Annotated in this window: 40 protein-coding genes and 1 pseudogene; 24 read left to right on the forward strand and 17 right to left on the reverse strand. The window is 68.4% G+C overall.

The genetic code is table 11. The features are described from left to right. Nucleotides 1-86: 86 nt before the first annotated feature. The gene (locus tag AC6LJ9_RS18735) at nucleotides 87-1,694 is read left to right on the forward strand and encodes a peptide chain release factor 3 (RefSeq protein ID WP_103271953.1); all 1,608 of its coding nucleotides are present in this window, start codon (nucleotides 87-89) and stop codon (nucleotides 1,692-1,694) included. 37 nt (nucleotides 1,695-1,731) lie between these two features. Continuing rightward, nucleotides 1,732-2,418, forward strand: a complete 687-nt coding sequence (locus AC6LJ9_RS18740; protein ID WP_212313429.1) for a hypothetical protein — start codon at nucleotides 1,732-1,734, stop codon at nucleotides 2,416-2,418. Nucleotides 2,419-2,531: 113 nt separating this feature from the next. Here the strand turns inward: AC6LJ9_RS18740 and bfr are convergent, their stop codons facing one another. Continuing rightward, nucleotides 2,532-3,008, reverse strand: coding sequence for a bacterioferritin (bfr, locus tag AC6LJ9_RS18745; protein WP_103271951.1), 477 nt, complete (start codon nucleotides 3,006-3,008; stop codon nucleotides 2,532-2,534). 400 nt (nucleotides 3,009-3,408) lie between these two features. After that, complete coding sequence (locus tag AC6LJ9_RS18750) at nucleotides 3,409-4,323, reverse strand: DMT family transporter (RefSeq protein WP_498148737.1); 915 nt, start codon at nucleotides 4,321-4,323, stop codon at nucleotides 3,409-3,411. 166 nt (nucleotides 4,324-4,489) lie between these two features. Here AC6LJ9_RS18750 and AC6LJ9_RS18755 point away from each other — a divergent pair. After that, nucleotides 4,490-5,335, forward strand: a pseudogene (locus AC6LJ9_RS18755) (LysR substrate-binding domain-containing protein); the annotation flags it as partial. Nucleotides 5,336-5,546: 211 nt separating this feature from the next. Here AC6LJ9_RS18755 and AC6LJ9_RS18760 read toward each other — a convergent pair. Both AC6LJ9_RS18760 and rpoN read right to left on the reverse strand, forming a co-directional pair. Next, nucleotides 5,547-5,828: a (2Fe-2S)-binding protein gene (locus tag AC6LJ9_RS18760; protein WP_212313431.1), complete on the reverse strand. Its 282-nt coding sequence runs from the start codon at nucleotides 5,826-5,828 to the stop codon at nucleotides 5,547-5,549. 121 nt (nucleotides 5,829-5,949) lie between these two features. Further along, nucleotides 5,950-7,377, reverse strand: coding sequence for an RNA polymerase factor sigma-54 (gene rpoN, locus AC6LJ9_RS18765; RefSeq protein ID WP_498148738.1), 1,428 nt, complete (start codon nucleotides 7,375-7,377; stop codon nucleotides 5,950-5,952). Nucleotides 7,378-7,393: 16 nt separating this feature from the next. On the opposite strand from rpoN, the gene AC6LJ9_RS18770 reads away from it, so the two are divergent. The 3 genes from AC6LJ9_RS18770 (at nucleotide 7,394) to leuA (ending at nucleotide 11,442) form a co-directional block, all read left to right on the forward strand. Beyond that, nucleotides 7,394-8,017, forward strand: coding sequence for a hypothetical protein (locus AC6LJ9_RS18770; RefSeq protein WP_498148739.1), 624 nt, complete (start codon nucleotides 7,394-7,396; stop codon nucleotides 8,015-8,017). A 193-nt stretch (nucleotides 8,018-8,210) separates the two neighbouring features. After that, on the forward strand, nucleotides 8,211-9,191 hold the full coding sequence (locus AC6LJ9_RS18775) for a Bug family tripartite tricarboxylate transporter substrate binding protein (RefSeq protein ID WP_212313436.1): 981 nt from the start codon (nucleotides 8,211-8,213) through the stop codon (nucleotides 9,189-9,191). 541 nt (nucleotides 9,192-9,732) lie between these two features. Further along, nucleotides 9,733-11,442 carry a 2-isopropylmalate synthase gene (leuA, locus tag AC6LJ9_RS18780; protein ID WP_498148740.1) on the forward strand — a complete coding sequence of 570 codons (1,710 nt, stop codon included), beginning with the start codon at nucleotides 9,733-9,735 and terminating at the stop codon, nucleotides 11,440-11,442. Between the two features lie 279 nt (nucleotides 11,443-11,721). Here the strand turns inward: leuA and AC6LJ9_RS18785 are convergent, their stop codons facing one another. Then, nucleotides 11,722-13,053: an amidase gene (locus AC6LJ9_RS18785; RefSeq protein WP_498148741.1), complete on the reverse strand. Its 1,332-nt coding sequence runs from the start codon at nucleotides 13,051-13,053 to the stop codon at nucleotides 11,722-11,724. Nucleotides 13,054-13,334: 281 nt separating this feature from the next. Here AC6LJ9_RS18785 and AC6LJ9_RS18790 point away from each other — a divergent pair, with 281 nt between their 5' ends. The 6 genes from AC6LJ9_RS18790 (at nucleotide 13,335) to AC6LJ9_RS18815 (ending at nucleotide 19,382) form a co-directional block, all read left to right on the forward strand. Further along, entirely contained in the window at nucleotides 13,335-14,348 is a 1,014-nt protein-coding gene (locus tag AC6LJ9_RS18790) for a LacI family DNA-binding transcriptional regulator (RefSeq protein ID WP_498148742.1), read from the forward strand. A gap of 35 nt (nucleotides 14,349-14,383) precedes the next feature. After that, nucleotides 14,384-15,181: a phosphodiesterase gene (locus AC6LJ9_RS18795; protein WP_498148743.1), complete on the forward strand. Its 798-nt coding sequence runs from the start codon at nucleotides 14,384-14,386 to the stop codon at nucleotides 15,179-15,181. A gap of 132 nt (nucleotides 15,182-15,313) precedes the next feature. After that, on the forward strand, nucleotides 15,314-16,369 hold the full coding sequence (locus tag AC6LJ9_RS18800; protein ID WP_498148744.1) for an ABC transporter ATP-binding protein: 1,056 nt from the start codon (nucleotides 15,314-15,316) through the stop codon (nucleotides 16,367-16,369). 29 nt (nucleotides 16,370-16,398) lie between these two features. Then, nucleotides 16,399-17,694 (forward strand): ABC transporter substrate-binding protein, encoded by a 1,296-nt coding sequence (locus tag AC6LJ9_RS18805; protein ID WP_498148745.1) that lies wholly within the window; start codon nucleotides 16,399-16,401, stop codon nucleotides 17,692-17,694. 15 nt (nucleotides 17,695-17,709) lie between these two features. Further along, entirely contained in the window at nucleotides 17,710-18,585 is an 876-nt protein-coding gene (locus AC6LJ9_RS18810; protein WP_498148746.1) for a carbohydrate ABC transporter permease, read from the forward strand. Further along, nucleotides 18,582-19,382, forward strand: a complete 801-nt coding sequence (locus tag AC6LJ9_RS18815; RefSeq protein WP_103271937.1) for a carbohydrate ABC transporter permease — start codon at nucleotides 18,582-18,584, stop codon at nucleotides 19,380-19,382. The genes AC6LJ9_RS18810 and AC6LJ9_RS18815 overlap by 4 nt, the downstream gene beginning before the upstream one ends. Before the next feature lie 299 nt (nucleotides 19,383-19,681). On the opposite strand, the gene AC6LJ9_RS18820 is transcribed toward AC6LJ9_RS18815, so the two are convergent. The 6 genes from AC6LJ9_RS18820 to AC6LJ9_RS18845 form a co-directional block, all read right to left on the reverse strand. Then, complete coding sequence (locus AC6LJ9_RS18820; protein WP_498148747.1) at nucleotides 19,682-20,671, reverse strand: Bug family tripartite tricarboxylate transporter substrate binding protein; 990 nt, start codon at nucleotides 20,669-20,671, stop codon at nucleotides 19,682-19,684. A gap of 119 nt (nucleotides 20,672-20,790) precedes the next feature. Then, nucleotides 20,791-21,702 (reverse strand): allantoinase PuuE, encoded by a 912-nt coding sequence (locus AC6LJ9_RS18825; protein ID WP_498148748.1) that lies wholly within the window; start codon nucleotides 21,700-21,702, stop codon nucleotides 20,791-20,793. A 28-nt stretch (nucleotides 21,703-21,730) separates the two neighbouring features. After that, a complete protein-coding gene (locus AC6LJ9_RS18830; RefSeq protein WP_498148749.1) occupies nucleotides 21,731-22,276 on the reverse strand; it encodes an ureidoglycolate lyase in 546 nt (181 codons plus the stop codon). Next, nucleotides 22,266-22,967 (reverse strand): GntR family transcriptional regulator, encoded by a 702-nt coding sequence (locus AC6LJ9_RS18835; RefSeq protein WP_249204878.1) that lies wholly within the window; start codon nucleotides 22,965-22,967, stop codon nucleotides 22,266-22,268. The genes AC6LJ9_RS18830 and AC6LJ9_RS18835 overlap by 11 nt, the downstream gene beginning before the upstream one ends. A gap of 281 nt (nucleotides 22,968-23,248) precedes the next feature. Beyond that, nucleotides 23,249-23,566 carry a hypothetical protein gene (locus AC6LJ9_RS18840; RefSeq protein ID WP_103271933.1) on the reverse strand — a complete coding sequence of 106 codons (318 nt, stop codon included), beginning with the start codon at nucleotides 23,564-23,566 and terminating at the stop codon, nucleotides 23,249-23,251. A gap of 79 nt (nucleotides 23,567-23,645) precedes the next feature. Next, the gene (locus tag AC6LJ9_RS18845) at nucleotides 23,646-23,990 is read right to left on the reverse strand and encodes a DUF1840 domain-containing protein (RefSeq protein ID WP_498148750.1); all 345 of its coding nucleotides are present in this window, start codon (nucleotides 23,988-23,990) and stop codon (nucleotides 23,646-23,648) included. A 331-nt stretch (nucleotides 23,991-24,321) separates the two neighbouring features. Between AC6LJ9_RS18845 and argS the strand changes: the two genes are divergently transcribed. The 3 genes from argS (at nucleotide 24,322) to AC6LJ9_RS18860 (ending at nucleotide 27,456) form a co-directional block, all read left to right on the forward strand. Continuing rightward, nucleotides 24,322-26,007, forward strand: coding sequence for an arginine--tRNA ligase (argS, locus tag AC6LJ9_RS18850; RefSeq protein ID WP_498148751.1), 1,686 nt, complete (start codon nucleotides 24,322-24,324; stop codon nucleotides 26,005-26,007). A gap of 9 nt (nucleotides 26,008-26,016) precedes the next feature. Further along, nucleotides 26,017-26,754, forward strand: coding sequence for an SPOR domain-containing protein (locus tag AC6LJ9_RS18855; RefSeq protein WP_498148752.1), 738 nt, complete (start codon nucleotides 26,017-26,019; stop codon nucleotides 26,752-26,754). Nucleotides 26,755-26,820: 66 nt separating this feature from the next. Next, nucleotides 26,821-27,456, forward strand: coding sequence for a thiol:disulfide interchange protein DsbA/DsbL (locus AC6LJ9_RS18860; RefSeq protein WP_392410407.1), 636 nt, complete (start codon nucleotides 26,821-26,823; stop codon nucleotides 27,454-27,456). 106 nt (nucleotides 27,457-27,562) lie between these two features. Here the strand turns inward: AC6LJ9_RS18860 and metC are convergent, their stop codons facing one another. Together metC and AC6LJ9_RS18870 are read right to left on the reverse strand one after the other, a co-directional pair. Continuing rightward, a complete protein-coding gene (gene metC / locus AC6LJ9_RS18865; protein ID WP_212313456.1) occupies nucleotides 27,563-28,750 on the reverse strand; it encodes a cystathionine beta-lyase in 1,188 nt (395 codons plus the stop codon). Between the two features lie 86 nt (nucleotides 28,751-28,836). Continuing rightward, on the reverse strand, nucleotides 28,837-29,529 hold the full coding sequence (locus AC6LJ9_RS18870; protein ID WP_498148753.1) for a nitroreductase: 693 nt from the start codon (nucleotides 29,527-29,529) through the stop codon (nucleotides 28,837-28,839). 171 nt (nucleotides 29,530-29,700) lie between these two features. Here AC6LJ9_RS18870 and AC6LJ9_RS18875 point away from each other — a divergent pair, with 171 nt between their 5' ends. Further along, nucleotides 29,701-30,327 carry a LysE family translocator gene (locus AC6LJ9_RS18875; protein WP_103271926.1) on the forward strand — a complete coding sequence of 209 codons (627 nt, stop codon included), beginning with the start codon at nucleotides 29,701-29,703 and terminating at the stop codon, nucleotides 30,325-30,327. A 25-nt stretch (nucleotides 30,328-30,352) separates the two neighbouring features. Here AC6LJ9_RS18875 and AC6LJ9_RS18880 read toward each other — a convergent pair whose 3' ends face one another. Continuing rightward, on the reverse strand, nucleotides 30,353-31,420 hold the full coding sequence (locus AC6LJ9_RS18880; protein ID WP_498148754.1) for an MBL fold metallo-hydrolase: 1,068 nt from the start codon (nucleotides 31,418-31,420) through the stop codon (nucleotides 30,353-30,355). Between the two features lie 99 nt (nucleotides 31,421-31,519). Here AC6LJ9_RS18880 and AC6LJ9_RS18885 point away from each other — a divergent pair, with 99 nt between their 5' ends. After that, the gene (locus tag AC6LJ9_RS18885; RefSeq protein ID WP_103271924.1) at nucleotides 31,520-31,900 is read left to right on the forward strand and encodes a MerR family transcriptional regulator; all 381 of its coding nucleotides are present in this window, start codon (nucleotides 31,520-31,522) and stop codon (nucleotides 31,898-31,900) included. Nucleotides 31,901-31,907: 7 nt separating this feature from the next. Beyond that, nucleotides 31,908-32,240 (forward strand): YnfA family protein, encoded by a 333-nt coding sequence (locus AC6LJ9_RS18890; protein WP_498140582.1) that lies wholly within the window; start codon nucleotides 31,908-31,910, stop codon nucleotides 32,238-32,240. A gap of 61 nt (nucleotides 32,241-32,301) precedes the next feature. Here AC6LJ9_RS18890 and AC6LJ9_RS18895 read toward each other — a convergent pair whose 3' ends face one another. Continuing rightward, the gene (locus tag AC6LJ9_RS18895; RefSeq protein ID WP_498148755.1) at nucleotides 32,302-32,886 is read right to left on the reverse strand and encodes a TetR/AcrR family transcriptional regulator; all 585 of its coding nucleotides are present in this window, start codon (nucleotides 32,884-32,886) and stop codon (nucleotides 32,302-32,304) included. A gap of 123 nt (nucleotides 32,887-33,009) precedes the next feature. Here AC6LJ9_RS18895 and AC6LJ9_RS18900 point away from each other — a divergent pair, with 123 nt between their 5' ends. Beyond that, a complete protein-coding gene (locus tag AC6LJ9_RS18900) occupies nucleotides 33,010-33,948 on the forward strand; it encodes a DMT family transporter (RefSeq protein WP_498148756.1) in 939 nt (312 codons plus the stop codon). On the opposite strand, the gene AC6LJ9_RS18905 is transcribed toward AC6LJ9_RS18900, so the two are convergent. Both AC6LJ9_RS18905 and AC6LJ9_RS18910 read right to left on the reverse strand, forming a co-directional pair. Next, nucleotides 33,935-34,906, reverse strand: a complete 972-nt coding sequence (locus AC6LJ9_RS18905) for a Bug family tripartite tricarboxylate transporter substrate binding protein (RefSeq protein WP_103271922.1) — start codon at nucleotides 34,904-34,906, stop codon at nucleotides 33,935-33,937. The two genes, AC6LJ9_RS18900 and AC6LJ9_RS18905, sit on opposite strands and share 14 nt — an antisense overlap. A 162-nt stretch (nucleotides 34,907-35,068) precedes the next feature. Continuing rightward, entirely contained in the window at nucleotides 35,069-36,247 is a 1,179-nt protein-coding gene (locus AC6LJ9_RS18910) for a M20 aminoacylase family protein (RefSeq protein ID WP_498148757.1), read from the reverse strand. Nucleotides 36,248-36,492: 245 nt separating this feature from the next. Between AC6LJ9_RS18910 and AC6LJ9_RS18915 the strand changes: the two genes are divergently transcribed. From AC6LJ9_RS18915 to AC6LJ9_RS18935, 5 genes are all read left to right on the forward strand, one after another. Next, nucleotides 36,493-37,671 (forward strand): isovaleryl-CoA dehydrogenase, encoded by a 1,179-nt coding sequence (locus AC6LJ9_RS18915; RefSeq protein ID WP_498148758.1) that lies wholly within the window; start codon nucleotides 36,493-36,495, stop codon nucleotides 37,669-37,671. Nucleotides 37,672-37,696: 25 nt separating this feature from the next. Next, nucleotides 37,697-39,670, forward strand: coding sequence for a bifunctional isocitrate dehydrogenase kinase/phosphatase (gene aceK, locus AC6LJ9_RS18920; protein ID WP_498148759.1), 1,974 nt, complete (start codon nucleotides 37,697-37,699; stop codon nucleotides 39,668-39,670). A 23-nt stretch (nucleotides 39,671-39,693) separates the two neighbouring features. Then, nucleotides 39,694-40,875, forward strand: a complete 1,182-nt coding sequence (locus tag AC6LJ9_RS18925; RefSeq protein ID WP_103271919.1) for an acetyl-CoA C-acetyltransferase — start codon at nucleotides 39,694-39,696, stop codon at nucleotides 40,873-40,875. Between the two features lie 223 nt (nucleotides 40,876-41,098). Beyond that, a complete protein-coding gene (locus AC6LJ9_RS18930; RefSeq protein ID WP_498148760.1) occupies nucleotides 41,099-42,706 on the forward strand; it encodes a carboxyl transferase domain-containing protein in 1,608 nt (535 codons plus the stop codon). Nucleotides 42,707-42,761: 55 nt separating this feature from the next. Continuing rightward, nucleotides 42,762-44,774, forward strand: coding sequence for an acetyl/propionyl/methylcrotonyl-CoA carboxylase subunit alpha (locus tag AC6LJ9_RS18935; RefSeq protein WP_498148761.1), 2,013 nt, complete (start codon nucleotides 42,762-42,764; stop codon nucleotides 44,772-44,774). The last annotated feature ends 31 nt before the right edge of the window (nucleotides 44,775-44,805 follow it).

The raw sequence follows: 44,805 nt of genomic DNA on the forward strand, positions 1-44,805 counted from the left end.
CCTTTCCGGCGCGAGCCCCGCGCTTTTTTTGCACGCAGCAGGACCGCGCCGGACCTGAAACACGGCGCCCGAATATTCCATCGATCATGAGCATTCAACAAGAAGTCGCGCGACGCCGGACGTTCGCCATCATTTCCCACCCCGACGCGGGCAAGACCACGCTGACCGAAAAGCTGCTGCTGTTCGCAGGCGCGATCCAGATCGCCGGCAGCGTCAAGGCCCGCAAGGCCTCGCGCCATGCCTCCTCCGACTGGATGGAAATCGAAAAGCAGCGCGGCATCTCGGTGGCCTCGTCGGTGATGCAGATGGAATACCGCGACTGCGTCATCAACCTGCTCGACACCCCGGGCCACCAGGACTTCTCGGAAGACACCTACCGCGTGCTGACCGCGGTGGACGCCGCGCTCATGGTGATCGACGCCGCCAACGGCGTGGAACCGCAGACCATCCGCCTGCTGCAGGTCTGCCGCGCGCGCAACACGCCCATCATCACCTTCATCAACAAGATGGACCGCGAAGTGCGCGAGCCGCTCGAGCTGCTGTCCGAGATCGAAGGGCACCTGGGCATGGACGCGGTGCCGTTCTCGTGGCCGGTGGGCATGGGCAAGGCCTTCGGCGGCGTGTTCGACATCCGCCGCGACCGCATGCGCGTGTTCCGCGCCGGCCAGGAGCGCCGCTCCGACAACGACGACTTCATCGAGGGGCTGTCCAACCCCGAGATCGGCCGCCGCTTCGGCTCGGCCTTCGAACAGGCCAGCGGCGAGATCGAGCTGATCAACGAAGCCGCGCCCGCCTTCGACCGCGCGCAGTTCCTGGCCGGCAAGCAGACCCCGGTGTTCTTCGGCTCGGCCATCAACAACTTCGGCGTGCAGGAAGTGCTGGACGCGCTGGTCGAGCAGGCCCCGCCGCCCGGCCCGCGCACGGCCCTGCAACGCGAGGTGCAGCCCGAGGAGCCCAAGTTCACCGGCGTGGTGTTCAAGGTGCAGGCCAACATGGACCCCGCGCACCGCGACCGCGTCGCCTTCGTGCGCGTGAGCTCCGGCCGCTTCGAGCGCGGCATGCGCCTGAAGGTGGCGCGCACCAACAAGGAAATGCGGCCCAACAACGTGGTGTCGTTCCTGTCGCAGCGGCGCGAGCTGCTGGACGAGGCCTATGCCGGCGACGTGATCGGCATCCCCAACCACGGCGTGCTGCAGCTCGGCGACGTGCTGACCGAAGGCGAAACCCTGCAGTTCACCGGGCTGCCGTTCTTCGCGCCCGAGCTGTTCCAGGCCGTCGAAGTGAAGGACCCGCTGCGCACCAAGCAGTTGCGCACCGGTCTCACGCAGCTGGGCGAAGAAGGCGCCATCCAGGTGTTCCGTCCCGAGGCGGCCGGCGGCTCGCTGCTGCTGGGCGCGGTCGGCCAGCTGCAGTTCGAAGTGGTGGCGCACCGGCTCAAGACCGAGTACGGCGTGGACGCCCGCATGCTGCCTTCGCGCTACACGATGGCGCGCTGGATCACGTCCGACAACCCCAAGGCGCTGCGCAAGTTCATGGATGCCAATGCTGCCCATATCGCCTATGATGTGGTCGATGCGGCGGCGTTTTTGATCGGTTCGCCCGCGCAGCTGCGCGTGGCCGAGGAACTGTATCCGGATGTGAAATTCCACGCCATGCGCGAGCATGGCGGCAAGGTTTTCGGAGACAAGGCGTAGACCCGTCCGGGTTCCGCACGGCAGAAGAGGTTTAGCAATGTCTTGGCGTTTATTGTTCGCAACGCTGCTGGTCGCGCTGGGCGCGTCGGCCTGGGGCGGAATTCAACTTGGCGACTGGCTGGTGGCGCATGCCCCGGTTGCCGCGCCCGCGCCCGGCCAGGATGGGGCCGACGGCCAGCAACCGGTGCTGGACGCCAACGGGCGTCCCTATGTGGCGCAACCGCCGCAGCCCCGCATCGACGGCACGCTGGGCGTGCCCGACAAGCCGGCCGACCGCGAGTGGGCCATCAACACCGTGTCGCTGTTCGATTCCGTCAGCGATCCCAACGTCAAGCTGTCGCGCGAACGCATCTCGGCCGACCAGGCGCGCGAGATCGCCGCGGCCTCGCAGCAGGTGCCGCTGCCCACGGGCACGTCCGACGTCAGCACGCTGGATCTGCAGGCGCCCGGCACCTCGACCGCCGTCAACGGCGGCGCGGGGCAGGGCCAGGTCCAGGCAGGCGGCTACGGTTCCGGCCAGATGATGCCCGCGCCGCCGCCCCCGAACACCGCCCAGGCGCCCGGCGCCCCCGGCTGGCAGGACGCGCTCAAGCGCGAGCTGGCGCATTGCGCCACGCAAGGCTTCTTCGAACGCCCCTCGTGTTCCTGGGCCGCGCGCAACAAGTACTGTGCGCCGAACCGCGCCTGGGGCACGATGGCCGAATGCCCGGCCCGTCCGCAGTAACGTGATCGCAATGATATCGACGCGGCGCGCTGGCCGCGTATAACAACAAAGGCGCCCCGCGGGGCGCCTTTGTTGTGGGCGGCGATCTTGTGACCGCCGCCAGGCCGGCAACCTTATTCCGGCACCGACATCTGGCTCTGCAGGTAGTTCTGCAGGCCGACCTTGTCGATCAGGTCGATCTGGGTTTCCAGATAGTCGATGTGCTCTTCGGTGTCGTCCAGGATGTCCTGGAACAGATCGCGCGACACGTAGTCACGCACCGATTCGCAATACGCGATGGCTTCCTTGACCGTGGCTTGCGCGCCTTGCTCCAGCTTGAGGTCACAGGCCAGCAGTTCCGGCACGTCTTCGCCGATCAGCAGCTTGTGCAGGTCCTGCAGGTTGGGCAGGCCGTCGAGCATGAAGATGCGCGCGATCAGGCGGTCGGCATGCTTCATCTCGCCGATCGACTCTTCGTATTCGTGCTTGCCCAGCTTGTCGAAGCCCCAGTGGTTCAGCATGCGCGCATGCAGGAAATACTGGTTGATGGCCGTCAGCTCGTTGGTCAGCTGCTTGTTGAGATGCTGGATGACGGTTTTATCGCCTTTCATGATGAGACTCCTTGCAGTCAGGCGCGATGCGAGCACATCGCGACAGGAAGACGCGCGATGCCGCGCGTACGCAACCCCGGCAGACTAACATCCGGCGCGGGGCCGCGCCTAGCCTTGCTCTGCATTTGGTAAACGGCTTTGCAAGCGCAACACGAAAGCGACAGGATAATGAGAATGAGTTTGCGTGAGCGATGCCTTGCACGCGCCATGTAGGCTGCATGCGGCCTGGAAGCGGCCACGGCGCCGAATTACGCGCCTTGATGCGCGTCAAGCGCAGCGCGGATCGCGCGCCGCATCGCTGAAAAACCCGCGTACGGCGCGCGATCCGCGCTGTTGCATATCTACGACCGCATGAGCGCGGGCGGCGCCTTCACGCATCGACCTGGTGGATATCGCGGACTCAATCGGCGCGCCGCGTGGCCAGCCAGATGCCGAAAGCGATCGGCACGATGCCCAGCAGGTCCAGCCACGACACCGGCTCGCTCAACACCAGCCAGCCGAACAGCAAGCCCAGCGGCGGCATCAGGAAATGCAGCGCGCTGGCCGCGGTGGCGCTGGCGCGGCCCAGGATCATGAACCACAAGTAATAACCGCCGATCGACACCGCGATGATCATGTAGGCCATGCTCCAGAACAGACTGGCTGTCATGTGCGCCGCGCCCAGATCATCGACCGCCAGCGCGATCGGCACCATCGCGGCCGCGCCGGCCAGCGACTGGATGCCGGTGCCCATCCACAGGTCCGCGGACGGCTTCAAGCGCTTGTACAGCAGCGTGCCCGCCACCAGCGCAAGCAGGCCTCCGACCACGAGCAAAGTGCCGTGCGCGTCTTCCTGCATGCCGCTCAATCGCGAGCGCAACACCACCGCCACGCCGGCCACGCCCAGCAACAGGCCCAGCAGCTTGCGCCAGTTCAGCCGCTCGCCCAGCACCGGCCCGGCCAGCACGCCGATCAAGAGCGGATTGGTGCTGATGAGCACCGCGGTGAAAGCCGATGACACCAGCGTCATGCCCGACCAGCTCAAGCTCAGGTACAGCGTGTTGTTCAGCAGGCCCAGCAAGACCAGCGCGGCGAAGTCGCGCCGGCTCGGCCAGCGCCAGCGGCCCGTGGCCGCGGCCACGCCCAGCATCAGCGCGCCCGCGATCACGAAGCGCACGGCAAGCAGGGTCATCGGCGGACAATCGCGCACGGCGATCTTGGCGGCGGCAAAGGCTGAACTCCACAACAGGCAGAACGCGGCGACGGGCAACAACGCGAACGCGGCTGGAGAATCGGCGCGGGCGGGAGATGCGACAGCTAGCAAGGGGGTTTTCATGCGAGTCTCGGAGAGAGGGCGCCGCCGCTGTGGCGACATGCTGGCGGCCATTCTGCGCGCCACCCTATCCATTGACAAACGCTTTATTCAGATCGAAAGTATTTGAAAATCGAATGCATGAATCCGCCTTCCGTCCGGAAGGCGCGACCTCTTTCCAGACCCCGCCATGCTTGATCTCGACCTGCTGCACAGCTTCGTTTCCGTCGTCGACGCCGGCGGTTTCACGCGCGCCGGCGAACGCGTCCACCGTAGCCAATCCACCGTCAGCCAGCAGATCCGCAAGCTGGAAGAGGCGCTGGAATGCGCGCTGTTCATCCGCGACGGCCGCCAGGTCCAGCTGACCGAGGACGGCGAGCGGCTGCTGGGCTATGCCCGCCGCATGCTGGCGCTGTCCACCGAGGTGCGCGAGGCCGTCAGCGGCCGCCAGCGCGTGGACGTGGTGCGCCTGGGCATCCCGGACGACTTCGCGCCGGAAGCCCTGACGGCCATCCTGGCGGCCTACGCGCGCGAACGGCCGGCGCTGCGCCTGTCGGTGCGTTGCGACCTGAGCGCCGGGCTGACGCGCAGCCTGGAACGCGGTGACCTGGACGTGGCGCTGCTCAAGCGCGAACCCGGGGCCGGCCTGGGTGCGGGCGCGGCGCTGGCGGCCTGGCCGGAACACCTGCACTGGATCGCCGCCGATGCCTGGCCGCTGCCCGACGCCGAACCGGTGCCGCTGGTGGCGTTTCCCCAGGGCTGCATCTACCGCAACCGCGCCATCCACGCGCTGGAAGCGGCCGGCCGGCGCTGGCGCATCGCCTATGAAAGCCCGAACCTGCTGGGCCTGCAGGCGGCGCTGGCCGGCGGCCTGGGCGTGGCGCTGCTGGAGCGCCGCTGCCTGACCGCCGGCCTGCGCATCGTGGACGGACACCTGCCCGTGGCGCCGCCTACCGAGCTGGCGCTCTGCCTGGGCGCGGCGGCGCGCGAACCGGCGCGCCAGGTGGCGCTGACGGTGCAGGCTTTCTGCGCCGAGGCATGGCGCCAGCCGTCGCCCTGGACGGTGGAGGGTCAGCGAAAATTCAAGGAATCGGGAGGATCCGCGCGCGTCGGCAAGCCGCAAGAGGAAAAGACGGGCGCTGACAGGAAGAACGCGGGGACTCGCGCGGCGGGCGCGCCCAAAAAACAAAAGCCACGGTCGACAACCGTGGCTATGTGATCAAGCCAGATCAATCAGGCTGGAGGGATCAGGCGACGGCCACCCGGATGACCGGATAGGTATTGGCCGCCGGCGCGCTGGCCTGTTCAGTCAGGGCGGCGGGAGGATTGACCGGAACGGCGATCGAGCGCACGTCGCAGACGCTGGAGCAACGGCCGCCGGGCAGGTATTCCGTGGCGGTGGCTGCGCAACAGCCGCAACAGGTCGCCACGCCCAGCTCGAACTGCAGGTCGGCCAGCGTGGTTGCGCCCGCGTCCACGCTGGCGCGGACTTGGCGTTCGGTGATCGCGTTGCATACACAAATGTACATGAGAATAATTATCGAAAATTATTCTCAATCTGGCAAGCGGCTGTCCTAAAAAAATTTGCAACCGATTTGTCACGCAAGTATTTGAAATCAGGGACGAATTCCTAACGATTCGTCCCTGATTTCACCGGACCGAGGCTTGCGCCTTGCGCAGCGCCGCCGGCGCGATGCGCAAGGCCTCGCGGTACTTGGCCACCGTGCGCCGGGCGATCACGATGCCCTGGTCGGCCAGCTTTTCCATGATCTGGCTGTCGGACAGCGGCTTGGCACGGTTCTCGTCCGCCACCATCTGGCGGATATGGGTCTGCACCGCCGTGGCCGAGGTGGCGTCGCCGCCATCGGTCGACACCCCCGTCCCGAAGAAGCGCTTGAGCTCCAGCGTGCCGAACGGGGTGAGCATGTACTTCTGCGTCGTGGCCCGCGAAATCGTGGATTCGTGCAGGCCCAGTTCGCCCGCGATGTCCTTCAGGATCAGCGGACGCATGGCCGCCGGCCCCTGGCTGAAGAAGGCCGTCTGGCGCTCGACGATGGCCTGGGACACACGCAGGATGGTGTCGAAGCGCTGCTCGACGTTGCGGATCATCCACTTGGCCTGCTGCAGCTGGGCCTGCAGGCCGGCGTGGGCCGATTCCTTCTGGTTGCCCAGCATCTGCGCGTACAGGCCGTTGATCTGCAGGCGCGGCACGGCGGCGCTGTTGAGCGTGACCTGCCAGCCGCGCCGGGTCTTGCGCACGATCACGTCCGGCACGGCGTAGTCGGCGGCCGGCACGGTCCAGGCGCGTCCCGGACGCGGCTCCAGGCGCAGGATCAGGGCGTGCGCGGCGCGGAATCGGGTTTCGTCGCAACCCGCCGCCACGCACAGACGGGCGACATTGCCGGTGGCCAGCAGCGGCAGGTGACGGGCGCAGATCTCGCGGGCGCAGGCCAGCGCCGCCGGGTCGGCCGCCTCGGGCAGGCGGCCGATATCGGGGTGGCGCAATTGCAACAGCAGGCATTCCGCCATGTCCCGCGCGCCGATGCCGGGCGGATCGAAGGACTGCAGCAGCGACAGCGCCGCCTTCAGCTCGTCGATGTCCGGCTCCAGCTCGGCGGGCAGCCAGCCCAGGATTTCCTCCAGCGGCGAACCCAGATAGCCGTTCTCGTCCAGCTCGTCAATCAACAGGGCGGCCAAGGCAGCGTCGCGCGGCGCCGCCCGGGTCAGCATCAGTTGGCCCAGCAGATGCTCGCGCAGCGTGTCCGGCATGGCGGCCTCGGGCGGGCCGCCGTCCTCATCTGGATAGACCCCGCCGGAGCCGGGCATTTCCTCGATGGGCGTGTCGCGCTCGGCGGCCGGCTCGTCGTCCTGCACCGAGGATTCGCGTTCGGACTCCGCCTGCGCCTCGGGCGCCGCGGGCTCGTCGTCGCGCTCGAGCAGCGGGTTGTCCGCCAGCACCTGCGAGATCTCGGCTTCCAGTTCGAGCGTGGACAACTGCAACAATCGGATCGATTGCTGCAGTTGTGGGGTCAGCGTCAGATGCTGACCAGGACGCAGTTCTAAAATCGGACGGGTCATAGGTACAATATTTTGCATGATGAATCAGACTTCGCCCGAGCGCGTTCGCCAGGATAGCCGCCTGATCGGCCAAACCCTGCTCAAACTTGCGCTTCCCAGACTCCTCCTGCGCGCGATCGTGATCGCCGTCGCCCTCATCATCTGGTATTTCGTCGCCAACTGGATACTGGACGCGGGCAAGCGCGTGAGCTTCGAATTCCTGCACTCGCTGGGCCAGCCCACGATGGACATGGTGCAGAAGTTCAGCCCCTACCTGTGGTGGGTCGGGGTCGGCATCTGGAGCCTCATCGTCTTCTTCGCGCTGCGCGCCTGGCTGACCGCCAGCCTGGCCTCCGGCCGCGCCACGCCGGTGCAGACCGAGGTGCTGGCCGAACTGGCGCCGCAGTTGTCCGACGAATCGCTGGGCGTGCTGCGCTGGACCTGGGGCGACCGCGAAGAGCCCTTCACCGTCGGCGACCTGCGCCGTTCGCTGTCTGAAATCCGCCACAGCCGCATCGCCAAGATCGACATGGTGGCGCGCCAGGCCGAGATCCTGGAAGGCGGCGGCAAGCCGCGCGCCGGCTCCCGCGACGACGACGCCCCGCGCCGCGAAGCGCGCGCCGACCGCTACGTCGAGCCGCGCATCGGCCCCGCCCGATAAGCGACACCCCTTCCGCGCAACCCGCCAGAAGCCGCCGTCCAGGCGGCTTTTGCATTTCAGTCCCCTGCCAGCAAGCCGCTCCTATACTGGCCGGCCAGGCTCGCGCAACCGCGGGCTGCGCGTCATACCGACACCAAGCGCCGGCGGCCCTGCCGCGGCGACCGCGCGGCCGGCCTCCTGGAGTCCGCTTTCCATGTTCCGCACTTCCGTCCGGTTCGCCGCCAGCATGGCGCTGGCCTGCTCGGCCGCCCTCTCGTTCAGCGCGCCGGCCCTGGCCGCCTGGCCCGACAAGCCCATCACCTTCGTCGCCCCGTTCACCGCTGGCGGCGCCAATGACCTGGTCGCCCGCATCATCGCCAAGGCGGTCGGCGCCGCGCTGAACCAGCCCGTCATCGTCGAGAACCGTCCCGGCGCCGGCGGCGTGATCGGCGCGGCGCACGTGGCGCGCAGCCCGGCCGATGGCTACACCTACCTGGTCGGCAGCAACGGCACCGTCACCAACAGCCTGATCCGTTCCGACCAGCCGTACAAGGACGAGGCGCTGACGCCCGTCGCGCTGCTGTCGATCACGCCGTCGGTGATCGTGACCCATCCGTCCAACCCCGCCAAGGACCTGAAGGACTTCGTGGCACGCGCCAAGCAGGCCAAGAGCGACCGCATCACCTTTTCCACGGCCGGCAACGGCAGCACGCCGCATTTCGTGGCCGAGATGCTCAAGGAAGCCACCGGCCTGCCGGTAGAGCCCATCGCCTACAAGAGCGGCTCGGAAGGCGTGAGCGCGGTGATCGGCAACCAGGTCGACGCCACCTCCGAGGCCAGCATCGTGACGCTGCCGCTGGTCCAGAGCGGCAAGCTCAAGGCGCTGGCCACCACCTGGGACAAGCGCATGGCCAGCGCGCCGGACATTCCGACCACGGCCGAGGCCGGCTTCGGCACGGTGCGCATCGGCCACTGGGCCGGCCTGTACGCGCCGACCGGCACGCCGGCAGACGTGCTCGACAAGATGAACGCGGCGGTCGAGCAGTCGCTGCAGACGCGTGAAGTGCAGGATGCGCTGCGCCAGAGCAGCATCGAGCCGGGCGGTGGTTCGCGCGCCAGCTTCGCCGAGTTCGCCGCCAACGAGCGCAAGCGCCTGGGCGAAGTGGTCAAGAACGGCCATATGCAGACGCAGTAGGCGCCTGGGCCGGCGCGCGCTCATGCTGTTGCGCGTCCGGCCGCGCGAGCCCCGCGCCACCGCGAAACGCGTGGCTCGCGCCGCGCCTGCCGGCCTGTCGAAAGAACCAGGGAATACCCTGAGGCGTCACCGTAAGACAGATACGTCCCTGGCTTTTTCATTTGCGCTTGCACAAAAAGTATGTTTGACTAGCACACCTATGGCCGCTAACCGCAACCCCCTCGCGATTGCCACCGGACGCTACGACGCTCCGGTCGCCGGCCTGCGCGCTTCCTTCTTCAGCGTTGCCTCCTTCGCCGCGCTATCGCTATACCTACCGATCGGTTGCCGGGCCTAGTGCCTCGTGGTAGCTCGGCAGCCACACGCTCGCCACACGCGTATTCCCCTTTCTTTTCCTGTTTTCAAGACTGAATCCTGCCGGCCTGGCCAGTAGTTTCCGGGCATATCCACGGCAAATCCAGGCGCCAGACCGTCATCCGGGCGTGCGCCGCTTGCGGGACCCAGTCCCCGGGATTCAAAAGAAACCGATCGAGGTGTAGAGATGATGCTTGCCAACCCCGCCACCAAGTACGTACCGTTCAAGCCCTTCGCCGGCGACTATGCCGAGCGCACCTGGCCCAGCCGCCGCATCACGCAGCCGCCCATCTGGATGAGCACCGACCTGCGCGACGGCAACCAGGCCCTGATCGAACCGATGAGCGTCGAGCGCAAGCTCCGCTTCTTCGAACAGCTGGTGAAGATCGGCTTCAAGGAAATCGAAGTCGGTTTCCCGTCCGCCTCGCAGACCGACTTCGATTTCGTGCGCAAGCTCATCGACGAGAAGCGCATTCCCGAAGACGTGACCATCATCGTGCTGACGCAGTCGCGCGAAGACCTGATCAGCCGCACGGTCGAAGCCGCCGCCGGCGCCAAGCAGGCCATCGTCCACTTGTACAACGCCTGCGCCCCGGCGTTCCGCAAGGTCGTGTTCAACATGAGCCGCGACGAAATCAAGAACATCGCCACCACCGGCACGCGCCTGGTCAAGCAATACGTCGCCCAGCATCCGGAAACGCAGTGGCGCTACCAGTATTCGCCTGAGGTCTTCAGCACCACCGAACCCGACTTCGCGCTGGACGTGTCCAACGCCGTCGCCGACATCTGGCAGCCCACGCCGGCCAGCAAGATGGTGCTGAACCTGCCCGCCACCATCGAGGCCACCACGCCCAACCTGTACGCCGACCAGATCGAGTGGATGCACAAGAACCTGGCCCGCCGCGACAGCATCGTGCTCAGCGTGCACCCGCACAATGACCGCGGCACCGCCGTGGCCGCCGCCGAATTCGCCGTCATGGCCGGCGCCGACCGCATCGAAGGCTGCCTGTTCGGCAGCGGCGAGCGCACCGGCAACGTCGACCTGGTGACGCTGGCCTTGAACCTCTACACGCAAGGCGTGCACCCCGGCCTGGACTTCTCGGACATCGACGAAGTGCGTCGCTGCGCCGAGTACTGCAACCAGCTTCCCGTGCACCCGCGCCATCCCTATGCCGGCGACCTCGTGTTCACCGCCTTCTCCGGCTCGCACCAGGACGCCATCAAGAAGGGCTTCGCGCAGCAGAAGCCGGACGCCGTCTGGGAAGTGCCTTACCTGCCGATCGACCCGGCCGACCTCGGCCGCAGCTACGACGCGGTGATCCGTGTGAACAGCCAGTCGGGCAAGGGCGGCGTGTCCTACCTGCTCGAACAGGAACACGGCCTGGTATTGCCGCGCCGCCTGCAGATCGAATTCAGCCGCGCCATCCAGCGCGTCACCGACGAGACCGGCCGCGAAGTCACGGCCGACGATGTGCACACCATCTTCAACCGCGAATACCTCGAACAGAAGTCGCCGTGGAAGCTGGTGCGCCATCGCATCGACGGCAATCCGTCGGCCGGCGAAGGCCAGCACTTCAGCATCGAGGCCGAACTCGAATACAACGGCGAACGCCGTATCGTGACGGGCAAGGGCGACGGCGCCATCTCGGCCTTCGTGGCCGCGCTGGGCGTGCCGGTGCGCATCATGGACTACCACGAGCACGCCATCGGCACCGGCACCGACACCCGCGCCGCTTCCTACGTCGAACTGCGCGTGGGCGATTCCGGCACGGGCTTCGGCGTGGGCATCGACCGCGACATCGTCACGGCCTCGTTCCAGGCCGTGCTGAGCGCCGTCAACCGCCACATCAACGCCGGCGCCGACGCCACCGAACAAGAAACCGCCGAGGCCGCGTGATCCGCGCCCAGGCATGAAACGTCCGCGGCGGCGCGCCACATGCGCCGCCGACCGCCCGCCGCGCGCACCAGCGCCGGGCGCAAGGGAGACGAAGCAGCCCGCAGCAGCCAAACAGGCTGTTGCGGGCTTTTTTCATGGTCGGGCCGCTCCAAGATGACGAGAGCCTGCCTCCGGGGAGCAGCAAGCGCGCGCAGTGCGCGCCGCGGGGGGCCTCGTTCAGCTTGGACGATTCCAAGATGCAAAAGCCCCCTTGCGGGGGCTTTGCATCACGCCACGGACTCAGCCGCGCGGCCAGATATCCGCAGCGCCGATGTCCGGCGCCTGCGTGGCCAGCAAGCGTTCGTGCATCCAGGCGGAGATGGCCAGCGTGCGATGGTCCGCGTGACGCGGGCCGACCACCTGCAAGCCCACCGGCAGCCCTTGCGGCCCGGTGGCGAAGGGCAGGTTCAGGCAGGGCAGGCCGAACAGCGTCCAGCCGCGCGAGAACTGCGGATCGCCCGTGCCCAGGTCGGCGAAGGGCGCCTCGCCGCTGGCGCTGGGCGTGAGCAGCACGTCGTAGCGGTCGAACCATAGGTCCACCCGCGCGCGCACCTCGGCGGCGCGCGCCAGGTTGCGGTGATGTTCCTCGGCCGTGATGCGCGCGCCGGCTTCGAGCACGGACTGGATCTTGGCGCTGAGCTGCGCGGCATGCTCCAGGCGTTCATAGGCCAGCGACTGCGAGGCCTCGTAGGCCATGATGTCGGCGTGCAGCTGCACCAGCATGCAGTCGGCGGCCGGCGGCTGCGGCACTTCCTCGACCTGGGCGCCGGCCCGCGCCAGGATGGCGGCGGCCTGGGCGTAGGCTTCCTTGGTCTCGGCCTGCGCGTGGCGCCATTGCAGGCTGCGGTACATGCCGATGCGCGGCTTGGCGTCGTAGTTCAGGTCCAGCATGCGCGGATCGCGCATCAGCACCGATGCGAACAGGGCGATGTCCGGCACGGAACGGGCGAAGCCGCCCACCGTGTCCAGCGATTCCGCCAGGCTCTTGACGCCGGCGCGCGGAATCGCGCCGAAGGTGGGCTTGAAGCCGACGATGCCGCAATACGAGGCCGGGCGGATGATGGAGCCGGCGGTCTGCGAGCCCAGCGCGAAGGGCACCATGTCATCGGCCACCGCCGCGGCCGAGCCGCTGGACGAGCCGCCGGGCGTGTAGGCCTCGTTGCGCGGATTGCGCGTGGGACCGGCCGTGTAGGTGGCGAATTCGGTGGTGACGGTCTTGCCGACCACGACCGCGCCGGCGCCGCGGCACAGCGCCACCGCGGCGGCATCCTGGCCGGGATGGTGGCGCTCGTAGATGGGCGAGCCGTAGCGCGTGGGCAGGTCGACGGTGTCGAACAGGTCTTTCACGCCGATGGGCAGGCCATGCAGCGGACCGCGCAGCGGACCCTTGTCGAGTTGCTCGGCATGCTCCAGCGCCACCTGCTTCTGCAGCGCTGTCCAGGCATGGATGGTGTTCTCGCGTTGTTCGATGCGCGCGAAGCAGGCGCGCACCAATTGCACCGCGGTCAATTCGCGCCGTTGCAGCTTGCGCGCCGCGTCAAGCGCGCCAAGTCTGTTCAAGGCAATGGACATTTGCTTTCCTCGTTCCCGGTGCCGCGCCCTGCGCGGTACTGACTTCCGCACCCGGTCCCCTTGACCGTGGCCCGCCTGCGCGGACCTGCCAATTCATGCGACGCGTCAATTAGGAAAACTACCGAAAAAGCCCGGTGATTTTCATGACTCGCGTCATGCTCGCGCATGTTGGCTTCGTGTTGTTGCGTTGCTGCCAGCATAGCGCAAACCCGTGCAACACAAAGGTCATATTTGTCTTGTAAGATGAAATCGTTTTCAGCATATAAGCAAAACACAGAGACATGGCCGCGCGTCCGTCGCCCCGCTTTTCCATCATCGAAGTGGCCCGCAAGGCAGGCGTCTCGCCGGCGACGGTTTCGCGCGCGTTCAACCAGCCCGAGATCGTGCATCCGGACACGCTGGCCCATATCCGCAGCATCGCCAAGCGCGCGGGCTTCCGGCCCAACCGCGTGGGCCGCAGCCTGCGCTCGGGCAGCACCCGCACCATCGGCCTGATCCTGCCCACGCTGTCGAACCCGGTGTTCGCCGAGTGCTTCGAGGGCGCCGAGCGGCGCGCGCGCGAATCCGGCTACAGCGTCATGCTGACCGCCACCGGCTATGACCCGGCGGTGGAATCGGCGGCGGTGCAGGGCCTGATGGACCATCAGGTCGACGGCCTGATCCTGACCGTGGCCGACGTGGCCAAGAGCGCCACGCTGAACGACCTGGACAGCGCCGGCATGCCCTACGTGCTGGTCTACAACGAATCGGCCTCCCATCCGTATGCCTCGGTCGACAACCGCGCCGCGGCCTGCGACATGGTCACCCACCTGGCCCAGCTGGGCCACAAGCGCATCGCGCTGGTGACGGGCCCGCTGACGGCCTCCGACCGCGCGCGGCGGCGCTTGGCCGGCGCGCGCGCCTGCGCCAAGAAGCTGGGGCTGGACGCGGTCCAGCACATCAGCATGAGCTCGCACACCGGCAGCGATGCCGAGGCGCTCAAGGCCGCGCTGCGCGGCAAGCAGGCGCCCACCGCGCTGTTCTGCTCCAACGATCTGCTGGCCACCGCCGTCATCGCCGACCTGGTCGGGCTGGGCCTGTCGGTACCCGCCGACATCTCGGTCTGCGGCTTCGACGGCATGCGCTTCGGCGCCTTGCTCACGCCGCCGCTGACCACGGTGGCGCAGCCCAGCGACGGCATCGGCCAGGCGGCCTGTTCCAACCTGCTGGCGCAGATCCACGGCCAACCTCCGCAATCGAACCGCCTGCCGCACTGCATCGTGGTGGGCGGCACGGCGGCGGCGGTGCGGCGCTGAACGCGCGCGCTGCCCTAACACCCCACGGATTCTTCATGCTCATCGCACAAATCACAGACCTGCACATGCGCACGCCGGGCGACAAGGCCTACGGCATCATCGACCCCGCCGCCTTCCTCGGACCGGCCGTGCGCGCGCTCAACGCGCTGTCGCCGCGCCCCGATTGCGTGCTCATCACCGGCGACCTGACCGACCTGGGCCGCCCGCATGAATACGCGCACCTGCGTGCGCAGCTGCAGGCGCTGGAAATGCCGTATTTCCTGCTGCCCGGCAACCACGACGACCGCGCGGGCCTGCGCGCCGCGTTCCCCGACCACGCCTATCTGCAAGGCGCGAGCCCGTTCATCCAGTACTCGGTCGACACCTATCCGCTACGCCTGCTGGCGCTGGACACCGTGGTGCCGATGAAGAGCCACGGCGAACTCTGCAGCGAGCGCCTGGCCTGGCTGGAGCAACAACTCGCGCAGCAACCGGGCCGGCCCACGCTGGTGCTGATGCACCATCCGCCGTTCCTGACCGGCATCGAGCACATGGACGCCATCGGCCTCTTGGCCGGCGCGCCCGAGCTGGAGCGCATCGTGTCGCGCCATCCCAATGTCGAGCGCGTGCTCTGCGGTCACCTGCACCGGACCATCTTCCAGCGCTTCGGCGGCACCATCGCCTCGACCTGTCCGGGCACCGCGCACCAGCTGGCGCTGGAGCTGGGCCCGCGGCCGACGCTGCAATACATCATGGAACCGCCGGGCTACCAACTGCACTGGTGGAACGACGGCCGGCTGGTCACGCATCACGCCGTGATTGGGGAATACCCCGGTCCTTACCCCTTCGCCTGAGGCCGCATCCGGATTACAAACACAGGGCTGCCATACACCCGTCATGTTTGCGCTGCACAATGAAAAGGTTTTCATCAGCGGCGACAATGCGGCTCCGCCAAACGCAACGACCCGATAGATCTACGAGAAAGCATGTCATCCATCGTCCTGGATAAGCTGACCAAGCAATACAACGGCGCCGCCGCCATCCACGGCGTGAGCTTCACGGTCCCGGCCGGCAGCTTCACCGTGCTGCTGGGCCCGTCGGGCTGCGGCAAGTCCACCACGCTGCGCATGATCGCCGGACTGGACACGCCCACGTCCGGCACCATCCACATCGGCGACCGCGACGTCACGCAGCTGCCGCCGGCCAAGCGCCGCATCTCCATGGTGTTCCAGTCCTATGCGCTGTTCCCGCACCTGTCGGTGCGCGAGAACATCCTGTTCGGCCTGAAGGTGCGCAAGGAGCCGGCGCGCGACTACGAGCGCCGCCTGCAGCGCGTGGCCGGCCTGCTGGGCCTGGGCCACCTGCTGGACCGCAAGCCGTCGCAGCTGTCCGGCGGCCAGCAGCAGCGCGTGGCGCTGGGCCGCGCCGTGATTTCCGAGGCGCCGGTCTGCCTGATGGACGAGCCCCTGTCCAACCTGGACGCCCAGCTGCGCCACGACATGCGCCGCGAGATCCGCGCGCTGCAGCAGGACCTGGGCATCACCATGGTGTACGTGACGCACGACCAGACCGAGGCCATGAGCATGGCCGACCAGGTGGTGCTGCTGCGCGGCGGCCAGATCGAACAGCACGACACGCCTGACGGCCTGTACGCGCGCCCGGCCAGCGAATTCGCCGCGCGCTTCATCGGCACGCCGCCCATGAACCTGATCGGCCTGGCCGCGCTGCAAGGCGCGACCGTGATCGCCGGCGCGCAGGGCCCGGCCGTGGCCGGCGCGCCCGCCGGCGCGGTCAAGCTGGGCGTGCGCCCCGAACACATCCGCATCGACGGCGAGGGCCGCGAGGCCACCGTGGAAAGCGTGGAATTCTTCGGCGCCGACTCCATCGTGGTCTGCCGCATGGGCGACACCAGCGGCGTGGCCGTGCGCGTGGGCGGGCACATGCGCGCCCGCGCCGGCGAGACGCTGCGCCTGTCCTGGCCCGACGAACAACAGCATTTCTTCGCCGCCGATTCGGCGGCCATCAACACCGCCGGGCGCTGAAGCGCCCACCTCAGGAAAGGAAACACGACATGCGACGCATCGTACTCAAGACCCTGGCCGCCAGCCTGGCCGCCGCCTGCCTGTCGCTGCCGGCGCAGGCCCAGCAGAAGCCGGTGGAAGTGGAGTTCTACTACCCGGTGGCCGTGGGCGGCCCGATCACCAAGATCGTCGACGATATGGTGACGGACTTCCAGAAGGAAAACCCCAACATCAAGATCAAGCCGATCTACGCGGGCTCGTACCAGGACTCGATCGCCAAGGCGCTGACCGCGCTGAAGGGCGGCACGCCGCCGCAGCTGGCCGTGCTGCTGTCGACCGACATGTTCACGCTGATCGACGAAGACGCCATCGTGCCGATCGACTCGCTGGCCAAGAGCGACGCCGACAAGAAGTGGCTGGGCAGCTTCTACGACGCCTTCATGCAGAACAGCCGCAGCGGCGGGCATACCTGGGGAGTGCCGTTCCAGCGCTCGACCATCGTGATGTACTACAACAAGGACCTGTTCAAGGCCGCCGGCCTGGACCCCGAGCGCGCACCCGCCACCTGGACCGAGCTGGTCGAATACGGCAAGAAGCTGACCAAGCAGGACGCCTCGGGCAACACCACGCAATGGGGCATCGAGATCCCCTCGGGCGGCGCCTTCGCCTACTGGCTGTTCCAGGCCCTGACCACGCCCAACGGCGCGATCCTGATGAACGAGGCCGGCAACGAGGTCTACCTGGACAAGCCCGCCGTGGTCGAGGCCGCGCAATACTGGCGCGACCTGGCCGCCAAGCACAAGATCATGCCCAGCGGCACGATCGACTGGGGCACCACGCCCAAGGACTTCCTGGAAAAGAAGGCCGCCATGGTCTGGACCACCACCGGCAACCTGACCAACATCCGCAAGAACGCCGACTTCCCGTTCGGCGTGGCCATGATGCCGCAGCAAAAGCGCGGCGGCAGCCCGACCGGCGGCGGCAACTTCTACATCTTCAAGAGCGGCACGCCTGAGCAGCAGCAGGCCGCGCTGAAGTTCGCGCAATGGGTCACCACGCCCGAGCGCGCCGCCGACTGGAGCATCGCCACCGGCTACGTGGCCGTGACGCCCGCCGCCTGGCAGACCGACAAGATGAAGAAGTACGCGCAGGACGTGCCGGCCGCCGCCGTGGCGCGCGACCAGCTGGAAGTCAGCGTGGCCGAATTCTCGACCCACGAGAACCAGCGCGTGACCAAGGTGCTGAACGACGCGCTGCAAGCCGTGCTGACCGGCTCGAAGGCGCCGCAGCAGGCGCTGACGGACGCCCAGCGCGAAGCCGACCGCATACTGCGTTCCTACAAGTAATCACGTTCCAGCACGATGAATCGCTCTTTGAATGCGCTTTACGGCTGGCTGCTACTGCTGCCAGCCGTCGTGCTGCTCGCCGCGTTCACGCACTACCCGGCGCTGGCGACGCTTTGGCACAGCTTCTACTCCACGCCCAAGGGCGCGCGTCCGGCCCGCTATGTCGGGCTGGACAACTACGCGGTCCTGCGCGATGACCCGGTGTTCTGGCAGTCGCTTTGGAACAACCTGTGGTTCGCGCTGGGCACCATTCCCACCTCGATCGGCATCGCGCTGATCATGGCGCTCTGGGTCAACCGCAACCTCGCGGGGCGCGGTTTCCTGCGCATGGCCTACTTCACGCCAACGGTGCTGCCCATGGTGGCGGTGGCCAACATCTGGCTGTTCTTCTACACGCCGCAGTACGGCCTGATCGCCCAAGTGATGCAGCTGTTCGGCGCGCCCGGCCCCAACTGGCTGGGCGACCGCGCCACGGCGCTGCCGGCGCTGATGCTGGTCACGGTGTGGAAGGAGGCGGGCTTCTTCATGATCTTCTACCTGGCCGCGCTGCAGACGGTATCGCCGTCGCTGCGCGAGGCGGCCATGCTGGAAGGCGCGTCGCGCTGGCAGTATTTCCGGCGCGTGCTGTGGCCGCTGCTCATGCCCACCACGCTGTTCGTGCTGATCAACGCGCTGATCAACGCCTTCCGCCTAGTCGACCACGTGGTCGTGATGACCAAGGGCGGGCCCGACAACGCCAGCACGCTGCTGCTGTACTACATCTACCAGGTAGGTTTCAGCTTCTGGGACACCGCCTACGCCGCCACGCTGACCGTGGTGCTGCTGGTGGTGCTGGCGCTGACCGCGCTGATCAAGTTCCGCTGGCTGGACCGCAGGACGCACTATCAATGAAAGACAAGCTAGACACCCTGGGCGCCTGGGCGCTGGGCCTGCTGTGGATCCTGCCGCTGGCCTACGCCATGTGGGCCGCCTTCCATCCGCCGGCCTACGCGACCCGCTTCGACCTGTTCGCGCCGCTGACGCTGGACAACTTCGTGCGCGCGTGGAATGCGGCGCCGTTCCCGCGCTACTTCCTCAACACCTTCCTGCTGGTCACGATGGTGCTGGCCGCGCAGCTGGTGCTGTCCACGCTGGCCGGCTACGCCTTCGCGCGCTTCGAGTTCCGTGGCCGCGACTTCGTCTTCATGCTGGTGCTGCTGCAGCTGATGATCATGCCGGACGTGCTGCTGGTCGAGAACTACCGCTCGATGAGCCAGCTGGGCATACGCGACACGGTGTTCGCCATCGGCCTGCCGTACTTCGCCTCGGCCTTCGGCATCTTCCTCCTGCGCCAGACCTTCAAGACGGTACCGCGCGAACTGGAAGAGGCCGCGCGCATGGAAGGCGCCAACGCGCTGCAGGTGCTGATGAAGGTCTACGTGCCGCTGGCCAAGCCGATCTACGTGGCCTACGGGCTGGTGTCGGTCAGCCACCACTGGAACAACTTCCTGTGGCCGCTGATCATCACCAACTCGGTGGAATCGCGCCCGCTGACCGTGGGACTGCAGGTGTTCTCGTCGACCGACCAGGGCATCGACTGGTCCGTCATCACGGCCGCCACGCTGATGTCCGCCGCGCCGCTGCTGATCGCGTTCTTGTTATTTCAGCGGCAGTTCGTGCAGTCCTTCATGCGTGCGGGAATAAGGTAGGCCCACCCCCGAGCGCTACGCGCTTCCCCCTCAAGGGGGCGCCGCTACGGACCGGAAGGATGCTCCCACCCCCAAGCGCTACGCGCTCCCCCTCAAGGGGGCGCCGCTACGGACCAGAAGGATGCTCCCCCCCCAAGCGCTACGCGCTCCCCCTCAAGGGGGCGCCGCTACGGACCAGAAGGATGCTCCCACCCCCAAGCGCTACGCGCTCCCCCTCAAGGGGGCGCCGCTACGGACCGGCAAAGCCGGCTCCGTGCGGCCTCGATGAAAAAACACGCGGCGCTGCGGATGCGTGAGCTTTAGTCTAGTTTCACGCCGGCGCGCTTGACCACCTCGGCCCACTTCGGGATGTCGCTGCGCATCAGGTCCTTGAGCGCCTCGGGCGTCGAGGATTCCAGGATCAGCCCTTCCTCGGCGAAGCGCTTTTTCATGTCGGGATCTTCCAGCGCCTTCACGAGCATGGGCTGCAGCTTGTCGATGATGGGCTGCGGCAGGCCCTGGGGCGCGACGACCGCGTACCAGGTGGTGGCGTCCAGGCCCGTCACGCCGCTCTCGGCGGCCGTGGGCACCTCGGGAATGGCCGACAGGCGCTGGTTGCCGGTGATGGCCAGCGCGCGCACCTGCTTGGCGCGGTATTGCTGCAGCATCTCGGCCACCTGTGTCACGCCCATGTCCAGCTCGCCCGACACCATCGCCATGACCACGGGCGCGCTGCCCTTGTACGGCACGTGCACCATCGCGCCCTTGGTGTTGACGTTGAGCAGTTCGCCCGTCAGGTGCGTGATGCTGCCGGCGCCCGACGAGCCGTAGTCCAGCGCGCCGGGCTGCGCCGTGGCGGCAGCGATCAGTTCCTTCAGGTTGTTGGCCTTGACGCCGGGATTCACGGCGAAGACCAGCGGGCTGCGGCCGACCAGCGTCAGCGGAGTGAAGTCCTTCAGCGGATCATAGGTGAGCTTGGTGTACAGGCTGGGCGCAGTGGCCAGCGTGGAGACGTTGCCCAGCAGCAGCGTGTAGCCGTCGGGCGCGGCCTTGGCCACCGACGCCGTGCCGATGGTGCCGCCAGCGCCGGCGCGGTTCTCGACCACCACGGTGGCGCCGTAGGTTTCGTTCAGGCTCTTGGCCAGCGAGCGCGCCAGGATGTCGGCCGCGCCGCCCGGCGGGAAGGGCGTGACCAGCCGGATGGGCTTGTCGGGATAGCCCTGCTGGGCAAGCGCGGCGGAAGGCGCGGCGGTGGCGAGCGCCAGAATGCTGACAAACAACCCGAGCTTGCTTTGGACCCACAGGTTCATGCTTTTCTCCTCGTTGTGATGATTCGTCTTGCCTATGCTTTCGTTGCCTCGCGCCGGCGCGCTTGCCGCTACGCGCCGATGCGCTCGAGCTTCCGCGCCCTTGCCTGCCGCGCGCGCCGCTAGCGCGGCGGATGCGTGGCCAGCCAGTGGCGCGCGATGTCGGCGCGGCCGCAGACCCATACGCCGGACTGGCGCGCCACATGATCCAGGAAGCGTTCCAGGCCCGCCGCGCGGCCGGGATGGCCCACCAGCCGCAGATGCAGGCCCACCGACATCATGCGGGGCCGCTGCGCGCCTTCGCGGTACAGCATGTCGAACGCGTCCTTCAGGTATTCAAAGAAATCCTGGCCCGTGGCCATGCCGCCTCGGATGAACTTGGCGTCGTTGTTGGCCAGGCCATAGGGCAGCACCAGATGCGGACGGCCATCCACCTGCACGTAGTAGGGCAGCTCGTCGTTGTAGGCGTCGGAGTCGTACAGGAAGCCTCCTTCCTCGGCCACCAGCTTGCGCGTGTTGACGCTGGGACCGTAGCGGCAATACCAGCCCAACGGGCGCGCGCCGACCGAGGCCTCGATCGAGGCGACGGTGCGGCGGATGCGCTCGCGTTCTTCGGCCTCGGTCAGCGTCTGGGGGCGCTCCCAGCGCCAGCCGTGCGCGCACACGTCCCAGCCGGCGTCGCGGATGGCGGCGCAGACCTGCGGGTTGCGTTCCAGCGCCAGCCCGCAACCGAAGATGGTGGCCGGCATGCCGCGCGCTTGCAGCAGCCGCGCGACGCGCCAGAAGCCGACGCGGCTGCCGTACTCGAACATGGATTCGGCCGCCAGGTCGCGGCCGGCGAAGCCGCCGCCCCCGCCTTCGGTCAGCGCCGACTCCGAGGCCTCGTCGCCATCCGGCACGGACAGCTCGCCGCCTTCTTCGTAGTTGACGCAGAGGTTCAACGCGATGCGCGCGTCGCCGGGCCATCGCGCATGGGGCAGGTCGGATCCGTAGCCGACGAAGTCGCGCCGCAGATGGGAATGATCGGGTTGCATGGGCTTGGGCGAGTCCTTGAGCAGATCTTCAGGTGGCGGGATCAGAGCGCGGGCGGGATGCCGGCAGGGTGCAGTCGATGGCGATGGAAACGCTGTCCGGCATCTTCCAGAACACATCGTCGTCGCCGGCGCCGGTCAAGGTCATGGTCACGGCGAACTGGGCCGGCGCGCGCAGCGCTGACAGGCCCTGGTGCCAGACGCCAGTCCGATAGCACACGCCCTGGCTGCCGCTGGCGACGAAGGCGCGCAGCCGTTCCAGGTCCGGCTCGCCCTGCGCATCGTCCGGCGCCACGACGACCAGATAGGAGGTGTTGTCCAGCGGGATGAAGGTCTGCGAGGAATACGGATGACGTTCCAGCAGCAGCACGGGGCAGGGCTGGGGTATGGCGCTTTCCACCCGGCTGACCCAGATCGCCGTGCGCGCGGCCGGCGCCGAGTGCGCGTAGGGCAGGGCCAGATGCCTGCGGCGTTCATTGCCGGCATGTTCCACCACTTCGCCGAATTCGGCGAAGGCCTGCGATGTCAGCGGTTCGGCGACGATGCAACGCGCCTGGCGCGCGGCGTCAGTCTTCATGCGGCAGATACCCCAGCGTGCGCGCGAACGCGCGCCGCACGGCGCCCAGGTGCGCCGTCATGGTCGCGCGCGCCCGTTCGGCATCGCCGGCCTGCAGCGCCTGCACGATGGCCAGATGCTCGGCCCGCGCCTGCACCGCGCGCTGCGACAGGCGCTCGACGTTGCACAGGCGCGCGCGCCGGCGCGCGTCGGCGATCATCGCAGCCATGGACTTGTTGCCGCAATAGGCGGCCACCAGCTCGTGCACCTCGTTGTCCGCGGTCCAGGTCGATTCGCCCCCGGCCGCGCTGTAGCGCATCACGTCTTCCAGCCGCGCCTTGACGGCGGCCAGCTTGTCGCCGGGAATCCGGCCGGCCGCCATGGCGGCGGCCTGCCCTTCCAGCAGCTGGCGGATCTGCAGCAGCTCCAGCAATTCGGTCACGCCGAAGGCATGGACCACCACGGAGCCATTGGACAGGCGCTTGAGAATACCTTCGCCCAGCAGCCGGTTCAGCGCGGCGCGCATGGGCGTGCGCGACACGTTCAGCTCTTCGGCCAGGCGGCGCTCTTCCAGCACTTCGCCCGGGCCGATCTGGCGCGCCGCGATGCGGTCGAGCAGGGCCTGGTAGGTGCGTTCGGACACGCTCAGCGCCGGGCCGTCACAGCCGGCGGCCTCGTTTTCGACGGAATGGCCTGTCAGTTCGATGTTCATGTTCCCATTGGAATCCTTCTGGGATCCCACCTGAATTCCAACTGACTATAGCCCGAAGCCAAGCGGGTGCGGCATGGGAAATACCCTAGCTGGGAAAGGCGGCGCGTGACGCCGCCGCCCGCGGCACGGTCGGGCCAGGTGACGTGCGGAAAGGAAACGCCAGATGCGGGCGATGCCCAGGCGGGTCGGCAGGCGCGAGGCCCGGCCAGGAAATCAGGTCGCGGCGGAGCCCGCCCCGCCGTGTCACGAACATCCGCCCCGTTGCGGGGCGGACGGGCGGATCAGTAGCCGACCGTCAGGCCGGGCAGGTCCACGGTGATGCGCGGGCGCTCCAGCGCCAGGGCCAGGTGTTCGGCGAACTCGCGCGCTTCCTTCTCGTCGGTGGAGAGCACGTCATAGCCCAGCGCGTCGGCCACGCCCAGCACCTTGTCCAGCAGCAGGACCTTGCCGCTGGGGCGCAGCGGCTCGCAGCCCAGGGTTTCCCAGGCGCTGTCGAACCAGTCGCGCGCGTCGCTCTGGCGCTGCGGCGAGGGCTCGACGGTGGCATTCAGGTCCAGCGAGCGCCGGGTGTCGAAAACGATGGTGATGTCGCTGCGCATGGGGCAGGTTCCTTGATGTGGCGTCAGCCGGCAAGCGTAGGCAAAAATCGCCGGACAGATTGTCCGCCCGGCGACATTGCTACCAGCCGCGCGACACTTCCCAGGTGACTTCGGCGCCGGCGGCCTGCGACTGGCGCATCATGTCCAGCAGCGGAAAGGCGCGTTCCTTCAGGCCCACGGAGCGCGCCATCGGCGCCACCGGCTGCTTGTCGTCGTCCTCGTCGTCATCATGGCCGCTCTTCTGGTAGTCGGCGATGGCGCGCTCGATGCCCTGGATGGCCGGACCGAGCTGGTCCGCGGTGAACACGCCGCGTTCCGGAATCTTGTCCCCGAAGGACTTGCCCGCGGCCTGCAGCAGCGCGCCGGCGTGGTCGGTCAACATCAGCACTTCGGCCACGACCTTGGAATGAAAAGTGATCAGCATATTCCTGTCTCCGGGATGGGGTGGGACTTCATAACACTACCGCAACCCCGCCCCGGATGCCACCGGCCATCCGGAGCCTGGCCTAGCGCCTTGATTTCATTGGCGCTTTGAACGCGCCGCCGGAAACGCCGCGGCATGCCTGCACGGGCCGGCCCGCCCCCGGCAACCGCCGGTCCGGCCGCCAAATCAACTATGATTCAGGGGATTCCCGTGACAGCAGGACCTGCGGCGGCCACGAATCCGGCGCCGACGCGCCGCGCATCCCTGGACGCCCCCCGGCCAGCCCGGCCCGGCCGCCTGCGCCACTCATACCGAACCACTCCGGACGCCCATGCTCCTCGAGCAACAGAAACAACTCATTTCCCTGATCCAGGCCGCCGTCGCGCAAAGCCTGCCCGACGCCCAGCCCAACGTGCTGCTGGAGCGCCCCAAGGTCGCCGCCCACGGCGACGTCGCCACCAATGTGGCCATGCAGCTGGCCAAGCCGGCCAAGCGCAATCCGCGCGAGCTGGCCCAGGCCATCGTCGACGCCCTGATGGCGCAGCCCGATGCCCACGCCCTGGTCGAGAGCGCCGAGATCGCCGGCCCCGGCTTCATCAACCTGCGCGTCACCCCCGCCGCGCGCCAGGCCGTCATCGCGACGGTGGCCGAGCAGGGCGCCTCCTATGGCCGCGCGCCGCGCACGGGCGAGAAGATCCTGGTCGAGTTCGTGTCCGCCAACCCCACCGGCCCGCTGCACGTGGGCCATGCCCGCCAGGCCGCGCTGGGCGACGCCCTCTGCCGCCTGTACGACGCCAGCGGCTGGGACGTGACCCGCGAGTTCTATTACAACGACGCCGGCAACCAGATCGAGAACCTGACCATCAGCGTGCAGGCCCGCGCCCGCGGCCTGACGCCGGATTCGCCCGAATGGCCGGCCGACGGCTACAAGGGCGACTACATCAGCGACATCGCCCGCGACTTCCAGGCCGGCAAGACGCTGCAGGCCTCCGACGGCGCGCCGGTCACCGCCAGCGGCGACATCGCCAACCTGGACGACATCCGCGCCTTCGCCGTGGCCTACCTGCGCCGCGAACAGGACCTGGACCTGCAGGCCTTCGGCCTGGCGTTCGACAACTACTACCTGGAAAGCTCGCTCTACACCTCCGGCCGCGTCGAGGCCACGGTGAAGGCGCTGATCGCCGGCGGCCACACCTACGAAGACGGCGGCGCGCTGTGGCTGCGCACCACCGAACTGGGCACCGGCGACGACAAAGACCGCGTCATGCGCAAGAGCGAGGGCGGCTACACCTACTTCGTGCCCGACGTGGCCTATCACAAGGCCAAGTGGGAACGCGGCTTCCACCGCGCCGTGAACATCCAGGGCAGCGACCACCACGGCACCGTGGCGCGCGTGCGCGCCGGCCTGCAGGCGCTGGAAGAGGGCATCCCGAAGGACTATCCGTCCTACGTGCTGCACAAGATGGTCAAGGTCATGCGCGGCGGCGAAGAGGTCAAGATCTCCAAGCGCGCCGGCAGCTACGTCACCATGCGCGACCTGATCGACTGGGTCGGCCGCGACGCGGTGCGCTACTTCCTGATCCAGCGCCGCGCCGACACCGAGTTCGTGTTCGACGTGGACCTGGCGCTGTCCAAGAGCGACGAGAACCCCGTCTACTACATCCAGTACGCACACGCCCGCATCTGCTCGGTGATCGCCAACGCCGGCATGCCGGCCGACGACGTCGCCCGCGCCGACGCCGCGCTGCTGACCGCGCCCACCGAATTCGCGCTGATGCAGCGCCTGGCCGAGTTCCCGCAAGTGGTGGCCCTGGCCGCCCAGGACCTGTCGCCGCACCATATCGCCTTCTGGCTGCGCGATTGCGCGTCCGACTTCCACGCCTGGTACAACGCCGAGCGCGTGCTGGTCGACGACACCGCCCTGAAGCTGGCGCGCCTGCGCCTGGCCGCCACCACCCGCCAGGTGCTGGCCAACGGCCTGGAGCTGATGGGCGTGTCGGCGCCGGAGCGGATGTAACATCGGCACATGGCGACCAAGCGCAAATCCTCCGGCCGGTCGGGCGAAAGCGGCAGCACCCTGTACGGGGCGCTTGCCGGCCTGCTGATCGGCCTCATCGTCGCCGCGGTGGTGGCGTTCTACGTGACCAAGGCGCCGGTGCCCTTCGTGGACCGCGCCAGCCGCGACGCCGGCAAGCTGCCCGACCCGCGCCAGGCGCCGGATCCCAACGCCGGCCTATACGGCCGCGACGGCGCGGCGGGCACGCCGCCCAGCGGCCCCACCGCGACCACGCCGGCGCCGCTACCCGGCACCGGCACGGCCGGCGCCGATACGCCGCCGTCCAAGTCCGACGACCTGGGCGCGCTGATCGCCACGCTGCCGACGTCCAACAACAAGCCGGCAGCCTCGGCCGTGGCGCCGCCCCCCGCCGCGCCCAATCCGCTGCCCACGCCGATCGCCAAGGTCGCGCCGACGCCGGCCCCGGCGCCCAAGGCCAGCGCGCCCGCGGCATCGGCGTCCGCCGCGGCATCGGCCAACGGCTCCTACTATCTGCAGGCCGGCGCCTTCCGCAGCGCCAACGACGCCGAATCGCTCAAGGCCCGCATCATCCTGCTGGGCCTGCCGGTGTCGGTGCAGAAGGCTGAAGTCAACGGCAAGTCGCTGAACCGCGTCCGCGTGGGGCCGTATGCCCGCCTGGACGACATGAACCGGGCGCGCGGGCGCCTGGGCGAGAACAAGATCGAAACCGCGGTGGTGCGGCAGTGAATGGCCGCATTGAACTAATCCGGCCTTGGGCCTGTCTGTAACGTTTTCTCCAGGAACCTCATACCCATGCTGTCCCAAAAGCTCATCCGCCTTATGGCCGCCGCCGCCCTGACCGCGACGGCCTTCCTCAGCCCGGCGAGCCACGCCCAGGGCGGCGCCCAGCAATACCAGGCGATCAACCCGCCGCTGCCGTCGGACACCCCGGGCAAGATCGAAGTGCTGGAATTCTTCGCCTACACCTGCCCGCACTGCGCCGCCATGGAACCGCTGGTCGAGGACTGGGCCAAGACCGCCCCGCCCGACGTGGTGCTCAAGCAGGTGCCGATCGCCTTCAACGCCGGCATGAAGCCGCTGCAGCAGCTGTACTTCACGCTGATCGCGCTGGAACGCCCCGACCTGCACGCCAAGGTCTTCACCGCCATCCATGGCGAGCACAAGCGCCTGATCGACAAGAAGGCCATGGGCGAATGGGCCGCCGCGCAAGGCGTGGACCGCGCCAAGTTCGATTCCGTGTTCGATTCGTTCAGCGTCCAGACCCAGGTGCAGCGCGCCAACCAGCTGGCCGACGCCTATCGCATCGACGGCACGCCGTCCTTCGCCGTGGGCGGCAAGTTCATGACCTCGCCGGTCATGGCCGGCAACAGCTACGAAGGCGCGCTGAAAGAAGTGACGCGCCTGATCCCGATGGCCCGCGGCAACTGAGCGCGCCAGGCTGCGCCCGACAGGGCGCGGGAATGAAAAATGCCCCCGGGTTCCCGGGGGCATTTTTCATGGGCGCCGTTCACAGGCACCCGATTTCAGACCGGTCCTATTTCGCCTGATCCAGCGCCTGCGCCAGATCCGCGATCACGTCCTCGGTCGATTCCAGGCCGATGTGCAGCCGCACCACGGCGTTCTGGCCCTCGCCCCAGTAGCGGTGCTTGGACAGGTCCTTGGGCGAGACCAGCTGCACCAGGCTCTCGTAGCCGCCCCAGGAAAAGCCGATGCCGAACAACGTCAGCGCATCGACGAACTTGCGCGCATTCTCGGGCGACAGGCGCAGCTCCACCGACAGCATGCCGTTCGAGCCGGTGCAGTCGCGCTGCCACAGCGCATGGCCGGGATCCTCGGGCCAGGCGGGATGGAACAGGCGCACGGTCTCGGGCCGGCTCTTGAAGAATTCGCAGACCTGCAAGGCGTTGCGCGCATGCTGGGCCATGCGGATCGGCATGGTGCGCACGCCGCGCAGCGCCAGCCAGGCGTCGTCGGCGCTGATGGAATAGCCCATCGCGTACTGCGTACGGTTGAGCTTGCGCGCGATCTCTTCATCGTTGGTCACCACCGCGCCCAGCATCAGGTCGGAGTGGCCGCCCACGTACTTGGTGCCGGCGATCACCGACACCTGCGCGCCCAGCGTCAGCGGACGATAGATGTAGCCCGAGCCCCAGGTGTTGTCGGTGGCCAGCACCAGGCCATGGCGCTGCGCGAAGGCCGCCATCGCGCCCATGTCCAGCATCTCGAACAGCAGCGAGCCCGGCGATTCCACGTACAGCAGGCGCGTGTTCGGACGCACCAACTCGTCCAGCGCGTCGTCGGCCGAGAAGTACGTGATGTCGATGTTCAGGCGCTTGAGCACGGCGTCGTCCAGCTCGCGCATCGGGCCGTACACGCAGTCCGAGATCAGCGCGTGGTCGCCGGCCGAGCACAGCGCCAGCATCACCATCGTCATGGCCGACAGGCCCGACGAGGCCAGGTAGCAATGCGTGCCGCCTTCCAGCTGCGCGAAGACCTCTTCCAGCGCGGCATGCGTGTCCATGCCCATGCGGCCGTAGGTGGTGGCGCGCTGGCCTGCGGCCTTGGTGCGCTGCGCGTTCTCCAGCGCGGCCAGGTTCTGGAAGCGCACGGTGCTGGCGCGCATGGCCGGCAGCGGCACCGGCGCGGTGCCGGTGGCGGGGTTGAACGGGGCCGTGCCGGCATGCTGCAGGACGGTGTCGATGTGCGGATGGGGCGTCTTCAAGGCAGGCTCGCGTGGTTCGGGGATCGGAAAGCGACAGTCGGAAAATAGTACCGCGCGAAAGTGCCGCGCGGCGTTCGGCGCAATGGTCAGCGCGACAGCCAGGTCACCGTCTCGTCCAACGTGGCGCGGCTGGTGCGATAGCTGTTGGCCGGATGGGCCGTATCTTCATAACCAAAGGAAATACCGCAGACCACGCGGCGCGCCGGATCGATGTCCAGCGTCTCGCGCAGCACCTCGGGATACATGGCCAGGGACGCCTGCGGCACCGCGGCCACGCCGTTGGCCTGCGCCGCCAGCAGGAAGGTGGCCACATAGCCGCCGCAGTCGATGGCGCCGTACTCGCCCAGCGCGGCGTCGGTGCTGATCACCGCCACGTGCGGCGCGTCGAACAGCTGGAAGTTGCGCAGCTCCTGGCGGCGGTAGCCTTCGCGGTCGCCGCGCGCCACGCTCACGGCGCCATAGAGTTGGAAGCCGGCCTCGCGGCGGCGCGCCAGATAGGCGTCGCGGTACTCGGCGGGGAAGGGGAAGTCCGGCGTGAAGCCGGGCTGCTCGGCGCGCGCCACCAGCGCCTGCCGCAGCCGTTCGGTGGCCGCACCCTCGGTCACCGCCACCTGCCAGGGCTGGCAGTTGCACCAGGACGCGGTGCGCTGCGCCAGCGCCAGGATGCGCTCGATGACGGCGCGCGGCACAGGTTCGGGCAGGAAGGCGCGGCAGCTGTGGCGCTCGCGCAGCCAGGTTTCCAGCGGCTGGTCGCCAGCGATGGGGCTTTCGGTGGACACGGTGTCTCCTGTCTGATGTTCGTCTTGCGCGCCGGCGGCCCTCCGCGCTTATGGTTCGCGGTTCGTGGCCCTGGCGGCGCGCCGGAATGCCGGCGCGCCGTCTCGCGGTTTGCCCGTATCATGCCACTTCCGGCCGATGACGGCCGGCAACACCCTGCCGCCGGAACTCCCATGCTGCCCCTGGACAACCTGATCGCCTTCTTCGGCATCGCCGTGCTGCTGGCCCTGACGCCGGGGCCGGATAATCTTTTCGTGCTGATGCAATCGGCGATCTGGGGCCGCAAGGCCGGCATGTTCGTCGTGCTGGGGCTGGCCACGGGCATCCTGGGGCATACGATGGCGGTGGCGATCGGTCTGGCGGCGGTGTTCGCCGCCTCGCCCATGGCCTTCACCGCGCTCAAGCTGGCGGGCGCGGCCTACCTGCTGTATCTCGCCTGGCAGATCCTGCGCGCGCCGGTCGGCCCGGAACAAGGCCAGCGGCCCGAGCCGCAGAAGCCGGCCGCGCTGTACCGCCGCGGCATCATCATGAACCTGACCAATCCGAAGGTGCTGCTGTTCTTCTTCGCCTTCCTGCCGCAGTTCACCTCGCCCGCGCTGGGCCCCATCGGCCCGCAGACGGTGCAGCTGGGCGCGGTGTTCATGCTGGCCACGCTGCTGGTGTTCGGCGCCATCGCCTTCTTCTCGGGCGCGTTCGGCGAGCTGCTGCAGCGCTCGGTGACGGCGCGGCGCTGGCTGAACCGGATCGCGGCGCTGGTGTTCGTGGGGCTGGCGCTGCGGCTGGCGACGGCGTCGCGCTGAGGCGCGACGCGTCCACGCTTGAAAATCAGGCCGCCGTGAAGCGCACGATGCCGTCGGCGTCCTGCGCGCGCTTGAGCTTGCCTTCGAAGTACAGCGCATGCAGGTGCGCCAGGGCCTCGCCCATGGCGAAGGTCAGCTGGTGCAGGTCCAGCTTGCGCTTGAACAGCACGGGCACGATGTCCGACGTGGACTTCGGCCCCTGCGCACAGGCCTCCAGCACTTCGGCCAGGCGATCGCGGTGGTGCTCGTGCTGCTGCGCGATGCGCGCGTGCAGCCCCTTGAACGGACGGCCGTGCGAGGGCAGCACCAGCGTGTCGTCGGCCAGGTCGGCGTAGCCATCCAGCGAACGCAGGTACAGCGGCAGCGGATTGGCGTCGGGCTCGTAGTCGAACACGCTGACGTTGGTGGAAATGCGTGGCAGCACCATGTCGCCGGAGATCAGCACGCGCAGGTCGGGTGCGTACAGCGAGGCATGCTCGGGCGCGTGGCCGTAGCCCACGATGACGCGCCAGTCGCGGCCGCCGATGCGGACCTGGTCGCCGTGCAGGATGCGCGTGTAGCGCGTCGGCATGGCCGGCACCAGGCCGGGATAGTAGTTGGCGCGCTGGCGGATCTGTTCCTGCGCGGCCGGATCGACCAGTCCATGGCGCGCGAAATGGTCCACCGCCGACTGGCCGCCGGGGCCCACGCCATCGCCGCCGCGACGCGAGGACCAGAGCGAGGCCACCATGAAATCCGTCATGGTCATCCACAGCTCGGCGTTCCAGCGCTCGCATAGCCAGTGCGCCAGGCCGACGTGATCGGGATGCATGTGCGTGACCAGCACGCGCAGCACCGGCAGGCCTTCCAGTTCCTGCTCGAACACCCGCTCCCACAGCGCCTTGACCTCGTCGCGGGCGATGCCGCAGTCGACGATGGTCCAGCCCTGGCGTCCGTTGAGCTCGTCGCGCAGCAGCCACAGGTTGATATGATCCAGCGCGAAAGGCAGCGGCATGCGGATCCACTTCACGCCGTCGGCAACCGCCTGGGCCTTGCCGGGTTCGGGCTGGACATCGCCCCATGGGTACTGTAGCTGATGCTCGTTGGGATTCATTGCCTTGCGCTCCGTGCTTGACGATCGGGTCAAGGCATCATAATTTACGTTTACGTAAACTGCCACCCACCACTGCCACCTACCGCCGCCACCCGCCGCATGTCCCCGTCAACCTGGACCATCTCCGAGCTCGCCCGCGAGTTCGACGTCACGCCCCGCACGATCCGCTTCTATGAAGACCAGGGGATCGTCAGCCCGGCGCGCGAGGGGCGCAACCGCATCTTCGGTCCGCGCGACCGCACGCGGTTGAAGCTGGCGCTGCGCGGCAAGCGGCTGGGCCTGCAACTGTCGGAAATCCGCAGCCTGATCGACATGTACGACGGCCCCGGCGACACCGACGTCCAGCTGCGCCAGTACCAGAGCGTGCTCGCGCAGCACCGCGCCATGCTGGAGCAGCAGCGGCGCGACATCGACGACACCCTGCACGAGATCGCGGAACAGGAACGCCAATGCAGCGACCTGTTGGCGCACAAGTCCTGAACGCGCCGTGGCGGTCCTGCAGACCTTCCTGCTGTTCGTCCTGACGGCGCTGGCCGAGATCATCGGCTGCTATCTGCCGTACCTGTGGCTGCGCAAGGGCCATTCCGCCTGGCTGCTGCTGCCCGCCGCCGCCAGCCTGGCGCTGTTCGCCTGGCTGCTGACGCTGCATCCCGAGGCCTCGGGCCGCGTCTACGCGGCCTATGGCGGCGTGTACATCAGCATGGCGCTGCTGTGGCTATGGCTGGCCGACGGCGTGCGCCCGGTCGCCAGCGACTGGATCGGCGCGGGACTTTGCCTGGCCGGCATGCTGGTGATCATGTTCGGGCCGCGTTCGGGCTGAAGCCCGAACCGGGCGCTGGCCGCGCCGGGCGGCCCCGACGCCGTCCCGCTCCCTTGGCGCGTCAGGCGTCCTCGCGCACCAGCCCCGTCACCAGCGCCGCCGCCGTTCTGCGCAGGCGCGCGGGGTCGCCCTCGATGCGCTCCATCACCGCCAGGCCGCGCGTGAACGTCACCACCACCTCGGCCGCGTCCTCCGGCGGCAAGGCCAGCTGCGAACGCGCCGGTTCGATCGAAAGGGCCTCGCGCACCAGCTGGCGCAGGTCCTCCACCAGCCGCGCCAAGCGCTTGCGGATCGCCGGGCCCACGGCCTCGGCCTGCGTCGCCGTCTTGGTGGTCAGGCAGCCGCGCGACGGGCGGCCGGACGTCATGTTGCGGATGGCGACCGCGTAGAAGCCATCCAGCGCGGCTCGAGCGCCCGGCGCCGCCAGGGCCTTGCGCGCCTCGTCCAGGAAGCGCGCCGCGTAGGTATCGAACGCCAGCAGGAACAGCGGCTCCTTGCCGCCATACGCGTGATAGAGCGAGCCGCGCTGCACCCCGGCCGCCTCGGCCAGGTCGGCCATGGACGTGGCTTCCCAGCCCTTGCGCCAGAACACGTCCAGCACCGCCGCCAGCACCTTCGCCTCGTCGAACTGCCTGACTCCCGCCATGACGGCCTCCCTCTACATTCTTGACATAGCTGTCAAACTTGACAACACTGTCAATCATAAACGGTTCCGGGCCATGGCGGCGCGGCGGCTCCAGCGCCCTACGGCGGCAAAGCGAGGCCTTGAATGCAAGTCAGCAGCGACTCCCCCCGCGCCCGTTGGGCCGGCATCCTGTGCGGCCTGGGCTCGGCGCTGATCTGGGGCGCCTTTCCCGTGGTCACGCGGCTGGGCATCACGCAACAGGCGCTGGACGCCTACGACATCACCTTCATCCGCTACACGGTGGCCGGCCTGATCCTGCTGCCCTACCTGCTGCGCCGGGGCCTGATGGGACTGAGCTGGAAGGCCGCCGCGCTGATGGTCGCCGGCATCGGCGCGCCCTACATGCTGGTGGTGTCGCTGGGACTGGCGCTGGCGCCGGTGGAGCAGTTCGCGGTGGTGACGCCGGGCAGCATGATCGTGTTCGCGGCCCTCATCAGCGCCTGCGGATCGCGCGCGCTGCCGCCTGCCCGCGAAACCGCCGGCCTGGCGCTGATCGTTGCCGGCATCGCGCTGGCGGGCATGCAGGCCTTCGCCGCGTCGCGCACGCCGCCGCAGGCCTATGCGATCTTCCTGGCGGGCGGGCTGATGTGGGCGGCCTACACGGTGATGTCGCGGCGCAGCGCGGCGTCGGCCCTGCATGCGACGGCGGTGGTGTCGGTGTTCTCGATGGCGCTCTATGCGCCGCCCTATCTGGCGGCCAGGGGCCTGGCGCTGCTGCATGCGCCGTGGCCCGACATCCTGCTGCAAGCCATCTACCAGGGCGTGCTGGTGTCGACGGTGGCGCTGTTCCTGTTCAGCCAATCGGTGCGGCTGCTGGGGCCGGCCACCGGCGCGACCTTCGCCGCGCTGGTGCCGGGTTCGGCCACCCTGTTGGCGGCCGTCATGCTGGGCGAGCATCCCGGCGCCCCGCTGCTCGCGGGGCTGGCGATCGTGACCGCCGGGATGGCCCTGACGCTGTTGCGGCCCGCCAGGACCCGCGGCAAGCGCGGGCCCGACGGAACGACTATCGTCACTCGGCCTTGATGCCGCCTTCCTTGATGACGCGGGCGTTGCTCGCGTACTCGTCCTGCACCTGCTTGACGAAGGCGTCGCCGGCGGCGGTGCCCGGCTGCAGGTAGGACTTGGCCAGCAGGTCCTTGAAGTCGGCGCTGGCGGTGGCCTTGGCCAGCGCGGCCTGCACCGACTGCACCACGGCCGGCGACAGCTTGGCCGGGCCGAACACGCCGAAGTTCGAGTAGTACTGCAGCTGCGGCAGCTTCAGTTCGGCCATGGTGGGCACGTCGGGCCAGGCGGCCAGGCGTTGCGGCGCCATCACCGCCAGCGGCTTGAGCGCGCCGCTGGCCACGTGCGGCAGCACCACGTCGCTGTTGATCACCAGCAGCTCGACCACGCCACCCAGGCCGTCGGTCAGCGCCTGGCTGTTGCCGCGATACGGCACGTGCAGCATCTTGGTGCCGGTCTGCGCGGTCAGCGCCGACATGCCGATGTGGGCCACGGTGCCCTGGCCCGGAGTGCCGTAGCGCACGCCGTCCGGACGCGACTTGGCGAATTCGATCAAGCCGGCGAAGTCCTTCACTGGCAGCGCCTTGGTGGCGACGATGGCGACCGGAGCGACGGCCACGCTGGCCAGCGGCGTCAGGTCCTTCAGCGGGTCGTAGTTGGTCTTGGCCAGATGCGGGTAGATCGTCAGCGGGCTGGTCGAAGCCAGCAGCAGGGTGGTGCCGTCCGGCTGCGCGCGGGCCACCACGTCGGTGCCCACCGAGGCGCCAGCGCCCGGCTTGTTCTCGACGATGACGGTGATGTTCGATTCCTTGCGCAGCACGTCGCCCAGGCGGCGCCCGATCGCGTCGGCGCTGCCGCCGGCGGTGTAGGGCACGACCAGCGTGACGGGCTTGGCGGGCCAATCCTGGGCCATCGCGCCGCTTGCCATGATTGCCAGGGCCGCCCCCGCGGCCTTGATCAGCAATGTCTTCTTTTTCATATCTTCCTGATGATGTTGCGTAGCACTGCGTTGAAGTAAAGCGTGTGCCGGTCGACAGACCGGGTAGAACAACTTGCGGGTAAGACTAGGGAAAAGCGGGGTAAGACATCGGTCGAACGGCCCGCGCGCCAGGCGCCGGCCGCCATGGATTTGGAAACGGGCTCAGGCCGCCAGATAGCGCTGCGCCAGCCGCACCCAGTAGCTCGCGCCCGGCGCGATCAGCGCGTCGTTGAAGTCGTAGCTCGCGTTGTGCAGCATGCAGGGGCCCAGGCCGTGGCCGGCATGGCGGTGGTCGCCGTCACCGTTGCCCAGGAAGATGTAGCAGCCGGGCTTGGCCTGCAGCAGGAACGCGAAGTCCTCGGAGGCCATGGCGGGCTCGATGATCCGGGCGCGGCCTTCGCCGGCCACTTCACGCGCCACCTCCAGGCAGAACGCCGTCTCGGCCTCGGTATTGACCAGCGCCGGATAGCGGCGCTGGAAATAGACCTCGGCCTCGCAGCCGTGCGCGGCGGCGATGCTGCCGGAGATCTCGTGCATGCGGCGCTCGATCAGGCCGACCACGTCATCGCTGTAGGCGCGCACCGAACCGCCCAGCCAGGCGCTGTCGGGAATCACGTTGATCACGCTGCCGCCGGCCTGGACCTGGGTGATGGACAGCACGGCCGCGTCCAGCGGACGCTTGCTACGCGTCAGGATGGTCTGGAACGCCTGGCCGATGGCGAACAACGCGGGCACGGGGTCGGCGCAGTCCTGCGGCGCGGACGCATGGCCGCCCTTGCCGCGCACGGTGATCTTGAAGCCATTGGCCGCCGCCATCATGGGGCCGGCGCAGACGCCGAACGTGCCGGCTTCCATGCCCGGCCAGTTGTGCATGCCGAACACGGCCTCGCAGGGGAAGCGCTCGAACAGCCCGTCCTGGATCATGGCGCGGGCGCCGGCGCCGCCTTCCTCGGCCGGCTGGAAGCACAGGTACACCGTGCCGTCGAAGCCGCCGTGCTGCTGCAGATGGCGGGCCGCGGCCAGCAGCATGGCGGTGTGGCCGTCGTGGCCGCAGCCGTGCATCTTGCCGTCATGGCGCGAACGGTGTTCGAACTGGTTTTCCTCCTGCATCGGCAGGGCGTCCATGTCGGCGCGCAGCATGATGGCGCGGTCCGACTTGCCCTGGCGCAGCACGCCGACCACGCCGGTCTTGGCGATGCCGGTATGGACCTCGATGCCCCAGCCACGCAGCGTGTCGGCCACCACCTGGGCGGTGCGGTGCTCTTCGTAGCACAGCTCCGGATGGGCGTGCAGATCGCGCCGCAGCGCCACGATGTCTTCCAGGTTCGATAGTTCGGGCACCGCCAACTCCGTTGCAATGTTTCGAAATAAAACAGGAGCCCGATAATACTCAGACACCGTGACCGGCACACAATCATTTGCCTAGGGAAAACCCCAATCTAATTTACGTTTACGTAAACGTAATATTTGCGGTGCATCATTGCGCGGCGACGACGGTTCGGCGCATGATGCGAGCACGCGACGGATCTGGCGCGGTAGTTGGCGCCTACAAGAACATGTAAGTACCTACTATCACGGAGACATCGATGAATCTTCCCGGACTGAACTTCGACCTGGGCGAAGACCTGGATATGCTGCGCGATGCGGTGCGCACTTTCGCCACCGCCGAGATCGCCCCGCGCGCCGCCGAAGTCGACCGCAGCGATCAGTTCCCGATGGATCTGTGGCGCAAGTTCGGGGACCTGGGCGTGCTGGGCATGACCGTCGGCGAGGAATACGGCGGCGCCAACATGGGCTACCTGGCCCACATGGTGGCGATGGAGGAAATCTCGCGCGCCAGCGCCTCGATCGGCCTGTCCTACGGCGCGCACTCCAATCTGTGCGTGAACCAGATCAACCGCAACGGCACCGCCGCGCAAAAAACCAGATACCTGCCCAAGCTGATTTCCGGCGAGCACGTCGGCGCGCTGGCCATGAGCGAGCCGGGCGCCGGCTCCGACGTGGTCAGCATGAAGCTGCGTGCCGACAAGAAAGGCGACCGCTACGTGCTCAACGGCACCAAAATGTGGATCACCAACGGCCCCGACGCCGACACCCTGGTGGTCTACGCCAAGACCGATCCCGAGGCGCACCAGCGCGGCATCACCGCCTTCCTGGTGGAAAAGGGCTTCAAGGGCTTCTCGGTGGCGCAGAAGCTGGACAAGCTGGGCATGCGCGGCAGCCACACCGGCGAGCTGGTGTTCCAGGACTGCGAGATCCCCGAGGAAAACGTGCTGGGCCAGGTCAACGGCGGCGTCAAGGTGCTGATGAGCGGCCTGGACTACGAGCGCGCCGTGCTGTCCGGCGGCCCGGTCGGCATCATGCAGGCCGTGATGGACGTGGTGGTGCCCTATATCCACGACCGCAAGCAGTTCGGCCAGGCCATCGGCGAATTCCAGCTGATCCAGGGCAAGGTCGCCGACCTGTACACCACGCTGCAGGCCAGCCGCGCGTTCTGCTACCAGGTCGGCAAGAACCTGGACCGCCTGGGCGCCGAACACGTGCGCCAGGTGCGCAAGGACTGTGCCGCGCTGATCCTGTACACCGCCGAGAAAGCCACCTGGATGGCGGGCGAGGGCGTGCAGATCCTGGGCGGCAACGGCTACATCAATGAATACCCGGTGGGCCGCCTGTGGCGCGACGCCAAGCTCTACGAGATCGGCGCCGGCACCAGCGAAATCCGCCGCATGCTGATCGGCCGCGAGCTGTTCGCCGAAACGGCCTGATCCACCGCCCCGCCCGCGTGCCGCCATGATCCGCATGTCCGACGTCCAGCGCATCGAGCAGGCGCCCGTTCCCGGGCCCTCGCCGCGCGACGTCGCCCAGCGCATCCTGGCCGGCTTCGACCGCCACTACGCGCTGTTCCGCTACAGCGCGCAGCGCGCCAAGTCGCTGTATGAATCGGGCGACTGGCACGGCATCCAGCGCCTGTCGCGCGAGCGCATCGAGTACTACGACATGCGCGTGCGCGAATGCACCGCGCAGCTGGAAGGCGCGCTGCGCGGCCGGCCGGGCGGCGCGCTGCCCCTGAACGGCGCGGATGCGGCCAACGGTAAATCCGCCGCGAATGGCGCCGGCGGCGCAACCAACGGCAAGCCCGCCACGAATGGCGGCAACGGCCCGGACGGCGGCGCGCCCGCCGCGCTGGACCAGGCGCAGACCGCGTTCTGGCAGCAGGTGAAGCAGGAATTCGTCGGCCTGCTGGCGGACCACCGCCAGCCCGAGTGCGCCGAGACCTTCTTCAACTCGGTGTCCTGCCGCATCCTGCACCGCGACTACTTCCACAACGATTTCCTGTTCGTGCGCCCGGCGGTGGCCACCGACTACCTGGACAGCAGCATGCCGTCCTACCGGGTCTATTACCCGGTGGCCGACGGCCTGCAGAAAAGCCTGATCCGCATGGTGGCCGACTTCGGGCTGGCGCTGCCGTTCGAGGACCTGCCGCGCGACACGCGCCTGCTGGCCCGCGCCGCCGTCAAGCAACTGCGCGCGCAGCTGCCCCGCCACGTCGGCCGGCGCATCGCCAGCGACTGCCAGATCCATGCGCTGGGCTCGCTGTTCTTCCGCAACAAGGGCGCCTACATCGTCGGCCGTCTGATCAACCAGACCACCGTCTACCCCTTCGCCGTGGCGCTCACGCGCAACCCGGCCGGACAGGTGACGCTGGACGCGCTGCTGCTGGGCGCCGACGACCTGAGCACGCTGTTCAGCTTCACGCGCGCCTATTTCCTGGTGGACATGGAAACGCCGGCCGCCGTGGTCAATTTCCTGTCCACGCTGCTGCCGCGCAAGCCCAAGGCCGAGCTGTACACCATGATCGGCCTGCAGAAGCAGGGCAAGACGCTGTTCTACCGCGACTTCCTGCACCACCTGGCGCATTCGCGCGACGCCTTCGACATCGCGCCCGGCATCAAGGGCATGGTGATGTGCGTGTTCACGCTGCCGTCCTATCCCTATGTATTCAAGCTGATCAAGGACCGCATCGACAAGGACGGCATGGACCACGCCACCGTGCGGCGCAAGTACCAGATGGTCAAGCTGCACGACCGCGTCGGCCGCATGGCCGACACCTGGGAATACTCGCAGGTCGCGCTGCCGCGCGCGCGCTTCGCGCCGGCCCTGCTGGACGAGCTGCGCCGCCTGGTGCCCGACCTGATCGAGGAAACCGCCGACACCGTGGTCATCCGTCACGTCTACATCGAACGCCGCATGACGCCGCTGAACCTGTACCTGCAGCAGGCGCCCGACGCGCTGCTGGAACCGGCGGTGCGCGAGTACGGCGACGCGATCCGGCAGCTGGCCGCGGCCAACATCTTCCCCGGCGACATGCTGTACAAGAATTTCGGCGTCACGCGCCTGGGCCGGGTCGTGTTCTATGACTACGACGAAATCCAGCGCATGACGGAAATGAATTTCCGCCGCATCCCGCCCGCCCCGAACGAAGAGGCGGAACTGTCGTCGGAACCCTGGTACGCCATCGGCCCGAACGACGTATTCCCCGAGGAGTTCGGACGATTCCTACTCGGCGACGCGCGCGTGCGCGCCGCTTTCATGGGCCACCACGCCGAGCTGCTCGAACCGGAATGGTGGCAAGCCTGCCGCGCGCACGTGGCGCAAGGCAGGATCGAGGAATTTTTCCCTTACGATACAGACAGGCGACTGCGCCCCCGACACGCCGCGGACATCCACGCGGCGGCGGGCGCAGCCTCGCAAACCCCGAGCTGACCAGAACCTCACAGGAGCTAGCCATGTCAGATCCCATCGTTATCGTTTCCGTCGCCCGCACGCCCATGGGCGGCATGCTGGGCAGCCTGTCCGGCCTGGCCGCGCACGAACTCGGCTCGGTCGCCATCAAGGCGGCCGTCGAGCGCGCCGGCATCAAGCCCGAACAGGTCGACGAAGTCATCATGGGCAACGTGCTGCAGGCCGGCCAGGGCCAGGCGCCCGCCCGCCAGGCCGCGCTGGGCGCGGGCCTGCCGCTGGGCGTGGCTTGCACCACCATCCACAAGGTCTGCGGTTCGGGCCTGAAGGCCGCCATGTTCGGCCACGACCTGCTGGCCTCGGGCAGCGCCACCATCGTGGTGGCCGGCGGCCAGGAAAGCATGAGCAACGCCCCCTACCTGATGCTCAAGGGCCGCCAGGGCTACCGCTACGGCCACAGCACCGTGTACGACCACATGGCGCTGGACGGCCTGGAAGACGCCTACGACAAGGGCAAGGCCATGGGCGTGTTCGCCGAGGACTGCGCGTCCAAGTATTCCTTCACCCGCGAACAGCAGGACGCCTTCTCGCTGGAATCGCTGCGCCGCGCCCGCGCCGCCTCGGAAGACGGCAGCTTCAAGTGGGAAATCGCCCCCGTCACCGTGGCCGGCCGCAAGGGCGACACCGTGATCGACACCGACGAGGCCCCCACCAAGGCCATGCCGGAAAAGATCCCCACCCTGAAGCCCGCCTTCAAGAAGGACGGCACCGTCACCGCCGCCAACTCCTCGTCGATCTCCGACGGCGCCGCCGCCATGGTGCTGATGCGCGCGTCCACCGCCGAAAAACTCGGCGTCAAGCCGCTGGCCCGCATCGTGGCCCACAGCCAGCACTCGCAGGAACCGAACTGGTTCACCACCGCCCCCGTCGGCGCGCTGAAGAACCTGTTCGCCAAGACCGGCTGGAAGGCCGAGGACGTGGACCTGTACGAGATCAACGAAGCCTTCGCCGTGGTCACCATGGCCGCCATGACCGACTTCAAGCTCCCGCATGACAAGGTCAACGTCCACGGCGGCGCCACCGCCCTGGGCCACCCGATCGGCGCCTCGGGCGCCCGCCTGATGGCCACCCTGGTCGGCGCGCTGCGCAAGACCGGCGGCAAGCGCGGCGTGGCCACGCTGTGCATCGGCGGCGGCGAAGCCGTGGCGATGGCCATCGAGATGGTCTGATCCCGCACCCCGCTCCGCTTTCCGGGGCGGGCTACTCGCCCGTCCCGGAAACGGATGCCGCTGCGCCTGCTGCCGCCACGGCCCGCAGAGGCGCAACGATATCCGCGCAGTCCCAGGCAGCAACGCCACGCGATACCGACAACCATGCCCGGACCACCGGGCGGCGAGACAAACCGCTCCCCGAGCGCCTTCAAATCCCAACCAGCAGGACGGGTGGAACCCCATGCCCATCATCGAATCCCGCATCAATACGCGATCGCAGGACTACACCGACAACGCCCGCGCCATGCAGGCGCAGCTGGACGACCTGAACCAGCAGCTGGCGCAGACCGCGCTGGGCGGCAACGAGGCCGCGCGCGCCAAGCACGTGGCGCGCGGCAAGCTGCTGCCGCGCGACCGCGTCGAACAGCTGATCGATCCGGGCAGCCCCTTCCTGGAACTGTCGCCGATGGCGGCGCACGGCATGTATGAGGGCGAGGCGCCGGGCGCCGGCGTCATCACCGGCATCGGCCGCGTGTCGGGCACGGAATGCGTGATCGTGTGCAACGACGCCACCGTCAAGGGCGGCACCTACTACCCGCTGACGGTCAAGAAGCACCTGCGCGCACAGGAGATCGCCGCGCAGAACCGCCTGCCCTGCGTCTACCTGGTCGACTCCGGCGGCGCCAACCTGCCGCGCCAGGACGAGGTCTTCCCCGACCGCGACCACTTCGGCCGCATCTTCTACAACCAGGCCACCATGTCGGCCCAGGGCATCGCGCAGATCGCGGTGGTGATGGGGTCCTGCACCGCCGGCGGCGCCTACGTGCCCGCCATGAGCGACGAGTCCATCATCGTCAAGAACCAGGGCACCATCTTCCTGGGCGGCCCGCCGCTCGTGAAGGCCGCCACCGGCGAGGAAGTCAGCGCCGAGGACCTGGGCGGCGGCGACGTGCACACGCGCCTGTCCGGCGTGGTCGATCACCTGGCCGCCAACGACATGCACGCGCTGCAACTGGCGCGCAACGCCGTCGCGCGGCTGAACCTGCAAAAACCGCAGCCGCTGGCGCTGCAGCCCGTGCGCGAACCGCGCTACGACCCGTCCGAACTGAACGGCATCATCCCGGCCGACACCCGCAAGCCCTATGACGTGCGCGAGGTCATCGCGCGCATCGTCGACGGCTCGGAATTCGACGAGTTCAAGGCCCGCTTCGGCCCCACGCTGGTCACGGGCTTTGCCCACATCCAGGGCATGCCGGTGGGCATCGTGGCCAACAACGGCATCCTGTTCTCGGAGTCGGCGCAGAAGGGCGCGCACTTCATCGAGCTGTGCGCGCAGCGCAAGATCCCGCTGGTGTTCCTGCAGAACATCACCGGCTTCATGGTCGGCCGCAAGTACGAGAACGAAGGCATCGCGCGTCACGGCGCCAAGATGGTGACGGCCGTGGCCACCGCCGCCGTGCCCAAGTTCACCGTGCTGATCGGCGGCTCGTTCGGCGCCGGCAACTACGGCATGTGCGGCCGCGCCTATTCGCCGCGCATGTTGTTCATGTGGCCCAACGCGCGCATCTCGGTCATGGGCGGCGAGCAGGCCGCCAGCGTGCTGGCCACCGTCAAGCGCGACGGCATCGAGGCGCGCGGCGGCAACTGGCCGGCGGCCGAGGAAGACGCGTTCAAGGCGCCCATCCGCGAGCAGTACGAACGCGAAGGCCATCCGTACTACGCCACCGCGCGCCTGTGGGACGACGGCATCATCGCCCCGGCCGACACGCGCCGCGTGCTGGGCCTGGCGCTGTCGGCCGCGCTCAACGCCCCGATCGAAGACACGCGCTTCGGCGTATTCCGGATGTAGGGCGGCGCAGCCGCCTCTCGCGCAGACCCAGAACAATCCCGCCTGGATGAACTCCATGTTCGATACTTTGCTGATTGCCAACCGCGGCGAAATCGCCTGCCGCGTGGCCGCCACCGCCCGCCGCCTGGGCATCCGCACCGTCGCGGTGTATTCCGATGCCGACGCCAACGCGCGCCACGTCGCCGCCTGCGACGTGGCCGTGCACATCGGCGGCCCCGAGCCGCGCGCCAGCTACCTGCGCGCCGACGCCATCCTGCAGGCCGCGCGCGACACCGGCGCGCAGGCCATCCATCCCGGCTACGGCTTCCTGTCGGAAAACGAAGCCTTCGCCCAGGCCGCCACCGACGCCGGCATCGCCTTCGTCGGTCCGCCGGCCTCGGCCATCGCCGCCATGGGCAGCAAGTCCGCCGCCAAGTCGCTGATGGAAAAAGCCGGCGTGCCGCTGGTGCCCGGCTACCACGGCGACAACCAGGATCCGCAGTTCCTCAAGACGCAGGCCGACGCCATCGGCTATCCGGTGCTGATCAAGGCCAGCGCCGGCGGCGGCGGCAAGGGCATGCGCGTGGTCGAATCGTCCGGCGCCTTCCTCGACGCGCTGGCCTCCTGCCAGCGCGAGGCCGCCTCCAGCTTCGGCGACGACCGCGTGCTGATCGAGCGCTACCTGCAGAAGCCGCGCCACATCGAGATCCAGGTCTTCGCCGACACGCAGGGCAACTGCGTCTACCTGTTCGAGCGCGACTGCTCGGTGCAGCGCCGTCACCAGAAAGTGATCGAGGAAGCGCCCGCGCCCGGCATGACCGAGGAACGCCGCCGCGCCATGGGCGAGGCCGCCGTGGCCGCCGCGCGCGCGGTGGGCTATGTGGGCGCCGGCACGGTGGAGTTCATCGCCGAGCCCGACGGTCGCTTCTACTTCATGGAAATGAACACGCGCCTGCAGGTCGAGCATCCGGTCACCGAGATGATCACCGGCCACGACCTGGTCGAATGGCAGTTGCGCGTGGCCGCCGGCCAGCCGCTGCCGGCGCGCCAGGAAGACCTGCGCATCGAAGGCCATGCCATCGAGGCCCGCATCTACGCCGAGAATCCCGAAAAGGGTTTCCTGCCGTCCATCGGCACGCTGGCCTACCTGGGCCTGCCCGCGCACACGGCCTTCGCCAACGGCGACATCCGCGTGGACGGCGGCGTGCGCATGGGCGACACCATCACGCCGTTCTACGACCCCATGATCGCCAAGCTGATCGTGCGCGGCGCCGACCGTGACCAGGCCCGCGCCCGCATGCTGCAGGCGCTGGCGCAGACGCAGGCCGTGGGCGTGCAGACCAACGTCGCCTTCCTGTCGCGCCTGATGCGCGACAGCGCCTTCGCCGCCGCCGACCTGGACACCGGCCTGATCGAACGCCAGCGCGAAACCCTGCTGCCCGCGCCGCAACCGGCCGGCGCCGACGCGCTGGCGCTGGCCAGCGCCGCCGTGCTGGCGCGCCAGGGCCTGGCCCAGCCAGGGGCGGCCACGCAAACCTCGGCCGATCCCTGGGCCGCGCGCGACGGCTGGCGCCTGGGCGGCCAGTACCGCCGCGAGCTGCAATGGGTGGACAACGGCGAAACGCGCCGCGTCGCCATCGCCCGCCACGGCAAGGACTGGACCCTGGACGCCGGCGACGGCCCGCAACCGTTCCTGTGGCGCGCGCAGGCCAACGCCGGCGGCGCCTTTGGCCTGCGCGTCACGCTGGGCGGCCATGAAAGCGCCGGCACCGTGGCGCTGCACGCCGACCGCGCCTACGTCTTCACCGACGCCGGCTCTCACGCGCTGGAACTGTACGATCCGCTGGCGCACTCGCAGGACACGCAGGGCGAGCACGGCGGCGGCCTGACCGCGCCCATGCCGGGCAAGATCATCTCTATCGCCGTCAAGGCCGGCGACACGGTCGAGAAGGGCCAGCCGCTGCTGGTCATGGAAGCCATGAAGATGGAGCACACCATCTCGGCGCCGGCCGACGGCAAGGTCGCCGAGGTGTTCTACGCCATCGGCGACCAGGTCACGGAAGGCGCGGAGCTGGTGGCGATCGAGTAGTTCCGGCGGCGCGGCGGGCGGGCCATGTGGC

Source organism: Achromobacter sp. 1011811831 (assembly GCF_059760905.1).

What these genes read in the sequence shown, in the direction of transcription:
- AC6LJ9_RS18735 (WP_103271953.1), top strand. Translation starts at nt 87, where the DNA reads ATGAGCATTCAACAAGAAGTCGCGCGACGCCGGACGTTCGCCATCATT.
- AC6LJ9_RS18740 (WP_212313429.1), top strand. Translation starts at nt 1,732, where the DNA reads ATGTCTTGGCGTTTATTGTTCGCAACGCTGCTGGTCGCGCTGGGCGCG.
- bfr (WP_103271951.1), bottom strand. Translation starts at nt 3,008, where the DNA reads ATGAAAGGCGATAAAACCGTCATCCAGCATCTCAACAAGCAGCTGACC.
- AC6LJ9_RS18750 (WP_498148737.1), bottom strand. Translation starts at nt 4,323, where the DNA reads ATGAAAACCCCCTTGCTAGCTGTCGCATCTCCCGCCCGCGCCGATTCT.
- AC6LJ9_RS18760 (WP_212313431.1), bottom strand. Translation starts at nt 5,828, where the DNA reads ATGTACATTTGTGTATGCAACGCGATCACCGAACGCCAAGTCCGCGCC.
- rpoN (WP_498148738.1), bottom strand. Translation starts at nt 7,377, where the DNA reads ATGACCCGTCCGATTTTAGAACTGCGTCCTGGTCAGCATCTGACGCTG.
- AC6LJ9_RS18770 (WP_498148739.1), top strand. Translation starts at nt 7,394, where the DNA reads ATGATGAATCAGACTTCGCCCGAGCGCGTTCGCCAGGATAGCCGCCTG.
- AC6LJ9_RS18775 (WP_212313436.1), top strand. Translation starts at nt 8,211, where the DNA reads ATGTTCCGCACTTCCGTCCGGTTCGCCGCCAGCATGGCGCTGGCCTGC.
- leuA (WP_498148740.1), top strand. Translation starts at nt 9,733, where the DNA reads ATGATGCTTGCCAACCCCGCCACCAAGTACGTACCGTTCAAGCCCTTC.
- AC6LJ9_RS18785 (WP_498148741.1), bottom strand. Translation starts at nt 13,053, where the DNA reads ATGTCCATTGCCTTGAACAGACTTGGCGCGCTTGACGCGGCGCGCAAG.
- AC6LJ9_RS18790 (WP_498148742.1), top strand. Translation starts at nt 13,335, where the DNA reads ATGGCCGCGCGTCCGTCGCCCCGCTTTTCCATCATCGAAGTGGCCCGC.
- AC6LJ9_RS18795 (WP_498148743.1), top strand. Translation starts at nt 14,384, where the DNA reads ATGCTCATCGCACAAATCACAGACCTGCACATGCGCACGCCGGGCGAC.
- AC6LJ9_RS18800 (WP_498148744.1), top strand. Translation starts at nt 15,314, where the DNA reads ATGTCATCCATCGTCCTGGATAAGCTGACCAAGCAATACAACGGCGCC.
- AC6LJ9_RS18805 (WP_498148745.1), top strand. Translation starts at nt 16,399, where the DNA reads ATGCGACGCATCGTACTCAAGACCCTGGCCGCCAGCCTGGCCGCCGCC.
- AC6LJ9_RS18810 (WP_498148746.1), top strand. Translation starts at nt 17,710, where the DNA reads ATGAATCGCTCTTTGAATGCGCTTTACGGCTGGCTGCTACTGCTGCCA.
- AC6LJ9_RS18815 (WP_103271937.1), top strand. Translation starts at nt 18,582, where the DNA reads ATGAAAGACAAGCTAGACACCCTGGGCGCCTGGGCGCTGGGCCTGCTG.
- AC6LJ9_RS18820 (WP_498148747.1), bottom strand. Translation starts at nt 20,671, where the DNA reads ATGAACCTGTGGGTCCAAAGCAAGCTCGGGTTGTTTGTCAGCATTCTG.
- AC6LJ9_RS18825 (WP_498148748.1), bottom strand. Translation starts at nt 21,702, where the DNA reads ATGCAACCCGATCATTCCCATCTGCGGCGCGACTTCGTCGGCTACGGA.
- AC6LJ9_RS18830 (WP_498148749.1), bottom strand. Translation starts at nt 22,276, where the DNA reads ATGAAGACTGACGCCGCGCGCCAGGCGCGTTGCATCGTCGCCGAACCG.
- AC6LJ9_RS18835 (WP_249204878.1), bottom strand. Translation starts at nt 22,967, where the DNA reads ATGAACATCGAACTGACAGGCCATTCCGTCGAAAACGAGGCCGCCGGC.
- AC6LJ9_RS18840 (WP_103271933.1), bottom strand. Translation starts at nt 23,566, where the DNA reads ATGCGCAGCGACATCACCATCGTTTTCGACACCCGGCGCTCGCTGGAC.
- AC6LJ9_RS18845 (WP_498148750.1), bottom strand. Translation starts at nt 23,990, where the DNA reads ATGCTGATCACTTTTCATTCCAAGGTCGTGGCCGAAGTGCTGATGTTG.
- argS (WP_498148751.1), top strand. Translation starts at nt 24,322, where the DNA reads ATGCTCCTCGAGCAACAGAAACAACTCATTTCCCTGATCCAGGCCGCC.
- AC6LJ9_RS18855 (WP_498148752.1), top strand. Translation starts at nt 26,017, where the DNA reads ATGGCGACCAAGCGCAAATCCTCCGGCCGGTCGGGCGAAAGCGGCAGC.
- AC6LJ9_RS18860 (WP_392410407.1), top strand. Translation starts at nt 26,821, where the DNA reads ATGCTGTCCCAAAAGCTCATCCGCCTTATGGCCGCCGCCGCCCTGACC.
- AC6LJ9_RS18875 (WP_103271926.1), top strand. Translation starts at nt 29,701, where the DNA reads ATGCTGCCCCTGGACAACCTGATCGCCTTCTTCGGCATCGCCGTGCTG.
- AC6LJ9_RS18880 (WP_498148754.1), bottom strand. Translation starts at nt 31,420, where the DNA reads ATGAATCCCAACGAGCATCAGCTACAGTACCCATGGGGCGATGTCCAG.
- AC6LJ9_RS18885 (WP_103271924.1), top strand. Translation starts at nt 31,520, where the DNA reads ATGTCCCCGTCAACCTGGACCATCTCCGAGCTCGCCCGCGAGTTCGAC.
- AC6LJ9_RS18895 (WP_498148755.1), bottom strand. Translation starts at nt 32,886, where the DNA reads ATGGCGGGAGTCAGGCAGTTCGACGAGGCGAAGGTGCTGGCGGCGGTG.
- AC6LJ9_RS18900 (WP_498148756.1), top strand. Translation starts at nt 33,010, where the DNA reads ATGCAAGTCAGCAGCGACTCCCCCCGCGCCCGTTGGGCCGGCATCCTG.
- AC6LJ9_RS18905 (WP_103271922.1), bottom strand. Translation starts at nt 34,906, where the DNA reads ATGAAAAAGAAGACATTGCTGATCAAGGCCGCGGGGGCGGCCCTGGCA.
- AC6LJ9_RS18915 (WP_498148758.1), top strand. Translation starts at nt 36,493, where the DNA reads ATGAATCTTCCCGGACTGAACTTCGACCTGGGCGAAGACCTGGATATG.
- aceK (WP_498148759.1), top strand. Translation starts at nt 37,697, where the DNA reads ATGATCCGCATGTCCGACGTCCAGCGCATCGAGCAGGCGCCCGTTCCC.
- AC6LJ9_RS18925 (WP_103271919.1), top strand. Translation starts at nt 39,694, where the DNA reads ATGTCAGATCCCATCGTTATCGTTTCCGTCGCCCGCACGCCCATGGGC.
- AC6LJ9_RS18930 (WP_498148760.1), top strand. Translation starts at nt 41,099, where the DNA reads ATGCCCATCATCGAATCCCGCATCAATACGCGATCGCAGGACTACACC.
- AC6LJ9_RS18935 (WP_498148761.1), top strand. Translation starts at nt 42,762, where the DNA reads ATGTTCGATACTTTGCTGATTGCCAACCGCGGCGAAATCGCCTGCCGC.